The organism is Wenxinia saemankumensis, assembly GCF_900141735.1.
Classification (GTDB): domain Bacteria; phylum Pseudomonadota; class Alphaproteobacteria; order Rhodobacterales; family Rhodobacteraceae; genus Wenxinia; species Wenxinia saemankumensis.
In genome coordinates this window covers 657,669-710,667 of record NZ_FQYO01000003.1, presented here as the reverse complement: position 1 = coordinate 710,667, position 52,999 = coordinate 657,669, and the positions used below count along the sequence as shown (strand labels likewise).

The following is a 52,999-nucleotide window of genomic DNA, read 5'->3' as shown; positions in this document are numbered from 1 at the left end:
CCCCCGAAGCCCCTGACGTGGAACATCTCGCCGTCGCGGCGGGTGCGCTGTCGGCCGCGATCGTCCGCCCAGCGATACTCGATCGACCCATTGTCGAGGCGCCGCGTCTGCACCCGGCGCGGATCGACCGGCATCAGTCCGACGATCCGGCCCCCGTCGCGCTCCACTTCGGCGTAGGCATTGCCCCAGAGCTCCAGCGAAGCCTCGAGGAATTCCAGGAAGTCGACCGCCGTCTGGTCGAAGTTCGGGCTGACGTTGAGCACGCGCCCGAGCGGATGGTCCGTCACCGCGATCCGCTCGCCCGACGCGCCCTTGCGGTGGATGCCGATCGGCAGGGTTCCGACCGTCCCGGCCAGCAGGTTGACGCATCCCCATACGGCCGAGAGCGACAGGGCACTGCGGTCCGAGACCACCTCGCCCGACGCGGTGATGCCGCCGGACATCGCGACCGGCAGGGGCTCGGCCGGCCCCGACCAGAGCGCCAGCGCCGCCGCCTTGAAGCGCGAGGCGAGGCTCACGCTGCGGCGCCCCGCATCGCCGCGAAGTAGTCATCGATCCGGCCCGTCACATGGGCCGCGGGATTGCGCGCCATCAGCTGGAACGCGTTGAACCCGGCGACGAGCGGGTCGATCTTGGCCTTGCCGGCCGCTTCCTTGGTGACCACCACGGCCGACCCCCTCTGCTCGGTTTTCGCGTTGCCGAGGACCCAGTCCATCATCGGCTGTCCGAAGTGCCGGACCTTGCGGGACTTCAGCGCTCGCTCCATTCCCCAGATCGCGGGCGACAGCCGGTAACCCTGCGGGATCGCAACCATCTGCCCCTCTCCGATCCCGACCTCATCCAGCGCGTCGACGATCGCCGCGACGCCCGCGGGGTCGAGACCCGCCGCTGCCTTCTCAGGCAAAAGTCCCGCGTCGAGAAGCCGGCCGACAATCTCGGCGATCTCCTCCACATCTCCGTCAGGCCGGTCCGGCGGAAGAATCGTCAGATCGCCATCCGCCTCGAACGTGTGCAGAAGGGGCGCGATTTCCTTCCGCCGCTCGAGCACTTCGGGTTGCGCCCATGCCCGGAACCAAGCCCACCAGTCTTTTGTCTCGCGATCTCGCCCCATGACGCAGAGCCCGAGAAGATCGTCGAGCCCGCCGCCGTCAATCCCGACCGTCGCGACCTCTGCCCTTGCGATCAGAGCCTCGAGTGCGGCATAGCCCGAGAGACGCTCGGGCGCTGCGGCAGCGGCCCAGAGCGTGGCTCCGATCCAACTATCGGCCCTCATGCCAACGCCGATTTCGACGTTCAGGTGCTGCGAGGCGAAGAGAGCCATCGCATCGGGACCTGCGGTCGACGCGGCCAGGAACTTGTCTCGTAGGTAGTCCAGTGCGACTGAACGCTCGAGGTTCGGATTGACCAGCCCCCAGGTCGCCTCGTCCTTCCATGCCCCTTCCAGCTGCATCTCGGCTGGCAGTTCGTAGAGCACCGCCAGGATGGGCAGCGCGAGCGAGCCGTCCCGCACCGCCCGCGCTCGGTCTAGCCGGCGCTTGAACTCCCCGTGCGGCTGAACCTTCGACTGCGTCGTGATCTCCAGGAGGAAGCCCTCCGGCCGCGCCGCGAGACCGCCCTCAAGTTCGAGGTAGACGTCCGCCGCCTTCGACTGGTGCCCGAGCACGTGGCTTTCGTCGACCAGGATGAACCCCGCCTTCGACCCGGTCGCGATCTTCACGTCAGCCGAAAGGATGCGGATCAGGGTGCCGTTGTTGCGATGCTCGATCTGCTTGAGATGGGCATTCGGCTTGAACAGCGCCGCGAGGTTCGGATCAGCGTCAATGATGCCGACCGCCTGGCGGAATGCGATGCCGGCGATGTTCTGCGTCTCCGAGATCAGGATCAGCTCGCCGTCCGGTCGCTCGTTCATGATCGCGGCGACGACGATGATCGCCGCGCCGATCGCCGATTTGGCATTCTTCTTCGGGATCATCACGAAGAATTCGCGGATCATCCGTCGACGCGACACGGGATCGTAGGACCCGAACACAGCGCGGACCAGGTCGAAGACCCACTCATCGCAGACCTCACCGTAGGTCGGCAGACCGATCATGTCCGGAACCCGAAGCCGCTTGAAGAGCCGCAAGGCTTTGTCGGCCACCGGATCGAATAGCGGCAGGTCGGGGATCATGGACCGCCCGTTCAGCAGTCGGTCCTCCCAGTCGGGGCAGGCTGTCGACCAGGCATCGGTGCGGATCGGTGCGGTCACGTCAATGCGCCCCGTAGACGCCCGGTCTCAGGTCTGGGTCTGCGCTTTCGAGCTCGAGAGCTGCGCGGCGTTGCGCCTCCTTCTTGCCAACCGGCGCGTCGTCGTCCTCGTCCCCAAGTTCGCGCATCCGCTCTTCGGCGAGGAGCCGATCGCGCTTCTCGGCGATCCGGCGGAGCTCCTTGATCGCGCCGACGTTCCCCGCGTTGGCGAGGTCGGCCAGCAGCTGGGCCTGCCAGATCTCGAAGGCGTCGCGGTGCATCGCCGCCTCCTGCAGGGCCGAGGAAAAATATTTCCGGAACGTCGGCATGGACTTGATCCCCACGCTATGGGCGACCGCCAGAGGCTTGTGGCCGAGCGCCAGGCCCAGCCGGACGCGGTTTTCGGCTTCGAGGGACCACCGGAACGCCGGCCGCCCACGCCGCCCTGAGGGCTGCGTGCAGGGGACGCCGAACATGTCGTTCACGATTTTCTCGTCAGCCAAGAAAAAAATCTCCGCGTGAGGGAGGGCGCCGGTCGCGGCCCGGTGACCCCCTGGACTTTTGCACCCCCCCCCTCCCCGGCCGGGTCAGCGGGTCCGCGCCTCCTCCGCCTGCTTGACGCCGTCGTGGCACGGCTTGCAGAGGCACTGCAGGTTCGACCGCGCCCAGAACAGCGCGGGGTCGCCCCGGTGGGGCTCGATATGGTCGGCGGCCGTCTGGCCCTTCGCGCCCTCAATCCGCCCGCACATCGCGCAGGTGAAGGCAGCGGCGAGACGGACGTCCCAGCTCAGGCGCCGCCACCGGGCGGTGCCGTAGAGGTGGCGGAGCGGGTTGCGCCGGGCGGCCCGGTCGTCGTTCGGTAGGTAGGTCAGCGGCGCGTCGAGCCGGGAGAGGGACGAGCCGAGCGATTTCAGTCGGCCCATTCCTCTCCCTCTGCCTGCACGTTCCGCCTCTGACCCATGGTCCAGAAACGACGAAACCCCGCACTTGGCGGGGCTCGGGACGAGATGAAGGCCTTCATGACCTCGGCGTCTGAACCGGGTCGCGCCGCCCACCCGCCCGGCCGAAGTGCATCCCGCACGCGGCACCGGGCATAGGGCTCGATGGGCGCGAACCTAGTGGGCCGATTCGCGGCGTGTCAATCCCTCTTCGCGCGGTCGACCCTGACGAGGTCGCACTCGTCGACCTCGGTCTGCATCTCGCGACCGAAGATCTCGAGCCGCACTGACAGGCCGCCCGCCGCCGGGAGGTGCACTACCTCGCAGTGGAAGCCGGCGAACGGACCGGCGCGGAAGAGCGCTGTGTCCCCGGCCTTCAGCCTGTTGCGTTCGGCGAAGCGGATGGCGGCGCGGCGGCGACGATCCTCGGCCGCCTGGTCCATGCGCCGCATCGAGTGCAGCCGGCGGAGGCCGTCCGGGTTCAGCTTGCCCCAGCCGCCATGCGAGTCCCGGAGGGCATCGATGATGAACGGCCCGGCCGTCACCTCATGCGCGCGGGGCAGCCCGGGGAAGCGGGCGAAGACGAAGCCGGGCACGTAGCGGCTGACCGTCGTGCGCCGCCGGCCCCGAACGACCGTGGTCCGCTCGAGCACCGGGTGGAACGCATAGATCCCGCGCTTCTCCAACCACGCCTCGGCCTTCGCCTCGCATTGCGGCCGGGTGGTCAGGGCATACCAGCGATCCGGCCGGCCGGGGTCGAGGATCAGGCCGGGACCGGCGGGGGCCGCAGGCACCACGTCGCCGATCTTCAGGTCGAGCAGAGTCCGGGGAACGGTCATCGCGCACCGCCTTTCGGAAGTGGTACGACATCAGCCGAACCCTTGATGCTGTGCAGGTAGTCTCCCGCCGGATGCGCTTCTCTTCGCTCTGCCGCCATTAGGTCAGCTGCAGCTTGCAGCATCTCCACAGCCTCGCGGCTAGGCGACCACTCGTGCCCGGCCGGCCATGGTTGAGCGTTCCGGATCGCCCACCCAATCTCCCAGAGCGCCTGCGAATAGGCGTCGATCTCGGCCGCCGAGAGTGCGTTCTCACTCGCCGTTTCGTGCAGGCGCATAGCCTCCCGGCGTACCGCGTTGCTGAATTTTCCGCCCAGACCCAACGGGTCTTTTCTCCAATGGAACTTGGTCACGGGCGGACTTCCTTCCGAGCGCGCTCGGTCTTCACGAGGTCGGCGAGCATGGTGCGGCGGTCGAGATACCAGACCTCCCAGGCGACCTCGCCCGGATCGAGCGAGTGCGACCACTTCCGCCGGTCGGCCAGCACCTCGAGGCGGCGGGCATTCTCGGCCGCCTGGGAGGCGATGAGCCGGCGCGCCTGGTCGGAGACCGGCGGCGCGCGCCGGGCCTCGATGTAGCCGAAGGTCTCAACCAGCGTGCCCTCCCGTTCCGCCCGCGGGCCCTCGACGCTGCCGAACCACGACAGCACGAGCGGATCCTCGGTCAGCGGGCGCGGCTGCACCCGGTGGGCGAAACCGAGGAAGGTCGGGCGGTCGGGCCAGAAGGCCTTGGCCGACCCCTCGCCATGGACCTGCAGCATCCGGCGCAGCACGACCAGCTGGTCGTCGCCCATGTAGGCCAGCTCGTCGCACAGACCGTCGAGGAAGCGCCGGCCCTCGGCCTCGTCGTGGCCCTTCCTGAACCGGAAGCCGAGAGGGTCGAGCAGCAGGCGGCGCACCCGGTCGCGGTTCGTCTCGGGCCGGGGCTCCGGCGGTGCCAGGGGATCGGTCTGAACGGGGAGGGTCGAGGTCATCGGGCGGTCTCCGCTTTCGGGTTTCTCAGCATGCGACGCCAGCCGCCCGGAGCTCGGCCGGGGTCAGGAGGCCCAGGGCGATGATCCGGGCGACCATGTCGCGGGATACGGATTGGATAATGACGGCCGAGCGGCTCTCGATCTGCTCCGCCCACCACAGGGCGCTGGCGTCGGGATCGACGGCCTCGCGTGCGCGCCCGCGCGTATATGGTTCTTTACTATGGTTTGGGGGGCAATTTTGCCCCCTTTTCCCACGCAGATTTGCCCCCTTTTCGGGCCGCTGAAATGGGGGCACGGCTGCCCCCTTTTGGGCTGGAAATGGGTGCACGGTTGCCCCCTTTTTCGCAGCTGCGGCGGCCTTGTATTCGATGACTTGCGCGCGGCTGAGGAAGCTGATCCGGGCGGCGTTGCTGCGGCCGGGTCCGTTCGATTCGCGCACGATCCAGCCCGCGGCGACCAGCTCGGCGATGGCGCGTTTCGCTGTGTCGACTGAGAAGCCGAGCGTGACGCCGATATGCTTCGGGCCGGGATTGCACTCCCCGGTGGCACGGTTCGCATAATCGAGGGCAAGGGCATGCGCGACGAGGCGCGCGGTCGCGCTCAGGCCCGCGTCCCGCCGTACGCTCTCCATCCATTCCCAGCGCCGCGCCTCCCATTCACCGGGGGCGATCCTGCGCGGCGTTATGGCGCTTCTGTCGGCCCCGTGCCCGGACATGCCGTCCCCTCCCCGTCTGCCTCGGTGGTGTCACGCTCTTGCCGGCGGATGGTGATGGGCGGCCCGATGACCGAGCCGACGGCGACAAGGCCAAGCTCGCCCGCGAGGGCGGCAATGCGGTCGCGGTCGGCGCGCCAGGCGCCGCTGTCGAGGACGTGTGGCGGCAGGTGCGCCTTCGCCCACATCCACGCGTCGAGCAGGTCGCAGAGCCGCAGGAGCGCGCGCTCCTCGGCCGTCAGCAGCGCCACGGGGTCGACGCCCCAGAGCGCCCCGCGCGCATCGGCCTCCAGCCGCTCGAGCGCGCCCGCCGCATCCTCGTCGAGCGCGTCCTTCGCGGGCCGGGCCAGATCCCCGGCGACATACTCTCCGTCGTCATGCGCCAGCGCGGCGGCCAGCAGCTCGGCCCGGCACTCGGGATCGAGGGCCCGTACCAGCCGCGCGACGCGGCCCGCATGGCCGTCGGTGAAGTCGGACGTCCAGGAGAGGTCCGCGTTCATATGCCAGCGCCGGACGCGGCCGGCGCGCCAGAGGGCGTCGAGGTTCGGGGTCATGCGGCCTCCTCGGTCGCGTCATCCCGCCGCTCCGCCAGTTCCCGAAGGCGCGCATTCTCCCGCGCGGCCAGCTCGCGCATCCGGGCACCGACAGCCTCTTCCTGCAGCTCCCGGAAGCGCTCCCGCCAACAGCCCACCCGAAGGGGCAGATCGAGAGCCGCGACCCTGACCGACACCGCGGTCAGCCTCACGCCGAAGCGTTCGGCGATCTCGATCTTCGGCACGCCCTCCAGCCAGAGCCGGGTGAAGGCCGCGTCATCCTTGATCGTGCGGTTCGACCGGTTGCGGATCCGGCTCGGCAGTCCGCGGGTCCGGGCCCGCTGCGAAACCGCTTGGTGGGTGATCCCGAAGTGAGCTGCGATCTCAGCGATCGAGATCGTCCCGCAGCTCCAGAGCCGCTCGAACAGGGCTTCGTCCTGCCGGCCCCTATTGGGGGGCGTGTAGGACAGGCTGCCATCCGCTCGGCACTGCCCGGCGAAGGCCGCGATCGACCGTTCGGTACGGCCGAGGCGCCGCGCGATCTCGGGGTGGGTCACGCGATCGCGCAGCAGCGCGAGCCCCCGCGCCCGTTCCTCCTCCGTCCAGATCCGCCCCGACCGACCGGCCTTGCCTTCAGCGCGAAGCTTCGTCAGCCGGTTCTCGACGGCCCGGACGGACCGGCCCACCTTCACCGCGATCTGCGGCGCAGTCGCACCGCGCCGGTGCATTCGCGTGAGCGTCGCCTTCTGCTCTTTGGACCAGCGCGGGACGCTCATCAGCGCATTCCCAGCGCTTGGCAGTACATCTCCATGATGGCCTCTTCCTCGGCGACATCGTCGCGGTCGCGCTTGCGTAGCGCGATCACCTTGCGGAGGACTTTGGTGTCGTAGCCCCGGCCCTTGGCCTCGGCCATCACCTCCTTCTGCGCGTCAGCGATGTCTGCCTTCTCGGCCGCGAGGCGCTCGTATCGCTCGACGAACTGGCGCAGCTCCTCGCCGGCGACGGAGGCGGCGGTGTCCCGCACCTCGCGATCGGCATCGGTCTCGCGCATCGGCGTGCGGCCCTTGAGGCCGGCCGCGGCGCGGTTCAGGTCATCCGCCGTGAAGGGGCCGGACTCCGTCCCGTCCGGCAGTGTCACGGTCATCGTGGTGTCGGTCATCGCGCCTCCGGCAGGGTGAACAGGTGATCGCGGGCCGGGGCCAGCGCCGCCGGGGTCTCGGGGTAGTCCCCGGGCCGGGTCAGACGGGCGCGGCAGGGGGCGATCCATTCGAACAGCGTCGGACCGCGCCAGGCGCAGTCCCATACGATCCAGCAATAGGCGGTGGCCGAACTGACCTTCGCGTCGAGCCGGCCCTTCACCATCGGCACGCGCTCGGCGAACTGGAGGATCAGCGTGGGCGGATGCGGGCGGAACAGCTTCTCGAGCCGCTCGCCGCCCTCGAGGAAGGCCGTCCGCACCAGCAGCGCGACCCCCGCCCGCGCCTGTGCGAGCCCCGTTTCGGCGAACTCGCGCGCGAGGCGGAAGGGCGGGTTCGTGATGATCCAGTCCGGCCGCGCGTCCGGCGTGTCGAGCGCGAGGAGGAAGTCGCGGATCCCGTCCGGCTGCCACGTCCTGGGCCCGCCGTGATCGTGCACGTCGGTTGCGGTCACCCGGTCGAAGTACTCCGACAGCGGCCGGGCCATGTCGCCTTGCCCGCAGGCCGGCTCCCACGCCTGCAGCAGGTGCAGCGGCGCGCCGAGCGAGCCGAGCCGCTCGCAGAGGGCGCGCGTCGCCCAGGGCGGCGTCGGGAAGAAGTCGAGGCTGTCGGCCGGCTCGATCCTGCGGGCCATGACGGCGGGGCTGTTCGGGGCGCGGCCGGTCACCGTTTCCCCCGGAAAAGCGCGGCACCGGCCGAGACCGGCGCCGCCGAGGACAACAGGGAGGATGGGGCGCTCGCGATGCGGCCCGGACCGCGCCCCCGGTGGTCCGTTGCTGGGGGAAGGACTGACCCCCGGCCGCGGCGACAGGAAGAAAAGGGCCGCGCGGACCAGAGGGTTCCGCGCGGCAGTCGAGGCAGACAGAGCCGGGCGGCCCTGTCGTTCTGAAAGGGGGGGCGGCCGCCCGAGGGAGGAGGAAAGGGACGGCCGCCGGGGCCGCGCGCCGGGAGGAGATGGCGCGCGGTCATGCCAGCGCCTGCAGAAGGCGGGACGCGTAGACGAGGACGCAGAGCAGGCAGAACAGGACCGTGGCGCCGGGCGCGGCGCGCTCGTCATCGCGAGGAAGCGCGTAGCCGAAGGCGGCGGCAACGACGAGGGCGACCAGCAGCAGGAGAGCGGAGAGGACATGCAGTGCAATGCTCATGCTGCCCTCCGCTTGCCCGGCGCGTCCCGCTGGGGCAGCATCGCGGCATCGAAGTTCGCGCGGCAGCCGATCCCAACGACTGCCGCGCGTTTCCACAGGTACGGGAATAGGTGAAAACCCATGGAAATTCGCAGTTTTGCGAACGGAAGCGTGACGTTCATGGCAGGCGACCCCGGTCGTCCACGCACCGAGGAACGGCAAGGCAACGTCACGGTGGTAAACGAAGCACGCGCCTCCACACCGGACAGCTTTGAAGTGCGGTTCTTCGTCAGCTTCAGTGAAGAGACCGCGGGGATTGCGCACTCGCAGCACATCAACCTCTCCTCCGTTGTTCCGGTCTCGGATGAAGGGCTCGGTGCGCCATATCGAGAGATAGAGTCGAAAGGCGCCGCATCTCTTCCCGGAATGCTGCGGTCTCTCGCTGATGCTCTTGAAGCGAACATCGCAGAGACCGAACGCGCGCGCGCAGAATGATGATGGCGGTTAACTGAACGGCGGCGCAGAAAAGGCATAGGGCGACCGAGACAATCACGAGGCCGCCCTCCGCTTGCCCGGCGCGGCCCGCTGGGGCAGCATCGCGGCGTCATCGGTGGGGAGGGTGCGATGCTTAAGACCGGAACGGCCATGAAGGCCGTATTTTGTACCTTGGCATGCGCAGCACCCGCGAAAGCCGACGACCTCATCGACTTCGGCGAGGATGGCGTGCGCACCAGTTGCGAAGCGCGGTTCGGGCCGGACGAGGGGTACGTCGACACCTGTATGGACAGCCAACGAGAACACTATCGTGCCGTCAGGCGCGTCTGGCTGCTCGAGGGCGATATGGCACGCGAGGCTGCTCAGCGCTGCGTCGATGATGATTGGCCCCGATGGCACCTCATCCAGCGATGCACGGGCAATCAGGTGACTGCGCTGGTCGGGCTTCGGCGGTGGGCTGACGAGGATTCCACGCGTCGATACCTGATCATCGGACACTGCGCGGCAGAGAGCCCGGCCGACATCGTGGCAATCGAACGGTGCGCGCGCGGCGCCGCTGCAGCTCTGGGCGATCGGCAATAGCCTCACGCCGCATCCTCCTCGGGACGCGGCCGTTCGCCCCCCGCTTGATCGATCACAGCACGGTGACCATCTGACTTAGCAGATTGCGAAGTCTGCGAGGTCTGCACCGTGTCGAGCCGGCGAAATAGATGCTCTGGGACCGTCCGCGACCTCGCTGAGCAGAACTCGCGGACTGCGAAGAACCAGTGTGCAGGCATGATGTTCGACTTCACCGCACGGCTGACGACTTGCGTCGTCACACCGAGCTCGGTCTCGAACTCTTTCCTGCCGACGTCCTGGAGGAAGCTTTGAACGGTGATGTCAGTGTCTGCGCTCATGGCGCTAAACTACGCATTTTGCGTAGCGTGGCAATACGCAAATCGTTCAGTGCGGGCGATCTAGCATCGTGCAACGACTTCCCCATGCTGGAAGAGCTTGGAGACAATCGAGATGCCGTGGCTGCGCGCCTCAAGCGCGTGCGTGAGATACTCGGCCTGTCGAAGAAGGACTTCGCCGAGCGGGCCGGACTTACCGAACAGACATACGGACCGTTCGAGAACGGAAAGCGCGACCTGTCTCTGCAATCCGCGAAGGCCCTGCGAGCGACCTATGGTCTGCCGCTGGAGTTTCTGTACTTCGGAAAGATCGACGACCTCCCGACGAGGATCTCCAGGGCGCTCTGATCCAGCCCCTCGGTCAGCTCTTCCCAGAGGTCTAGCGGAAGCCCCGATCGATGGCGGGCGAGCTTCAGCAGCTGCAATCTCCGCTCGTCGTCCACACGCTCTCCCGAATCGTCCTCGCACAGATGTTCACCTTACACCCCCACATAGACCGGGAAAGCCCACCAGACACAACTACGCATTTTGCGAAGTTTACCGCTTGCAATACGCAAAATGCGTAGTAGCTTCCTCCTCACAAACCGTGAGGACCCGACATGCTTCCTTCCCCCTCGACCCCGCCGCTCCCGATCCTGCCGGGCGCGGCCGAGCCGATCCCGACCTACGGCCCGACCCGGATGGCCCCGCGCTTCGTGGGTGACTGCTGGGGCCGCCTCTGGGACACCACCGACCCCCGCCTGATCCACGCCCGCCCGGCGCCGACGACCCGGGTCCTCGCGCGGGGGGCGGTTCAGTGATTCCCCTGCTCCCCCACATCCGCCGCGCGCAGTTCCGCGTCATCGACGGCGGCCCCGCGCCGGCGCCCGCGCCGGTCCCTTCCGCCCCCTTCAGCCTCGACGCCGCCCGGCTCGCCGCGATCCCGAAGATCCGCCGCGCCGTCGCCCGCCGCGGCTTCCCGCTCCGCCCCGAGGGGCCGGCGGATGGTACGGAGGCGGCGTGATGTGCATCGCCCCTGACACGGACGAGATGCGCGTCATCCTGACGGCGCACAACGCCCTCACCTTCCCGCCGGTCGGCATCGACCCGGCCCGCGACCGCCTCGCCCACGCCCGCGCCATCCTCGCCGACATCGCGCATCACCCACGCGAGATGGCCGTCTGGGCCGCCGCCTGGGCGATGCAGCACGAGACCACCTATGCGGCGCAACTGGAGGCGAAGGCCACGCTGGCGCTGCTGATGCGGGACGCGGCGTGATGCGCCGTCACGAAATAGAACAGGGCTGGGTAGGCGTTCTGGAACAGCGCGCAGCACATCAAGTGCTTCGAGTCTGGCGAGTTGAGGCCCGTCCGTTCTGGTTCGGTCTTTTGCGCGAGAAGCGAACGCTCTTGGCCGTTCTCCCCAACACGTTCGGACAGGACGCGATGAGGTTGGCACACAGCATCGCCGATCACGACAAGACCGGCGAGCGCTTCACCCATTTCCACTACTGCCCCGCCCCGGCCGCCCCCGATGCCTGACCTCGCCACGCTCCTCTGCCTCCTCGCGATCCTCTCTTGCATCCCGGCGACCTGCGACGCGGCCGACCTCATGGGCTGGCGCGACCTGCCCGCGCTGGAGCGCGCCCGCCGCCCCCGCGCCGGGGCTGCCGCCGCCCTCCGCCTCAGCTGCTACCTCGTGCTGATCCCCACCCTCGTCACCCTTGCCGCCGCCCTGTCGGGCGGCGCGGCCTGCTGAACCACGGGAGACCATCGTGATCGCGCCCCTCCGGATCCTGATCGGCTGCGAGACCAGCGGCGTCGTTCGCCGCGCCTTCGCCGCCCGGGGCCACGACGTCTGGTCTTGCGACCTGCTGCCGGCCGAGGACGGCTCGAACCGGCACATCACCGGCGATGTGCGGGACTACCTCGCGGACGGCTGGGACCTGCTCGCCGTCTTCCACCCGCCCTGCACGCGGCTCTGCAACAGCGGCGTTCGCTGGCTGCACACTCCGCCGCCCGGCCGGACCCGCGCTGAAATGTGGGCGGAGCTCGACGAGGGTGCCGCGCTCTTCTCCGCCGTCTGGCAAGCGCCGGTCGAAAGGGTCGCCGTCGAGAACCCGGTGATGCACAAGCATGCCCGGGAGCGCCTGCCGGCCGGGCTGCCCCGGCCGCAGATCGTCCAGCCGTGGTGGTTCGGGGATCCGGCCTTCAAGGCGACCGGGCTTTACCTGCGCGGGCTCGACCCCCTCGCCGCGACCGACCGCCTCGACCCGCCCCGGAAGGCGACGGAGCCCGAGCGCCATGCCGCATGGTCGCAGGTTCACCGCGCCAGCCCCGGCCCGAACCGCTGGCGCGAGCGCTCGCGCACCTATCCCGGGATCGCTGAGGCGATGGCCGACCAATGGGGCGGCATCGTCACCGAACTGGAAAAGGCGCAGCGATGACCGTCTACGTCAAGGAACCGTGCGATCACCCGATGGGGCGAATTACGCCCGGCGGGACAGATAGCGACGGATCACCCTCAACAGGGTCAGGAAGAGCGAGTCACGCGGTGACATCCGACCGTACGAAACCCACACTGCCGGGCGGGTCGGGCTGCCCGGTTGGCTCTTTGCCTGTGTCATCACTTACATTTCCACTGATCTCGCCGACCTTCAAAATTTACCTGTGTGGCGAAAATGTGGTCGTCGCGGCAGAGTTGAACTGGCGCCCGCTGGAGGAGCCCTGCCACGCAAACGTGCTGCTGGAAATCGCGAATCGATGACCGAGGCCCGCCCCCTCTTTGCCAGCGAACGCCTCGCGGCCCGGCTGCTCGACATGAGCGCAGCCGAGTTCCGGCGACTGGTCGGGGTGGGCGCGCTGCCGGGGCCGATCAGGATCGGGCCGCATGAGCGGTGGAACGTGAAGGAGATCGAGGCCATCCTGTCCGGCGCCGCGATGTCACAGGATGAACCCGAATGGTGAAGCAGCCGGGCAAGCCGCACTTGCAGCGCAAGGTCGTAAAGGGGCGGGTCTACTGGTACTTCCGACGCGGGAAGGAATACATCCGCCTGCCCGACGATCCTGACAGCGCAGAGTTCGACGCGGCCTACTGGAAGATCCGCAGCGGCCGCGCGCACCGCGCCACGAAGACGACCTACGAGGCGCTGATCCAGTCCTACTACGCCTCGCCGGCCTACCTATCGAAGAAGCCCGGCACCCGGCGAGAGTACCGCCGCACGCTCGAGCTGATCCGCGAGAAGAACGGGCCGAAGGATTTCACCGCGCTCCGCCGCAAGCATGTCATCGCGGCCCGTGACACCTACGCCGAGACCTGGCGCAAGGCGAACGCGATGGTCGAGATGCTGTCGATCCTGGCGAAGCACGCGATCGACCTCGAATGGATCACGGCGAACCCGGCAAGCGGCGTCGAGAAGCTCAAGGGCGGCGAGTACGAGCCGTGGCCGGACGCCAAGCTGAAGGCCTTCGACGCCTACTGCATCGCCCAGCAGCTCACCGTCGAGCGCACGGCCTACATGCTCTGCACCGGGACCGGGCAGCGGATCGGCGACGTCATGGGAATGGCCTGGGACGACTTCGACGGGGAGTACATGCGCGTCCGCCAGGACAAGACGGACGAGCGGCTCTGGGTCGCGTGCCCCCGGTTCCTAGTCGATTACCTGGACGCCCTGCCCCGCACCGGGCGGCACATCCTCGCGAAGAACCTCACCCAGCCGCTCGACAAGCGCCGCGTCCAGGAGCGCGTCATGGCGGTCCGGCAGAAGATCGGGGCCGAGGCGTATGTGATCCATGGCTGGCGCTACAACGCGGCCGTCGCGCTCGCCGAGGCCGGCTGCAGCGACAGCGAGATCGCGTCGGTCACCGGGCACCGGACGATGGGGATGGTGGCGAAGTACCGGGCCCGCGCGAGCCAGCGCCGGCTTTCCCGCACGGCCCAGAATCGCCGAGAACAGAACGGGGGTGGAACGTGAATTCGGGAAACGATTGGGAAACGCCGTCCTCGGCATCCCTTCCCGCACCCGGTTGCGAAGCCACGATCCCCTTGCAAATAATGGATGGTGCGGGTGAAGGGACTCGAACCCCCACGCCTCGCGGCGCCAGAACCTAAATCTGGTGCGTCTACCAGTTCCGCCACACCCGCACGGCGCCTGCCCTAGCGCGGATCGCCCCCGCGCGCGAGGAGTTTCGTGGCGCCCGTGCCGCCCTCCCGGCGCGGCCGGCCCGGATCGGCACTTTTCCACGCGACAGGAACCTCCGCTTAACCCCATCCTGCGACACAAGCACGGACCGCGACACGAGTTCGCCCGCAAACCGACACGAGGCAGGATCACCCCTTGGGCATGAGCACCGAGACCGAAGAGCTGTTCTCCGCCGCGCTGTCCGCCCGGCTCGCCCGGGGCACGACGGGCGGCCTTCCCTCCGGCACGATCGTCCTGACCATGGACGGAGAGATGCCGGTGGAGCATCTGGCCCCCGGCGATCGCATCGTCACGCGGGAGGGCGGCATGGCCCGGATCCGCGAGATCCGCGTCCTGCGGCAGCGCATCGCGCCCGTCCGGGTCCGGGCCGGCACGTTCGGCCATGCCCGTCCGGGCGAGGATACGCTGCTCTCCCCGGCCACGCGGGTGCATCTGCGGGACTGGCGGGCCCGGGCGCTCTACGGCGCCGCCACCGCCGACATGCCGGCCGGGCGCCTCGTCGACGGCACCTTCGTCCTGAGGGAAGCGGCGCGCGAGATGCGCCTCCACGACGTCGTGCTGGACAGGCCGCAGACGCTCTATGCTGGCGGGCTGGAGCTGCGCTCCGCCTGAGGCGGAGTGCCCTTGCGGGCCGGCGGGCGGGGCGATGCCCCGCGCCAGCGGGGCGAGCGGCGGCCGGCGGCCGCCCCCCCTTCCCGTCCCCCCTCAGGCGCCGAGCGCGCGCAGCACGCCCGGCAGCGCCTCCGGCAGCTCCTCGGCGATCAGGCCCGGCCCGTGGGCCCGGGCGCACTCCACGTGAAGCCAGGCGCCGACCTCCGCCGCCTCGCGCGGGGCAAAGCCGCGCGCCAGCAGCCCCGCGACGAACCCCGCCAGCACGTCCCCCGCCCCGGCGGTGGCGAGCCAGGGCGCCGCGCGATCGTAGGCGGCGAGGTTCACCGCGCAGGTGCCGTCCGGGTCCGCGATCACCGTGTCCGGGCCCTTCAGCAGCAGCGTGCAGCCCGCCCGCCGGGCCGCCGCCCGCACGATGTCGACCTTCGAGGCGGCCGGCCCCCGCGTCGCCGCGCCCTCGATCCGGTCGGCGAGGTCGGGAAAGAGGCGCGCGAACTCGCCCGCATGGGGCGTCAGCACGCAGCCCGCATGCAGCCGCGCGAACAGGTCCGCATCGCGCGCCAGCAGCGTCAGCGCGTCCGCGTCGAGCACGGCCGGCCCTCCGCCGTCCAGCGCCGCGGCCACAAGCCCGACCTCCCGCGCACCGGTCCCCAGCCCCGGCCCGAGGCAGAGCGCCGGGTCCCGCCCCTCCGCCAGAAGGTCCGCCAGCTGCCCGGGATCCTTCACCGGGCGCAGCATGATCGCGTCCAGCTGCGCCGCGTTCTCGATCAGCGCCGCCGGCGGGCAGAGCAGCGTCACCGCCCCCGCCCCGATCCTCAGCGCCGCCCGCGCCGTCATCCGCGCCGCGCCGCCCCTGCCCACTCCGCCGGACAGGACCAGCACGCTGCCGTGGCTGTACTTGTGATCCGCCGCACCGGGGCCGGGCCGGGCCTTCGACAGGCCGGGCCGCCCGGCGGCGGGCCGGGCGGCGGGACGGTCGACCAGCCGCACGGGTCCGGCCCGATCGACGGCCGGCGCCTCCGCCAGCCCGAGATCGACCACGGCCAGCCGGCCGCAGCGCGCCGGCCCCTCGGCCAGCACATGGCCCGGTTTCGGTCGGTGGAAGGTGACGGTGAGATGCGCTCCCACATCTGCCGCGTCCGCGCCGCCCGGGATGCGGGCGAGGTCCTCGGGAAGCGGCGCCAGCACCCGCCCCGAATCGGCATCCAGCCCGGAGGGGATGTCGACGGCGACGACATAGGGACGCTGCTGGCTGCCGGTGGCCCAGAACGTCTCGGCCATCAGCCTGCGGAAGATCCCGGCCAGACCCGGATCGAGGACCACGCCACGGGTGAGACCGGTCCCGAAGAGGGCATCCACGACGAGGTCGAGCTTCTCCGGATCCCCCGCGGGATCTGCCGGCCCCGTCCGCTCCCACGCAGCGCGCGCGGCGGCGGCGTCCGGTCCCTGTCCGCCGGGCGTGCCGTGGAAATCCAGCTCGACCGCCCAGCCCCGCTCGCGCAGCAGCCGCGCGACGACGAACCCGTCGCCCCCGTTATTGCCGGGCCCGCAGAGCACGCGGGCCCGCCGCGAGCCCACGGCAAGGTCCGGCCACTCGGCGAGGACGGCATCCACGACGCCTTGCCCCGCCCGTTCCATCAGCGCGCTGCCCGTTGCCGCGCCGCGTTCCATCGCAGCCTGCTCGGCCGCTCGCATCTGTTCGGCGGTGAGGATCTCGATCACCGGCGCCTCCTTCTCAAACTGCCCTCGAAACAGGCATGCCGCCCATTTCCACGGCGGCGCATCTGGATTCCCGGTCCGCCCCGTGCCATCCCGGGCGGGTCCGATTGTGACCCGGGACGGGGAATGATCTTAGGCCATTTGACCCAGACGGGAGGAGTCGCGCGCATGAAGAAGATCGAGGCGATCATCAAGCCGTTCAAGCTCGACGAGGTGAAGGAAGCGCTCCAGGAGATCGGCGTGCAGGGCCTGTCCGTGGTCGAGGCCAAGGGCTTCGGCCGGCAGAAGGGCCATACCGAGCTCTATCGCGGCGCCGAATACGTCGTCGACTTCCTGCCCAAGGTGAAGATCGAGGTGATCCTCGCGGACGACCAGGTCGACACGGCCGTCGACGCGATCATCGGCGCCGCCCGGACCGACAAGATCGGCGACGGCAAGATCTTCGTCTCGCCGGTCGAGCAGGCGATCCGCATCCGCACGGGCGAAAGGGGCGACGACGCCCTCTGACCGCCCCCCCCCGTCGCTCTCAACCCCCCGGTTTCCAGACCATAGGAGAAAAGGTTCCATGGCCATCAAAGACGTCCTCAAGACGATCAAGGACGAGGAAGTCGTCTATGTCGACATCCGCTTCACCGATCCGCGCGGCAAGCTGCAGCACGTCACCGTCATGTCCGACCAGGTCGACGAGGACTTCCTCGAGGAAGGCTTCATGTTCGACGGCTCGTCCATTGCCGGCTGGAAGTCGATCGACCAGTCCGACATGAAGCTGATGCCCGATACCGAGAGCGCCTATGTCGACCCGTTCTACGCGGAGAAGACGCTCTGCCTGCACTGCACCGTGCTCGAGCCCGACACGATGGAGCCCTATGACCGCGATCCCCGCGGCACGGCCGAGCGCGCCGAGGCCTATCTCAAGGCCTCCGGCATCGGCGACCAGGCCTTCTTCGGGCCCGAGGCCGAGTTCTTCATCTTCGACGACGTGCGCTACTCGGTCACCATGAACAAGGTGTCCTACCAGGTCGACGCGATGGACGGCGCCTGGAACACGGATACCGAGTACGAGGTCGGCAATACCGGCCACCGTCCGGGCGTGAAGGGCGGCTACTTCCCCGTCAACCCGGTCGACGACGCGCAGGACATGCGCTCCGAGATGCTCTCGACGATGAAGCGGATCGGCATGAAGGTGGACAAGCACCACCACGAGGTCGCGTCCTGCCAGCACGAGCTTGGCCTGATCTTCGGCACGCTGACCAAGCAGGCCGACGAGATCCAGAAGTACAAGTACGTCATCCACAACGTGGCGCAGGCCTACGGCAAGTCGGCGACCTTCATGCCCAAGCCCATCGCGGGCGACAACGGCACCGGCATGCACGTCAACATGTCGATCTGGAAGGACGGCAAGCCGCTCTTCGCGGGCGACAAGTATGCCGACCTCTCTCAGGAGGCGCTGTGGTTCATCGGCGGCATCCTCAAGCATGCCAAGGCGCTGAACGCGATCACCAACCCGACGACCAACAGCTACAAGCGCCTGATCCCGGGCTTCGAGGCGCCGGTGCTGCGCGCCTATTCGGCCCGCAACCGCTCGGGCTGCGTCCGGATCCCGTGGGCCGAGAGCCCGAAGGCCAAGCGCGTCGAGGCCCGCTTCCCCGACCCGGCGGCAAACCCCTACCTCGCCTTCTCGGCCCTGCTGATGGCCGGCCTCGACGGGATCCGGAACAAGATCGACCCGGGCCCGTCCTCGGACAAGGATCTCTACGACCTGCCCCCCGAGGAGCTGGCGCAGATCCCGACGGTCTGCGGCTCGCTCCGCGAGGCGCTGGAAGAGCTGGAGAAGGACCACGAGTTCCTGCTGGCCGGTGACGTGTTCACCCGCGACCAGATCGAGGGCTACATGGCGCTGAAGTGGCAGGAGGTCTACTCCTACGAGCACACGCCGCACCCGATCGAGTACAAGCTCTACTATTCCTGCTGAGGCAGGCCCCGCACGATCCTGCGGAGGGCGCCCCAAGGGGGCGCCCTTCCTGTATGCGGGGGCAGGAAGTTGGGCCCCTCCCGCCATCCTGCCATCGTCCCCATGGAGGAAATCCGGCCAGTTTGTCCGCATTGTTCCCGAAATCACCCCAATCATCTCCCGGGTCGGTCTCAATCCCCTCTTAAGCCTGTCTTCGTAGACGGACCCGCAGGGTCCGCGCGAGAGGGGCTGAGACATGACGCAGACAAACGACATCGTCGTCATCGAGATGCTGTTCCGCCGCGACCCGGAGCTCCGCTTCGACGCGATCCTGCGGGAGCTGCGCGCCGCGCTGGCGCCGCTGGGCGCGACCGCCCCGGTGATGGAGGCGCCCAACCTCGCGCAGATCGCGCTGCGCGGCATCGACCTCTCCCTCGCCTGGGACGTGACGGAGGGGGCGGAACCCGCCTGGCACGTCTACGTCTCCGCTGCGCCCCGCCGGGCCGGGCAGGCCGACCGGGCCCTCGACATCGCCCGCACGATCGCCCGCCGCATCGGCGTGCGGCACGGCGCGGATCACCAGGTCTGGCACGAGATCGACGCACCGCTGGACCTGCCGGCCCTGCTCTCCCTGTCGGGCCGCATCGCGCCCCGGGCCGATCCCGCTCCGCCGGCCGGCGCCGGGGGGGCCGAGACGCCGCTCGACCGGTTGCTCGCGCTGACCAGCGCCGCGCAGTCCGCCCCCGCTCTCGCCCCCGCTCTCGCCCTCGTGCGCCCGTCCCACCCCGTCGCGATCCGGGCCGGTCGCAGCCGCCGTTCTGCCGTGCACTGCCGGGCCGAGGAGACGGCCCTGCGCGCCGCCATCCGGGGCCGGGGGGCGATCCGCGCCCTCGCCGATGCGACCGGCGCACGACTGGCCCGCACGCGGCTTGGCACGCCCGCCAATGCCGAGGGGCTCGGCACGCTCGTGGCCTTCGGCGCCTCTGCCGTGTGGCTGCTGCAGGTGCCGGGCGCGGCGTAGGCCTGCCCCGCCCTGCCAACGAAAAAGGGCGCCCGATGGGCGCCCCTCGTTCGTGTCCGCAAGGGGATCGACGTCAGCGGCGGTCCAGCATCTTCCAGGCGGCGGGCAGCGCCACGGCGGCCAGGGCGAGCTTCAGCGCGTCGCCGATCAGGAAGTTTCCGATGCCCCAGGTCCAGACGAAGCCCCAGCCCCGCTCGGCGGCAAAGAGCCAGGCCATCCAGGGCAGGCCGAAGGCGTAGATGATCGCGTTGCCGACCAGCAGCGCGCCGACCATGCCGCCGACGCTGCGCGACCAGCCGCGCCGCGCCAGCGCGCCCACGGCGAAGGCGGCGACGGCGAAGCCGACGAGGTAGCCCCCCGTCGGCCCGACGAGATAGGCCAGCCCCGCCTCGCTCCCGGTGAAGAGCGGCACGCCCGCCGCGCCGAGGGCGAGGTAGGCGATCAGCGTCGCCAGGCCCATCCGCGCGCCGTAGGCGGCGCCCAGCGACAGCACGGCGAAGGTCTGCATGGTGATCGGCACCGGCCACATCGGCACCCGGATCTTCGCCGCCGCCGCCATGAAGGCCACGCCCAGCGCCACGAGGACCACCTTGCGCAGCAGCGCCGCGCCCTCTCCCGTTCCGCCGATCCGGTCGATCAGCACGTCCCGGTTCATCGTCGCCGCCATGTCTGGCTCTCCCTTGGAATGTCTTTCCCCGGTGATGCCGCAACGCCCCCCGCCGCGCAAGACGGCAGCCCCTCACGCGCGGCGGTAGGTGGACGTCATCCGGTAATCCTTGCGCGGCCCCGTGACCCGCCAATCCAGCCGCCAGAGGGCCGGCAGCTCGAACCGGTAGGCGCCGAGATAAAGGTCCGGCGCGCAATCGTGCCGCACCGCGATCTCGCCCGTCCCCGGCACGACGTGGTGGAAGGGCCGCCCGTCCGCGAAGGAGACCGCGATCCCCGCGTCCAGCGGGGCCCAGTGGGTGCGCCGCTCGCCCCGCAACCCCGCCATCGACCCCGAGGTCCAGGTTCCGCTCTCGACGAACCAGCCATCCGCGCCCAGCCGGGCGCTCCCCTCGAACCGCGCCTCGTCGCCGCCGTCGCGGACGCGGCGCACGAGCTGCCAGTCCCCCAGGAACGGCCGCAGCGCGCCTAGCTCATCCACAGGACCTGCACCAACGTCGCCCCGACATAGACGCCCAGCATCGCCACGCTCTCGGTCCCGATCCTGAACGGCCCCTCCCGTTCGCGCAGGATCAGCCCCATCAGCAGCAGCGCCGTCATCGTCATGCCGACGGCCAGCCACATGAAATCGGCATCCGTGATCGCGTGGTAGAGCGAGCCCTCGCGGTAGCTGGCGTCGAAGGCCGACAGGAAGATCACGTCGTAGGTGTTGCCGCCGATGATCCCGCCCACGGCCAGCTGCATCGCCCCGCGCCGCACGGCAGTGATCGTCGTGACCAGTTCGGGCAGAGAGGTGACGACGGCGGTGCAGAGCGCGCCGATCACCGTCTCGGACACACCGAACCGGTCGACGATCTCGACCGCCGACTCGCTGACCAGGTAGCCGGCCCCGGCCAGCAGCGCCATCAGGCCGAAGAACTGCGCCACGGTCGAGGCGACGTCGCCGCGACTCACCGGCTCGTCCGGCTCGTCGAGACGCGTGGCGTCGGTCTCCTTCGGGGTCCACATCGGGCGCTCGCGGACCTGACGCGCGAGGTAGAGCCCCCCGACATAGACGACGAGGATCACGATCGAGGCGGGATGCACCTCCCAGAAGGTCCATTCCGGGATCGCCCAGGCGACCAGCGGCACCGAAAGCAGCAGCATCAGCAGCGCCGCCTGGAACAGGTTCGTCGCCTCGGCGCTGGCATGTTCCAGATTGGCCCGGCGATGGATCACGTCGGCGATCGCGAGATAGGCCGTCTGGGCGGCGATTCCCCCGATCCCGTTCGAGAAGGCGAGCGAGGCCCGCCCGTCCAGCGCGGCGTTGATCGAGACCACCGTCCCCGCCAGCGAGGTCGCGATGCCGAGCAGCATCATCCCGATGATCGCCTCGCCCATCCCCGTGATGTCGGCGATCCGGTCCGCGATCCGAACCATCCGCGTGCCGAGGACGAGGATCGCCAGCGCGCAGGCGGCGAGGACGGCGAAGAGCAGCGGCGTGGACAATCCGGCGAGCATGGCCCGCCACCTAAGGCCTCACGCCACCGTGACCAGTCCTTGCCGGGCCCGCCCGCGCTTGCCCCCGCCCCGGCCCCGGCCTAGACCGCGCCCGACCCCGCCCCCGACGCCGCGTTAACGGAGCCCGCCGATGATCCCCCGCTATGCCCGCCCCGAGATGACCGCCATCTGGGATCCCGCGACCAAGTTCCGCATCTGGTACGAGATCGAGGCCCATGCCTGCGACGCGATGGCCGATCTGGGCGTGATCCCGCGCGAGAATGCCGAGGCGGTCTGGAAGGCGAAGGATGTCGAGTTCGACGTGGCCCGCATCGACGAGATCGAGGCGGTGACGAAGCACGACGTGATCGCCTTCCTCACCCATCTGGCCGAGCATATCGGCTCGGACCAGGCGCGCTTCGTCCACCAGGGGATGACCTCGTCCGACGTTCTGGACACGACCTTCAACGTCCAGCTCGTCCGCGCCGCCGACATCCTGATCGCCGATCTCGACCGGCTTCTCGAGGCGCTGAAGCGCCGCGCCTACGAGCACAAGGACACGGTCCGGATAGGCCGCTCGCACGGCATCCATGCCGAGCCGACCACGATGGGCCTGACCTTCGCCCGGTTCTACGCCGAGATGGACCGCAACCGGAACCGGCTGGAAAAGGCCCGGTGGGAGGTGGCGACGGGCGCGATCTCGGGCGCCGTCGGCACCTTTGCCAACATCGACCCGGCGGTGGAGGCGCATGTCTGCGGGAAGCTCGGCCTGCGGCCCGAGCCCATCTCCACCCAGGTGATCCCGCGCGACCGGCACGCGATGTTCTTCGCCACGCTCGGCGTCGTCGCCTCCTCGATCGAGAACATCGCGACCGAGATCCGGCACATGCAGCGGACCGAGGTGCTCGAGGCCGAGGAGTTCTTCTCCAAGGGGCAGAAGGGCTCGTCCGCGATGCCGCACAAGCGCAACCCCGTCCTGACCGAGAACCTGACCGGACTCGCCCGGCTCGTCCGCTCCGCCGTGACGCCCGCGCTCGAGAACGTGGCCCTCTGGCACGAGCGCGACATCAGCCATTCCAGCGTCGAGCGCGGGATCGGGCCGGACGCCACGATCCATCTCGACTTCGCGCTGAACCGCCTCGCCGGCGTGATCGACAAGCTGGTCGTCTATCCGCAGGCGATGCTGGACAACATGAACAGGTTCCGCGGCCTGGTGATGAGCCAGCGCGTCCTGCTCGCGCTCACCCAGGCCGGCGTCAGCCGCGAGGACGCCTATGCCCTCGTCCAGCGCAACGCGATGAAGGTCTGGGAACAGGGCGCCGATTTCAGAACCGAGCTGCTGGCCGATCCCGACGTGACCGCCGCGCTGACCCCCGAGCAGATCGAGGAGAAGTTCGACCTCGGCTACCACACCAAGCATGTCGACACGATCTTCGCCCGCGTCTTCGAGGCGCAGCCGAACCGCGAGATCTGACGCCGGAGCAGGGGCCGCGCCGCCCGGGCATGTGACGAAAGCGTGAGGTGAAGGGCGCTTGACGCGGGGACAGGAGATCCCCGACGCTTCGTCATGTCCTTTCATGACGGGAGCCTCCCCATGACGAAGACCCTGCTCGCGGCCCTGGCCGCCGCCCTCCTTCTCCCCGCCGCCGCCTTCGCCCAGTGCGAGCGGGAGGAGGCGTCGATGTCCTGCGCCGACGGCACCGTCTGGGATGCCGAGCAGGAGGTCTGCGTCCCCGTCTCCAGCTAGGGGCGACGGTCGGCCCGGTCAGGCGGCGCGGCGGCTCTCGGCCCCCGCGACCGGCGACCTCATCGCGGGCTGCAGCGTCCGGTTGCGCGCCGATGCCGGCATGTCGATCACCGCGTAGCGCCGCCCGTCCTCGGGACAGGTATAGGCCGCCCCACGGCGCTCGGCCGCGTAGCCAAGTTGTCGCAGCGTGCGGACCATCGGCAGCGGCGAGAGCGACATCACCCGCTCGCCGCCATGGTCGCGGACGATCCCGCAGATGCGGTCCAGCAGGCCGGTGATCGCGTCGGCCCGCGCGGCACGGGTGGCGAGGCGGCGCGACAGGACGAAGCGCGTGCATTCCCAGCAACGGGCGAAGTCCGTCTCACCGGGAACGATCGCGGGGTCGATCCCGGGCAGCAACCCGTCCCTCGCATCGCGCAGCATGTTGGAATGCCGGCCCCACGCGGCGGTCATGCTCATGCCGCGCGCGCCGCCGAGGACCGCCCCGCCCTCGGTCGCCAGGACGTAATGCGCGGCGGGGTTGTCGTACTGATCCATCTCCACCTCGTCGTCATGGGGCAGGTCCCAGTGAAGGCCGTCGACGAAGTATCTCTTCCTCAGGCCGAGGTAGTCGTAGAAGGCGGCGCCATGCCGATGCGCGGTGGCGAGCGTGAAATCTATGACGATCATGGATAACCTCCGGTTGCGGTGGCCGGAGGATGACGTCAGTCGGGGGTTCTGTCAGTCGACGCGCCTGACCCAGGGGCAATCCGTGATCAATCCGGCCCCGCCCGCCGGATCTTGCGTCAGATCAGGTTGAACGACGCCGCGATGGAGGTGGCCTGCGCGGCATTGGCCGCGCCCAGCTTGTGCCGGGCATTGCGCAGGCGCTGCTTGATCGCGCCCTCGCTGACGCCCAGCCGCCAGGCGATCTCCTTCTGTCGCAGCCCGGCGCGCACGAGGGCGAGGACCTCGATCTCGGCAGGGGTGATGTTGGTTGGCGGGGCGAGCGCATCGTGCCGACGGCGCAGCTCGGCCTCGAGCACGAGGATCTCGTCGTCCGAGAACTCGCGGTCGGGGCGGCAGAGCTGGGCGATGGACCGCTCGGGACGGCCCGCCCGGTCGGCGATGGCGATCGTCAGGCCGAAGCGCAGGCCGTGGCGCCGCGCCTGCTCCAGCACCCCGGACGGATCCTCCAGCTCGATGTCGCTCCAGCGGATCGCGCCGATCTCGGTGTTCGCCCAGCGGTTCGCCGGGTCGACGAACAGCATCCCGGTCCCGGTATAGAGATCGATCCATTCCGCCGGCAGTGTGTTCACGACAGCGACGCAGGCATGGAAGCGCAGCCGAAGGGCGATGTAATAGCCGGACGGCGCGATCCGATCGAAGATCTCCGCGTCGACCGGCGCGGACTCTGACACTTTTGGATACTCCATCGGAATCTGACTAGACTTCCTCTGCAACCTATCGTCCATCGAGCTGCCAGACCAGAATATCGCCACAGAGGACTTCACGAAGCCTTGTCGACCAACGACGACGTCTCCGACCCGCGATCCGAAGCGCTGCTCGGGCCACTTCGCGACCTCGTCCGGATCGCCCCGGCCGGCTTCGCCATCGGGCTGCATGTCCGGTTCGCCTCGGTCAGGTTCATGCTGCAGAGCTATCCCCGCGCCTGGATCGACGAATATTCCGCGCGCGGTTACGGGATCCACGATCCGACCGTCGCCTGGGGCATGGCGAATACCGGACGCATCGCCTGGGCCGACATGGCGGTCACCGGCGACGACGCCGCCCGCGTGATGGACCTCGCGGCCAGGGCGGGGCTGGTCCACGGGCTGACCGTCGCGCATGTCGCCTCCGCGAGCCGCAGCGTCGCCAGCTTCGCCCGGTCCGACCGCCCCTTCACCGGGGACGAGGGCGCCCGGATCGAGGACCTGACCGGCGCCCTGCATGACGCGACGCTCGATCTCGAGCGGCTGCCGGCCGGCTTCAGACCCCGGCTGGTGGCGATGGGGATCTCGGCGACCACCGCCTGACCGCCCGGCCCTAACCGAATCTTCACCGCGCTGCGGCAGGACGAGGACGATGTTCCGACAGTTGCCGGGGTCCGATGTCCGTCCTGTCCTCGCCCGTCCGCACCGACCGCTCCGCCGGTCCCCCCGCTGCGCCGATGACGCAGCGGCGCAAGGCCGCGCTCGTGGTCCAGCTCGCCCTGGCCGAGGGGCAGGCCCTGCCCCTCGCCTCGCTGCCCGAGGAGGTGCAGCTCGACCTCACCCGCGAGATGGGGGACCTGCGGCTCGTCGACCGCGCCACGCTCGAACAGGTGGCGGAGGAGTTCCTTGCCTCTCTCGAGGGGCTGGGCCTCTCCGCGCCCGGCGGGCTCGACAACGTGCTGAAGGCGCTGACCGACCATCTCAGCCCCGCCGCCGCCGCGCGGGTCAGGAACGAGGTCGCCCGCGCGCGCGGCATCGATCCATGGCCGGCCATCCTCGCCCTTCCGGTCGAGGAACTGGTGACGCTGATGAACAGCGAGAGCACCGAGGTCGCGGCGATCGCCCTCTCCAAGCTCGACGTGGCCAAGGCGGCCGACCTCCTGGGACGGCTGCCCGGCCCCGCGGCGCGGCGGATCACCTACGCCGTCTCGCGCACCTCCGCCGTCGGTCCGCACGCGGTGCGCCGGATCGGCGCCGCGCTCTGCGCGCAATATGCCGTCAAACCCGAGAAGGCGTTCTCGGCCACCCCGGTGGAACGCGTCGGCGCGATCCTCAACTCGTCGAAATCCGACACGCGCGAGGCCGTGCTCGCCGCGCTGGAAGAGGACGATCCCGCCTTCGCCGAGGACGTGCGCCGCGCGATCTTCACCTTCAAGGACATTCCCTCGCGCGTCGCCCCGATCGACGTGCCGACGATCCTGCGCGCCATCGACAACGACACGCTCGTCACCGCCCTCGCCGCGGCCCGCGCCGCCGGCGGCCCGGAAGGAGAGGCCGCCGACCATCTGCTGCAGAACATCTCGCAGCGCCTCGCCGACGGCCTGCGCGACGAGATGGAGGGCCGCAAGGACATCAAGCGCAAGGTCGCCGAGGCCGCCTTCTCGGAGGTGGTCGCAGCCATCCGGAAGCGGGCCGAGGCGGGAGAGATCACGCTCGTCGATCCAGCCGAATCGGACGAGGAGGAGTAGCGACCCGCCCCCCGGGCTTCCTTCCCGGCGCGGCGGGCCCTATGTCCGGCCCCGAACCAGGCCCGGGATCCCGAGATGAGCGATATCGCCGACCGGACGGCCAATGCGGCCTTCCTCGCGCTCATCCGCGCGGTCGCCCCCCTGCCCTATCGCCGTCGCATCCCGCTGGTCGGCCGCATCGTCGCGCAGGCCGCCGGGCCGCTCGCCGGGTTCCGGGCCCGGGCCGAGGCGCATCTTGCCGCCGCGATGCCCGGCCTGCCGCCGTCCGAACGCCGCCGCATCGCCGTCGCCTGCCTCGACAATTTCGGCCGCGCCGTGGCCGAGCTCTATTCGGGGCCCGAGTTCCGGGCCCGCGTCGCGGCCTCCGACGCGCTGACCGGGCCGGGGCTGCCGCAGCTTCTCGCCGAGCGGGCGGGTCGGCGCCCGGTCCTGATCGCGGTGGGACATTTCGGCAATTACGACGCGCTGCGCGCGGCGCTGATCGCCCGGGGCGAGACGGTCGGCGCGCTCTACCGGCCGATGGACAACCCGTATTTCGAGGGTCACTACCGCCGCGCGATGGAGGAGATGGCCCGCCCCCTCTTTCCGCGCGACCGCTCCGGCGTGGCGGGCATGGTGCGCCACCTGCGCGGCGGCGGGCTTCTGGCCATCGCGATGGACCAGCATGTCTCGGACGGGGCGGTGCTGTCCTTCTTCGGCCGCCCCGCCCGCACCACGCTCTCGCCCGCCGAACTGGCCGCGCGCTACGGCGCCCGCCTCTACACGGCGCACGCGATCCGGCGCGAAGGCGGGCTCGACTTCGACGTGGTGATCGACCCGCCGGTCCCGGAGGGTCCGGCCGAGGCGATGATGCAGCAGGTGAACGACCGGATCGAGGCCGTCGTGCGCGCGCATCCCGGTCAGTACTTCTGGGTCCACCGCCGGTGGAAGGTGCGCGAGCTCCCCGCCGCCGGGGCGCCGGCCTAGTCCAGCGCCGCCGCCGCGACGATCTCGCCCGGGCCGGGGCGCTGGATCAGGATCGCGACCGGATCGTCCCCTTCGAGGTCGAGGCCGAGATCGAGCGGCGCCGCCCCGTCCCATTCCTCGACCACGTGCCATTCGGTGACGATGTTGCGGTAGGTCACGCTGTGGCCGGCATTCTCGCCGGCGGTGATGTCCACCCGCTCGCTCGGGCGGTAGCGGACCATCTGCACCACATAGGGCCCCGGCGCATGCGCCTCGGCCTTGACCGTCAGCCGGTCGCCCTGCCGGCTCATCTCGATCTCGGCCCCGGCCGGGCGGTCCCCATGGGCATGAATCAGGTCCATCACCTCCATCGGGCGGTTGCCGATCGTGTGGACGCGCCCGTCAACGATGATCTGAGGGGTGTAGACCATCCGCTCGTGGAAGGCGCGGGCGTAGCTCTGCTGGCGGAGCGTGAACAGCGCCTGCCCGAAACTGTCGCGCCAGCCGATGTAATCCCAGTAATCCACGTGCAGGGCGAGCGGCAGCACGTCGTCCCTCTCGGCCAGCTCGGCCAGCAGCGCATCCGCGGGCGGGCATGAGGCGCAGCCCTGCGAGGTGTAGAGTTCGACCACGACCACGTCGTCCTGCGCCGCAAGCGGCCCGGCGAATGCCAGGGCGAGGGCTGCGGCGAAGGCGGGGCGCGGCAGGGCCATGGGAATCTCCGGTCGTTGTCGTCTTGCCCGGCCTGCCTATCGCAGCGCCGCGCGCGGGGCCAATCAAGCAAACGCGACACCCGCGCGACAGACATCCCGGACCCGAAAGGTTGGACAGACGGTCCAAGCGCGACAAATTGGAGACGTATGCCCCGCAGAGGGGCATGGACTTTTCGGTGTACATTTGTATACCGCAAGTCGACGCGGACCTCCGCCCGGGCGGTCCGCCCACCGGTTTCGGTTCGGAGAGGAAACTGCCCATGCCCATCAAGGTCGGCCACGACAGCGCCAAGACGCGCAAGACGCTCAAGGCTGGCGACCAGTCGGTCGCCTATTACTCGATCCCCGCCGCGCAGGAGGCCGGGCTCGGCGACTTCTCCCGCCTGCCCGCCGCGCTGAAGGTGGTGCTCGAGAACATGCTGCGGTTCGAGGACGGCAAGACCGTCACGACCGACGACATCAGGGCCTTTGCCGAATGGGCCGAGAAGGGCGGGAAGAACCCGCGCGAGATCAGCTACCGCCCCGCCCGCGTGCTGATGCAGGACTTCACCGGCGTCCCGGCCGTCGTCGACCTCGCCGCGATGCGCGACGGGATCGTGGCGCTGGGGGGCGATGCGCAGCAGATCAACCCGCTGAACCCCGTCGACCTCGTGATCGACCACTCGGTGATGATCGACGAGTTCGGCAATCCGCGCGCCTTCCAGATGAACGTCGACCGCGAATACGAGCGCAACATCGAGCGCTACCAGTTCCTCAAGTGGGGACAGAAGGCGTTCCGCAACTTCCGCGTCGTGCCGCCCGGCACCGGCATCTGCCACCAGGTGAACCTCGAATACCTCGCCCAGGTGGTGTGGAGCGACGAGGATCAGAACGGCGAGATGGTCGCCTATCCCGACACGCTCGTCGGCACCGACAGCCACACCACGATGGTGAACGGCGCCGCGGTGCTCGGCTGGGGCGTCGGCGGGATCGAGGCCGAGGCCGCGATGCTCGGCCAGCCGATCTCGATGCTCATCCCCGAGGTGATCGGCTTCAAGCTGACCGGCGCGATGACCGAGGGCACGACCGCCACCGACCTCGTCCTCAAGGTCGTGCAGATGCTGCGCGAGAAGGGCGTCGTCGGCAAGTTCGTCGAGTTCTACGGCGACGGTCTCGACAACGTGCCGCTGGCCGACCGCGCCACGATCGGCAACATGGCCCCCGAATACGGCGCCACCTGCGGCTTCTTCCCAATCGACCAGGTCACGCTGCGCTATCTCGAGCAGACCGGCCGCGACAAGGACCGGATCGCCCTGGTCGAGGCCTATGCCAGGGAGAACGGCTTCTGGCGCGACAAGGGCTACGAGCCGGTCTATACCGACACGCTCGAGCTCGACATCGGCACCGTCGTGCCCGCCATCTCCGGCCCGAAGAGGCCGCAGGATCACATCGACCTCGACAAGGCCGGCGCCGCCTTCCACGCCTACGTGAAGAAGCAGCGCGAGGGGAAGAACGTCACCGAGCGCGCGCAGGCCCGGTGGGAGGCCGAGGGCGGCCAGCCCGAGCCGCGGGACATCCCGGGCGACGAGGGCCACCACCAGCGCGGCTACGTCAGGACCGAGGACGGGCACTACCAGCTGCACGACGGCTCGATCGTGATCGCCTCGATCACCTCCTGCACGAACACGTCGAACCCCTACGTGATGATCGGGGCGGGGCTGGTGGCGCGGAAGGCGCGCGAACTCGGCCTGGACCGCAAGCCGTGGGTCAAGACCTCGCTGGCGCCGGGATCCCAGGTCGTGTCGCATTACCTGGAGGCCGCCGGCCTGCAGGACGATCTCGACGCGATCGGCTTCAACCTCGTCGGCTACGGCTGCACGACCTGCATCGGCAATTCCGGCCCGCTGGAGCCCGAGATCAGCAAGTGCATCAACGACAGCGACCTGATCGCGGTCTCGGTCCTGTCGGGCAACCGCAACTTCGAGGGCAGGATCTCGCCCGACGTGCGCGCCAACTACCTCGCCTCGCCGCCGCTCGTCGTGGCCTACGCGCTGGTCGGCGACATGAACGTCGACATCACGACCGAGCCGCTGGGGCAGGACAAGGACGGAAAGGACGTCTACCTCAAGGACATCTGGCCGTCGGCACACGAGATCGCGGAGCTGGTCGAGAAGACCGTGACCCGCGAGGCCTTCCAGGAGAAATACGCCGACGTCTTCAAGGGCGACGAGAAGTGGCGCTCGGTCGAGACGACCGAGAGCGAGACCTACGACTGGCCCGCCTCCTCGACCTACGTCCAGAACCCGCCCTACTTCCAGGGTATGGACAAGAACCCCGGCACGATCGACGACATCGAGGGCGCGCGGGTGCTGGCGATCCTGGGCGACATGGTCACGACCGACCACATCTCCCCCGCCGGCTCGTTCAAGGAGACGACCCCGGCCGGCAAGTATCTCACGGATCGCCAGGTGCAGCCGCGGGAGTTCAACTCCTACGGCTCGCGCCGCGGCAACCACGAGGTAATGATGCGCGGCACCTTCGCCAACATCCGCATCCGCAACGAGATGCTGGACGGGGTCGAGGGCGGCTACACGCTGGGGCCGGACGGGCAGCAGACCTCGATCTACGACGCCGCCATGGCCTACCAGGAGAACGGCACCCCGCTGGTGATCTTCGCCGGCGAGCAGTACGGCGCCGGCTCGTCCCGCGACTGGGCGGCCAAGGGCACCGCGCTGCTCGGCGTCAAGGCGGTCATCGCCGAGAGCTTCGAGCGGATCCACCGCTCGAACCTGGTCGGCATGGGCGTGATCCCCTTCGAGTTCACCGGCGGCGACACCCGCAGGTCGCTCGGCCTGAAGGGTGACGAGACGGTGTCGATCAAGGGCCTCGGCCAGGTGCGCCCGCTGCAGGAGACGACTGCGACGATCACCTACGGCGACGGCTCGACGAAGGACATCACCATCAAATGCCGGATCGATACGGCGATCGAGGTGGAATACATCGAGCATGGCGGCGTGCTGCACTACGTGCTGCGCGACCTCGCCGCGAAACCCCAGATCGCGGCGGAATAGGCGGCGCTCCGTCAGGGAACCTGCCGGAAAGATCGAGGCGCGGGGGAACACTCTCCCGCGCCTCTTGTTGGGACCGGGACGGCCCGTCTCGCCGGGCCGCGCCGATTGCAAGCCGCGCCGATGAGACGCCCCGACAGAAAGGCCCCGCCATGACCCGCACCGCTCTCCTCCTCGCCCTGCTCGGCGGCCTCGCCGCCTGCGACCAGACCGCCATGCAGACGAACACCGCCCCGGATGCCGAGATGGTCGTCGGCGACGGGATCAACCCGGCCTGCGACGACATCGAGGACGAGGCGGGCGCGATCCCCGCCGACTTCGCCGTCCAGGACGGCGAGGCGGACCCGATCTTCTGCGAGGACGAGGACGACGACAACAACGGGCTCGGCTAGGGCCGCGCCCTCCGCTCCGCCCGCGTCACTCGGCGCGGGCGGCCTTGATGGCGGGGATCAGACGGCTCTCCATCGTGGAGGGCAGGACCGGCCCCGCCATCCGCAGAAGCACGGTTCCGTCGCCGTCGACGAGGAACGTCTCCGGCACGCCGTAGACCCCCCATTCCACCGCGACCCGGCCGGATGCGTCGGTCCCCACCGCCGCATAGGGATCGCCCAGCTCGGCGAGGAAATCCTGCGCCGCCTGCGGCTGATCCTTGTAGTTGATGCCGTAGATCGGCACCCCCTCCTCCGCCAGCAGGCTGAGATTGGGATGCTCCACCCGGCAGGGCGCGCACCAGCTGGCCCAGAAGTTCACGAGCTTCAGCTCGCCATCCGCCATCACGGCGGGATCGAAACTGCGCCCCCCCAGCTCCCCCACCGCGACCTGCGGCGCGGGCTGGCCGATCAGCGCGGAGGGCAGCTCGTCCCCGTCGCCGCCCCACATCGCGCCGAGGAACAGCCCGGCCAGCCCGGCGAAGATCACCGGCGGCAGGATCATCAGCGGCCTAACGGCCATCGCGCTCGACCTCGCGAAGCTCGCGCGCGACGCGGGCCGAGCGGGCATAGCTGGCCCAGACGAGGCCGACCAGCAGCACGAGGCTGACCCCGTACGAGGCGAGGACCTCGGCCGCGTAGCGTCCCAGGTCGGGCATCACGCCTCTCCCGCCCGGGCGCGCGCCCGCAGCGCGCGGATGCGCCGCACCCGGATCTCGGTCCGCGTCCGCAGCAGGACGAGCCCGACGAAGAGCAGCACGAATCCCGCCATGCAGACCAGCAGGGGCACCCAGAACACGTCGGCCACGTTCTCCTCGGCGTCGAGCGACAGCGAGGCACCCTGGTGCAGGCCCTGGTTCCAGAACAGCACCGCGTAGCGCGACAGGAAGGCGAAGACCGACCCGACGAGGCACAGGATCGAGGTCAGGTCCGCCGCCCCGTCCGGATCCTCCACCGCCGCCCAGAGCGCGATGTAGCCCAGATAGAACAGGAACAGGATCAGGAACGAGGTCAGCCTCGGGTCCCAGACCCACCACGTGCCCCACATCGGCTGGCCCCAGATCGCCCCGGTCGCCAGCGCGATCACCGTCATCACCGCCCCGACCGGCGCCGCCGCCCGTGCCGCGAGGGCGCTGACATGGTGCCGCCGGATCAGCCAGATCAGCGAGGCGACCAGCATCATCGCCCAGGCGTTGATCGCCATCAGCGCCGAGGGGACGTGCAGGTAGATGATCTTGACGCTGGACTGGAAACCCACCGCGTCGGGCGTCAGGAAATAGCCCCAGCCCAGCCCGACCGCGATCGTCGCCCCGGCCAGGCCCATGACCCAGGGGATCACCGGCGTGACCGTCTGCGTGAACTTCACCGGGTTGGCGTAGGACCAGATCGACATGGGTGCAGCCTTAGCCTCCCGCCCCCCGCGCCTCAATGCCGGGCGGGCGCACTCACCGCAGATTGACCCGCAGCGCGGCGGCGGCGGCGAAGGGCAGCGCGGCGAGGCAGCCGAGCGACAGGCCCGCGACCAGCAACAGCGGCGTGGCGGGGTCCAGCCCCTCGGCGGCGCGGCGCACCCCGTCCGCGCCGAAGATCAGCACCGGCACGTAGAGCGGCAGGACCAGCAGCGACAGCAGCAGACCGCCCCGCCGATTCCCGACCGTCACGGCGGCCCCGAACGTGCCGATCAGCGACAGGGCCGGCGTGCCCGCCAGCAGCGACAGCGTCAGCGGCCCGTAGGCCGGCCCCGGCAGGTCGAGCAGGATGCCCAGCGCCGGCGCGGCCAGCGTCAGCGGCAGGCCCGTCGTGATCCAGTGCGCCAGCGCCTTGGCCAGCGCCGCGGCCTCCAGCGGCAGGGGCGCGGTCGCCAGCAGCGCCAGCGACCCGTCCTCGTGGTCGAGCGCGAAGATCCGGTCGAGCGACAGCAGGGCGGCCAGCAGCGCCGCGACCCACAGGATCCCCGGGGCGATCCGCGCCAGCACCGTCCGTTCGGGCCCGACGCCGAAGGGCACCAGCACCACGACGATCAGGAAGAAGGCGAGCCCCAGCCCGAACCCGCCCCCGGCCCGCATCGCGATGCGCAGGTCGCGCAGGACCAGCGCCCTCACAGGAAGGCCTCGTCGGACCCGCCCCGCGCGCCCGCAAGGGCGCGGAACGGCGCGAGGTCCAGCTCCGGCGCCTCCAGCCCCAGCGCGACATGGGTGGCGACGATCGCCGCCCCGCCCCCGGCGAGATGGGCCCGCAGCCAGTCCGCGAAGCGCGCGACGGAGGCGGCGTCGAGAGAGACGGTCGGCTCGTCCAGCAGCAGCAGCCGCCGCCCCGTCACCGCCAGCCGGGCCAGGCCGAGCCGCCGGGTCTGCCCGGCGGAAAGGGCGCCGCCCGGCCGGCCGCGCAACCGGCCGAGGTCGAAGGCCTCCCACAGGGCGTCCGGAACCGACCCGCCGTAGGTCTCGGCCCAGAAGAACAGGTTCTCCGCCACGGTCAAGGTCGGTTTCACGCCGTCGCGGTGGCCCGCATAGGCGGCCGGGGCGGCCTCGAGCTGACCCTCCATCGGCGGCTGCAGCCCCGCCAGCACACGCAGCAGGCTCGTCTTGCCGATCCCGTTCGGCCCCCGCAGGATCAGCGCGGCCCCGGCCTCCAGCGTCAGGTCCAGCCCCTGCAGCAGCGGCACGCCGCCCCGCTCGATCCCGAGGCGGGCCGCGCGCAGCATCAGACCGGCAGAACCGCCAGGCCGACCCGCCGCCCCTCCGAGAGGAGCACGTTGTAGGTGCGGCACGCGGCGGGAGAGGCCATCGGCTCCACCCCGATTCCCGCCGCCTCGATCACGGCGCGGAAGCCGGCGGGCACATGGGCGACCTCGGCCCCCGTCCCGACGAAGAGCACGTCGATCGCCGCCCCCTCGGCGAAGCCGGTATCCTCCCAGCCCCCCCAGCCCGAGACCCCGTCCGGCAGGACCAGCACCGCGCCGTCGATCCGCTCGCCGCCGATGCGGAAGAAGCCAGGCCCGTAGCCGTCGACCGGCAGGGCATCGGTGTAGACGATCTCGTTCAGGCGCATCGTCTCTCCCCTTATCTTGCTTCAAATACTCCGGCGACCGGCCCGCCGGGGGGCGGCCGTCCGGGCAGGAGATCAGGCGTCGATATCCGCGTACTTGCCCTTCACCTTGCTGCCGGCCTCCTTCGACCAGTCGCGCTTCACGCCCAGCATGAGGACGATGTTCTTGGCGACGTAGATCGAGGAATAGGTGCCGATCACGATGCCGAAGGTGATCGCGAAGACGAAGCCCCGGATCACGTCGCCGCCGAGGACCAGCAGCGCGATCAGCGCGATCAGCGTCGTGCCGGAGGTCATGACGGTGCGGCTCAGCGTCTCGTTGGCGCTGAGGTTCAGCACGTCGATCAATGGCATCGTCTTGAACTTGCGCAGGTTCTCGCGCGCGCGGTCGAAGACGACGACGGTGTCGTTGATCGAGTAGCCGACGATGGTCAGCAGGGCCGCGATGATCGCGAGGTCGAAGCGGATCTGCAGCAATGAGAAGACCCCGATCGTGATCACCACGTCATGCAGCAGCGCCGCCAGCGCGCCCATGGCGAACTGCCACTCGAATCGCAGCCAGATGTAGAAGCAGATCGCCGCCAGCGCCCCGCCCACGGCGAGGACGGCGGTGAGGACGAGCTCGCCCGACACCTTGGGCCCGACGCTCTCGACGCTGGTGAAGGTGATCTCGGGATCGACCGCCTGCAGCGCCGCCTGGACCCGCGAGATGGTGGACTGGGTGATCGCCTCCTGCCCCTCCTGCGTCTGGATCCGCACGCTGGCGACGTGCTGGTCGGCGTCGAAGGACGGATCGAAGACCTGCGTCACCGCCACGTCCCCCAGCTCCAGCGGGGTCAGCGCGGCCCGGTACTCGCCCACGTCGACGGCCGTCGGGCTGTCGGTGCGGATCGTCGTGCCGCCGGTGAAGTCGATGCCGTAGTTCAGCCCCATCGCGAAGAACACGATCACCGAGGCGATCATCGCGACGACCGACGCGCCGAAGGTGATCCGCGCCGCGCGGAAGAAGTTGATGTTTGTCTGGTCGGGAACGAGCCTCAGTCGCATCTCATCACACCTCGATGGTCCGGGGACGGCGCCGGTTGTACCAGATCACGATCATCAGGCGCGTGACGAAGATCGCGGTGAAGACGGAGGTGAGGATCCCGAGCCCCAGCGTGATGGCGAAGCCGCGGACCGGCCCCGCGCCGAGGGCGAACAGGATCACCGCCGTCATGAAGGTGGTGAAGTTCGAATCGACGATCGCCGACAGCGCCTTCTCGTAGCCCAGTTCGATCGCGCGGGCCGGGCCGCGCGCCGTCTTCAGCTCCTCGCGGATGCGCTCGAAGACGAGGACGTTGGCATCGACCGCCATGCCCATGGTCAGCACGATCCCCGCGATGCCCGGCAGGGTCAGCGTGCCGCCGATGACGCTGAGCACCGCGATCAGCAGCGCCACGTTGATCAGCAGCGCGATCGAGCCGAAGACGCCGAACAGCCCGTAGGTCGCCACCATGAAGAAGATCACGGCCACGAGGCCGACGATCCCCGCGACGCTGCCCGCATCGATGCTGTCCTGGCCGAGCTCCGGCCCGATCGTCCGTTCCTCGAGGAAGGTCAGCTCCGCCGGCAGGGCGCCGGCGCGCAGCAGGACGGCGAGGTTGGTCGATTCCTCGACCGTGAACTGCCCGGTGATGATGCCCGACCCGCCCGGGATGTGGGACTGGATCACGGGGGCCGAGATCACCTCGTTGTCGAGGACGATGGCGAAGGGCTCGCCGATGTTCTGCGCCGTGTAATCGCCGAAGGCGCGCGCGCCGGTCGGGTCGAAGCGGAAGGACACGGCCGGGTTGCTGTTCTGGTCGAAGGAGGGCTGCGCATCCGTCAGCTCGTCCCCGGTCACGACCGGCGCCCGCTCCAGCACGTAATAGAGGCCCGTCCCCCCCACGTCGGGCACCAGCATGTTTCCGATGCCGGGATCGGCCTCGGGGTCCTGCGTGGTGCGGATGACGGGATTGAAGGTCAGCTGCGCGGTGGTGCCGATGATGTCCTTCACCTCCTGCGCCGAGCCGACGCCCGGCACCTGCACGAGGATCCGGTCCTCGCCCTGGCGGGCGATGGTCGGCTCCCGCGTGCCGACCTCGTCGATCCGGCGGCGCACGATCTCCAGCGCCTGCTGGACGGTGCGGTTGTCGGTGGCGGCGCGCTCTGCCTCCGAGAGCTGCACGCTCACCACGCCGCCGGACACCGAGACCACGAGGTCCGAGGCCCCCGCCGCCGACAGCGACGAGACCGGCCGGGCGAGGCCGCGCACGATCTCGGCCGCGCGCTGGGCCTGCTCGGCGTTCGAGACCTGCACCCGCAGCACGTCCGCCGGGCCGTCCTCGACCCGGGTGACGAAGCCCAGCGTATCCCGCTCCGCCGCCAGCGCGTCGCGCACGTCCGGCCAGAGCGCGTCCATCCGGCTGGCGTAGACGTCCTCGACCTGCACCTCGGCGACGAGATGCGCCCCGCCCCGCAGGTCGAGTCCGAGATTGACGAGGTCGTTCGGCAGCCAGTCCGGCCAGCCGGCATCCGCCTCGCCCGCCGCGGCGGCGTCGTTGTGCCGCTCCACCCGGTCGTAGAAGGCGTTGGGCAGGGCGAAGACGATCCCCGCCAGGCAGACGAGGACGATCAGGATCCGGCGCCAGAGCGGGATGTGCAGCATGGGATCAGGACGCCTTCGCCGGCTCGGTCTTGGTCATGACGGTCGCGATGGTCGACCGCACGACGCGCACGTTGGTGCCGGGCGCGATCTCGATCTCGATCTCGTTGTCGTCCTTGACCTTGGTCACCTTGCCGAGGATGCCGCCCTGGGTGACGACCTGGTCGCCCCGCCGCAGCGCCGCGACCATCGCCTGGTGCTGCTTCAGCTTCTTCTGCTGGGGACGGATCAGCAGGAAATACATGATCGCGAAGATCAGGATCAGCGGGATGAGGGATTCGAAACCTTGCATGTCGGTCCTTGTCGTACGGGCCGGGCTGTCCGGCCGTGTCGTCTGGCGCGCCGCCGGCCGCCGCGGGCCGGCCGGGGCCCCTGCCCCGAAGTCGCGGCACCCTAGGCACCGGGCCCGGTGGTGACAACCGCGGGCGGCGCGCCGCGGGATCGGGCGGCATATAAGGGCCCCGGCCCGGCGGGGCCAGAGGGGGCGGCGCCCCGCCCCCGCGACGCTGGGTCGCGCGGCCCCCGAACCCGCCCTTGCCATGTCCTGCCCCGGCCGATCCCTGCCCCGACCGCCGCTCGGGTGGCCCGGGTTCCCCTCGCCCCGGTTCCGGTGCATATCGCGCCGCGGGGGCCCGGCCGCCCGGCCGTCGCCCCGACCCTCCGGCCACCGATGGGAGAGAGCCCATGCACGACATCAAGGACATCCGCGAAGCCCCCGACGCCTTCGACCGCGCCCTCTCCGCGCGCGGCCTGGCGCCGATGTCGTCCTCCCTCCTCGCGCTCGATGCCGAGCGGCGCGCGCTGATCCACGAGGCCGAGACGCTGCAGGCCGAGCAGAACCGCGCCGCGAAGGAGATCGGCCGGGCCAAGGCCAGCGGCGACGAGGCCGAGTTCGAGCGGCTGCGCGCCGAGGTGTCGCAGAAGAAGGCCGAGGGCCAGCGCCTGACCGAGGCGGCGAAGGCCAGGGACGAGGACCTGCGGGACGCGCTGCTCGGCCTGCCGAACCTGCCGATGGACGACGTGCCCGAGGGCGCGGACGAGGCGGACAATGTCGAGCAGGCCCGCTGGGGGGCGCCGCGCAACTTCTCCTTCGCGCCGCGCGAGCATTACCAGATCCCGGCGGTGAAGGACGGTCTCGACTTCGAGGCCGCCGCCCGCCTGTCGGGATCGCGATTCGTCGTGCTGCGGGGCGCCGCCGCGCGGCTGCACCGCGCCCTCGGCCAGTTCATGATCGACCATCATGTCGAGACGAACGGCCTAAGTGAGACTTGGACGCCGATACTCGTCAGAGACGAAATGATGGTTGGAACAGGGCAACTCCCCAAGTTCGCCGACGACTCATTTTTCGGCGCATCCATGACCGGTCGTGGAAAAATCGCCCGTAGCGTACTCGAAAATTATGTAACTTTTGAGGACGTCAGGTCTGTGAAGGACGTTGCAAGTTTCGCCGCGACTGTTGAGAAGGCATTCTCTGCAGCGCCGACGCATGAGGAATTCTGGCTGATCCCGACGGCCGAGGTCACGCTCACCAACATGGTCCACGGCCAGACGGTCGAGGCCGCCGCCCTGCCGATGCGCATGGTCGCGCTCACCCAGTGCTTCCGGTCCGAGGCCGGCAGCGCGGGCCGCGATACCGCCGGGATGCTGCGGCAGCACCAGTTCGAGAAATGCGAGATGGTGACGATCTGCACGCCCGAGACCTCGGAGGCCGAGCATCTTCGCATGACCGAGGCGGCGGAGAGCGTGTTGCAGGCGCTGAACCTGCCCTACCGCCGGATGCTGCTCTGCGCCGGCGACATGGGGGCCGGGGCGCGCCGGACCTACGATCTGGAGGTCTGGCTGCCGGGCCAGGACACCTACCGCGAGATCAGCTCGATCTCGACCTGCGGCGCCTTCCAGGCCCGGCGGATGAATGCCCGCTACCGCCCCGAGGGCGGCGGGCGGCCGGATTTCGTCCACACGCTGAACGGCTCCGGCCTCGCCGTCGGGCGCACGCTGATCGCGGTCCTCGAGAACGGGCAGGAGGAGGACGGCTCCGTCACCCTGCCCGAGGTGCTGGCCCCCTATCTGCGCGGCCGGACCCGCATCCTCGCCGACGGGACCTTCGCCTGACCGGCCGGGCCCGGGCGCCCCGGGGCGCGGCGGGCCCGCCACCTCCGTCGGAAGGCGGTGGGCCGGCGCGGCCAGGGCCCCGCCGCCGGAACACCGGCCCGGCCCCGGGCGCCGCCCCTTTCCTGACGACCCCGCCCGGACCCGCGTACCGCCCGACCCGATCCGGACGAGGGCGCGCGCATGACCGGGCGGCGCCGTCCTTCGTCGCCCGAACCCGGGGTCGCGCGCCCGGCGAGGTACGGCGATCCCGCCCCTGCGGGCGGCGCCGTCCTTCGCCGCCCGGCCAACTCGGTCGGGGGCGCCCGGCCATGTACGACCTGTCCTCCGGGCGGGCCCCGGCATCCTCCGCCCCCGGTCGGCAGGGCTCCGGTGCCGTCCCGCTCGCGGTGCCGGATGCGCGGGCATCGGGGCACGGGCCGGCTGCGGCCCCGCCGCTTCGGGAACCGCCCAGCGGGTGCCGGCGTCATGCCCCCATGATCCGCGCCGTGCTCACCCTTCTCGCCGCGCTCGGCTTCGCCGCCGCGCCGTTCTTCTGGTCCTTCGACGGGTTCGAGACCAACCAGCTGCCCATCCCGCAGACCGATCCGCCCGCGCAGCCCGCCGGCTGGGCCTTCTCGATCTGGGGTCCGATCTACGCCTGGCTCGTGGTCTCGGCGCTCTGGGGTCTCTGGGCACACCGGCAGGACGCGTGGTGGGACGCGGTGCGCGCCCCGCTGATCGCCTCTCTCGCCATCGGGGTGCCGTGGCTCTGGATCGCGACGCAGAGCGCGGTCTGGGCCACCCTCGCCATCGTGGCGATGGCCGGCTTCGCCATCGCGGCGCTGCTGCGCGCCCCGCGCGACGACCGGTCCCGCTGGACGCTGCGGGCGCCGGTGGCGCTCTATGCCGGGTGGCTGACGGCGGCGAGCTGGGTCTCGATCGCCGCGACCCTCGCCGGCTACGGGATCGGGCCGGACTCCTATGGCTGGGCCTTCGTCGCCATCGCCGCCGCGGCGCTGATCGCCTGGGCGGTCCAGTCCCGGACGCCCGAATGGACCTACGGCCTCGCCGTCGGCTGGGCCCTGCTCGGCATCGCCGTCAAGAACGGCCCCGCCTTGCCCCTCGTCACCGCCGCCGCCCTCGCCGCGCTCCTCCTCATCGCGCTGCGCGCCGCGCAGAGCGCGAGGCGCGCCGCCTGAGCAGGCTCCCCCCTCCCGCCCGGACTGCTTTCGTGGGCACCCGCGGTCGGGAAGACGCTCCGCTCGGCGTGCCGGAGCGCCCCCTTACCCGCCGCCGGGCCCGGGCGTGACGTCGTCCACCGGCGCCAGCGCCGCGGCCTCGGGGACCATGACGTCGTCGTCCACCCCGACCAGGCCCCAGCGCTGCAGCATCCGCTGCTGAAGGCGCTTCGCCCGGCCGTTGTAGTACGAGGCGCCCTCCGGCAGGTCGTCCTGCGAATCGGCCACCTCTTCCCGCCGTTCCGCGTTGGCGCAGAGGATCGCGAAGGCGAGGCGATCGCCCTCCAGCGTCTCGATGTAGCCGGCGAGGGCCGAGACGAAGTTCAGCGTGCCCGTCTTGGCGGCCACCTCTCCGCGCGGGAAGGTCAGCGGCGCCCCCGCCCCGTCGGTCAGCGGGATCGGCTTGAGCAGCGGCAGCAGCGAGCCCTCCGCCTCCACCGCGACCAGCATCCCGGCCATCTCGGCGGCGCTGATTGCCGTCGCGTCGCTCAGCCCCGAATGGTCGGCGAAGACCGGGCCGGCCCCGAACCTCTCCGCGAACCAGGCCGTCATCCGCGCCGCGCTCTCGGCATGGCTCTCCAGCGGGCCCTCGGTCGCGGCCGCGCTCATTCCCAAGACCTCTGCCGTGAGGTTGGTCGAGTAGTAGAGCATGTCGCGCGCGATCTCGGTCAGGGGGGCGCTCTCGCGCGCGGCGAGCTCGACCGTCCCGGCGGGCAGCGCGGCGATCTCCTCGGCCGCCGGCAGGGTGAGGCCGCGCGCGGCGGCGAAGGTGCGCATCACGTCCCCGGCATAGAGCGCGGGGTGCCGCACGGGCAGCCAGCGCGAGCCGGCCTCGCCCAGCCGCGCCTTCGCCACCGTCCAGCGGTCGGACGTGGCGTCCCCCTCGTAGGTGTAGACCGGCATCGAGCGGTCGACGACGCGCATCCGCGCCATCGTGACCTCGGGTTGGTACAGGTCGGACCGGGCATCCATCGCCAGCGTGTAGTCGGCGCCGGCCCGCTGCCAGGTGAAGTTCACGCGGTTGAAATTGAGGTTCAGCCCCGACACGGCCGGATTGTAGCCCAGGTGATCGAGCTGGCCCGGCTCGATCTCCTCCAGATAGGGAAGCGCCCCGCCCCAGACGAGGAAGCGTCCGCTCACCGCGGCGAGCCCCGCATCCGACAGGGCGGCGGCAAGCTCGGCCAGGGCGTTGGTGTCCAGCACGGGATCGCCCCCGCCGGCCAGGATCAGGTCGCCGTCCAGCGTGCCGTCCACGACCGGCGCCGTCCCCAGCACCCGCGTCGTCCAGCGATGATCCGGACCCAGCCGGTCCAGCGCATAGAGGGTCGTCACCGATTTCAGCGTGCTCGCCGGGGGCAGCCGCGTGTCCGCCGCGCCGGACTCCAGAAGCACGCCGCTCGCCGGGTCGGCGAGGGCGAAGCCGACGGTGCCGCCCAGACCCGCCTCGGCGATCAGGTCCTCCATCGTCGGGCGCGCCTCGGGCGACAGGGTCGGCAGGACGGGCGGCGCACCGGCCGAGGGCCGTGCGAGGGGGCGGATCGCCCGCTCCGGCGGGGCGGCGAGGGCGAGCGTGCCGGCCGAGGACAGGGCGGCGGCGAGGAACTGGCGGCGAGTCGGAGCTTTCATGCGGCGGACCCTACTGTCCCGGGGCGCCGAACCGAAGGGCCGGGGCATCACGACGGCGTCGGCCCGCCGTCCCTCGGGGCCGCCGCCGGATGCGCCGGTCGACCGGGGCGGGTGACAAAACCGTTTCCCGCGTCCGCAGCGCGCCCCCTAGCGGGAGCGCCGGTCCGTCCGCGGCGTAACGCCCCGATCGGCGGGGGCGCGCCGCGACCGGGCTAGGCGCTGGCGACCGGCGCCGCGGTCCCGGCCGCTTCACTCGGCCGGCGCCCGGCGCGGGGCGCCCGGCCGGACAGCCCGCCTGGCGCCCCGCCCCAGCCGCCCCCGGCCCGGATCGCGGTCGAGGAGGCGCCGCTCATCGGCAGGTTGACGAAGCACCAGGCCGGCGGCCCCTCCATCGGCAGGCGGCGGGCCGCCCGGCCCGGCAGCCGCGCGGTGCGGTAGGTCCGCGCCGCCGGCGAGAGCAGCGCCCGCGCCCGCATCCCCGGCCGGGCGAGCACCCCGACCGGCACCGTGTCGAAGATCGCCCGCCAATCGTCCCACAGGTGGATCTGCGAGAGGTTGTCCGCCCCCATCAGCCAGACGAAGCGGCATCCCGGCCGCGCCCGGGCCAGCGCGCGGATCGTGTCCGCAGTGTAGCGCGTGCCGAGCCCGGCCTCGAGCCCCGTCACCGTCACTCGCGGGTCCAGGGGCAGCGCCCGCGCCGCGGCGATCCGGCGCGCCATGGGCGCGGGCCCGCGCGCCTTCAGCGGGTTGCCGGGCGACACCAGCCACCAGACATCCGTCAGGCCGAACCGCGTCAGCGCTGCCTCGGTGATCGCGACATGCCCGGCATGGGGCGGATCGAAGCTGCCGCCCAGCAGGCCGATCCGCCGTCCCCGCCCGGCGGGCGGGACGACGAGGTCGCCCGGCGCGCTCACGCCCCGTAGCGCATGAAGGCGAAGGCCCGCCCGTCCGGCTCCCAGCAGGGGACGTTGATCGTGCCCTGCCCGCCATGCAGCTCGACCACCGTCTCGCCCGCGCCGCCCGATTGCGGCATCAGCCGCAGCGCCACGTCGAGCCCGCCGGGATGGCCCTCGGTGCCGGCCGGATAGGCGAGCCAGAGGACATGCATCCCGTCCGGGGAGGGATGGGGGAACCAGTCCACCTCCGGCCCCTCGGTCATCCGCTCGAGCTCGGTCCCGTCCGGCCGGACGCGCCAGAGATCGACCTGCCCGTCCCGTTCGCCGTTGAACCAGATCCACGCGCCGTCCGGCGTGTAGTCGGGGCCGTCGCAATGATCGAAGCCGGGGGTGAGGCAGCGTTCGTCCGACCCGTCCGCCGCGCAGGTATGGATCAGGACCGTCCGCCCCTCGCGCGCGGCGGCATAGGCGTGGCGGGCCCCGTCGGGCGACCAGGCATGCCACCAGGACGGCGTGCGGCTGGTGACCCGCGTGAGGTCCCCGCCGCCCACCGGCATGGTCCAGATGCAGGACCCCCGCCCCCCGGAATGGTCCGACAGGGCGATGGTGCGCCCGTCCGGCGAGAAGCCGTGATCGTTGTTCAGCCGTGTGGCGGCGCCGGTATCCACCGGCTGCAGCTCGGGGGCGTCCAGCGGCACGCGGTAGAGCCGCCCGCCGCCGTTGACGAGCAGCCAGCCGTCCGGGTGCCAGTTCGGCGCCTCGATATGCTCCCCGGTACTGAGGACCACCTCGGTCTCGCCGGTGGGGACGTGGTGGATGCACAGCTCGGACGTCATGGGGGGCCTCCTCGGGATCGCGCGCAACCTCCGCCGAAGCGGGGAGGCGATGCAAGCCGATCCTGCCCCCCGTCCAGCCCCCGGCCCTCGCCCGGGTCCGGCCCGGACCCGGCCGGGACCCCGGCTCGGGGCACTAGCTCGGGGCACTGGCTCAGGCCCCCGCGGCCTCCTTCGCCCAGGCGGCGAAGCTGTCCTCGTCCGCCAGCTCGTCGATGCGCTTCAGCTCGTCCTCGGTGAAGTCGGGGGTCCGGATCGCGCCGACGCAATCCACCACCTGCTCGGGCCGCGAGGCGCCGATCAGGGCCGAGGTGATGCCGCCGTTCCGCAGCACCCAGGCCAGCGCCATCTGGGCGAGGGTCTGGCCCCGCTCCTCGGCGAGGGCATCAAGGCCGCGCAGCGCCTCGATGCTGCGGTCGTTGATCCGGTGCGCGTCCAGCGACTTGCCCTGCGCGGCGCGGCTGTCCTCGGGCACGCCGCCGAGATACTTCTTCGTCAGCATCCCCTGCGCCAGCGGGATGAAGACGATGGACCCGATGCCCAGCCCCGGCAGCGCGTCCTTCAGCCCGTCCCGCTCGATCCAGCGGTCGAGCATGTTGTAGCTCGGCTGGTGGATCACGATGGGCGTGCCCAGCTCCTTCGCGATCCGCTGGGCCTCCTTCGTCTGCGCGGCGGTGTAGCTGCTGATCCCGGCATAGAGGGCGCGGCCCGAGCGCACGATGTAGTCGAGCGCGCCGATCGTCTCCTCCAGCGGCGTGTCGGGGTCCGGGCGGTGCGAATAGAAGATGTCGACGTAGTCGAGCCCCATCCGCTTCAGCGACTGGTCGCAGGAGGCGACGAGGTACTTGCGGCTGCCCCATTCGCCGTAGGGGCCGGGCCACATGTAGTAGCCGGCCTTCGAGCTGATGATCAGCTCGTCGCGCCAGGGCTTCAGATCCTCGGCCAGGATCGAGCCGAAGGCATGCTCGGCCGACCCGGCGGGCGGGCCGTAATTGTTCGCCAGGTCGAAATGCGTGATCCCGTGGTCGAAGGCGGTCAAGCAGATGTCCCGCTTCGTCTGGTGCGGGAAGTCGTGGCCGAAATTGTGCCAGCAGCCGAGGCTGATCGCCGGCAGCTTCAGCCCCGACGCGCCGCAGCGATTGTAGGTCATCCGCTCGTAGCGGTCCTCGGCCGGTCGGTAGGTCATCTTTCTGGTCCCCTCGGTCGCGCCTGCCTTAACCGGAGCGCAGGCTTTCCGCGTCATCTAGACCCGGTCGACGAGAGGGAAAGCGCACCGGATGCTCGGCGCCATCGCACAGGACTGGGCGCTCGCCACCGCGGGCGGGACGACGCTGCTCGCCCTCGCCGCCCTCGCCCTGGCCACATTGCGGACGCGTCGCTGGAAGCGCGAGGGGGAGTACGCCACCCTCGTCAGCTGCCATGCCAATGACGGTCTGGTGATCCAGGACCTGAACGGCCGGATTCTCTGGGTGAACGAGGCCTATTGCCGCCTGATGGGGCGCCCCCGGTCCGAGATGGTGGGACGCAACCCGATGGAATTCGCCCTGCCGCCCGAGCTGACCCCCCCGAGGGAGGAGATCGCCGCCTTCCGCTACACCCGCGGCGGCCCCTATGACGGGCGGGTGCTGCGGTTCCGCAACCGGCGCGGCGACGGGACCGAGTTCTGGAACGAGATCGGCGTCTCGCTCCACCGGATGCGCGACGGGACCGAGCGGGCGGTGCTGGTCTGCCGCGACGCGACCGAGCAGGTGGGCCGCGAGACGGCACTGCGCCGCGCCCATTCGGAGGTGGAGTTCATGGCACGCCACGATCCCATGACCGGCCTCGCCAACCGGTCGGAATTCCTGCGCGTCGCCCGCACCGCGCTCGATTCCGGCGGGCCGGCGCTGGGCGTGCTGCATATCGACATCGACCGCTTCAAGGAGATCAACGACACCGTGGGCCATGCCGCGGGCGACGCGGTGATCTGCCACGTGGCCGACATGATCGCCGCCTCGGCCCGCGGAACCGACCTGTCGGCGCGGCTCGGCGGGGACGAGTTCGTGCTCGTCTGTCCCGGCATCGGCGACCTTTCGGTCCTCGACGAGCGGGCGGCAGAGATCGCGGTCCGCGTCTCGCGCCCGGTGGACTGGCAAGGGCGCAAGATCGGCTGCTCGGTCTCGATCGGTGGCGCGCTCGCCTGGCCCGGCGACATCACGCCCGAGGAGGTGCTCGTCCGCTCGGACGTCGCCCTCTACGAGGCGAAGCGGCAGGGCCGCGGACGCACCCGCCTCTACGACGAGGACCTGCATGCGCGGCACGTCCTGCAGCAGACGAAGACCGACCAGCTGCGCCGCGCCATCGGCGAGCGGCGGCTCGCCTTCTCGTTCCAGCCGACGGTCGACCTCGCCACCGGCGAGGTCCGCGGCTTCGAGACCCTGGTCAGGTGGCCCTCGGGCGAGGGGCGCGAGCTGGCGCCCGGCGCCTTCCTCCATCTCGCACGCGACCTCGGACTGATGGCCGAGATCGACTTCGCCGCGATGGAGGCGGCGATCCGCATGCATGTCCGCCTGTTCGAGGCCACGGGGCGGCGCATGGTCCTGGCCTTCAACGCCTCGCCGGAGCTGCTGGTCCACCGGCATTTCTTCACCCGCCTGTCGCGCCGCCTGGCGCAGGACGGGATCGACCCGCGCTACATCGCGATCGAGGTGATCGAGACGGTGCTCTTCGGCCCCGGCGACGATCCCGGCCCCTATCCCGGCATCGTGCTCGACCTCTGCCAGATGGGCTTCTCGGTGCTGCTGGACGATTTCGGCACCGGCTATGCCGGGCTCGGCCATCTCGCCACGCTGCCGGTCACGGGGGTGAAGCTGGACCGCAGCCTGATCGCGGGGTTCGAGCGCGACGCGACCCGGCGCGAGATCATCCGGGCGCTGCATTCCCTGTCGGAGAGGATCGGCGTCACGATGGTCGCCGAGGGGATCGAGACCGGGACGACCGCCGTCGAACTGGGCCGGATCGGGCCCTTCGTCGCGCAGGGCTACTGGATCGCCCCGCCGATCCCGGAGGCGGAGGTGCTCGCCTGGCTCGAGGGGCGGACCATCGCGGGGGACGCGCCGCCGCCCGGACGGGACCGGCGGCTGCGCCACCTCGCCGCCGAGGCCGGGGAAAGCGCGGACCGGCGCGCCGGCACGGGGTGAGGCCCCCGGGGGACGGGACGGCGTGACACCGCCCCCGGCTGTGCCGCCGCCCGGCCCAGTTGCCGCCCGGCCTAGTTGCTGCCCGGCCTAGTTGCTGCCCGGCCTAGTTGCTGCCCGGCCTAGTTGCTGCCCGGCCTAGTTGCTGCCCGACAGGAACCGCCCGATCGGCTGAAGCCGCTCGATATTGTCGCAGATCACCTTGATCACCACCAGGATCGGCACAGCCAGCACCGCCCCCGGCACCCCCCAGAGCCACACCCAGACGATGACCGCGACGAGGACCGACACCGTGTTGATCTCCAGCCGCCGTCCGACCAGGGCCGGCGTCACGACGTTGCCCTCCAGCGTCGTGAGGCCGAGGTAGGCCAGCGGACAAAGGAGGGCGTAGGAGGCGCTGTCGAACTGCACCAGCGCCGTGATCGCGACGAGGACCACGCCCACCGCCGCCCCCAGGAAGGGAATGAAGTTCAGCAGGAAGGCCGCGACTCCCCAGACCGGCGCCGAAGTCAGGCCCAGCGCCCAGAGCGCGGTGCCCACGCAGACCCCCAGCCCGGCATTGATCGCCGTTACCGCCAGCAGGTAGCGCGACATCTGCCGCTCCATGTCCCGCATTATGGTGAAGGCGCGCTTCTTGTCGGTCAGCCGCTTGCTGGTCTCGACGATCCGCCGCTGGAACATGTCCTCCGACGCCAGCAGGAACAACGCCAGCACCAGCGCCGCGATCGTCGTCGAGACGAAGCTCGCCACCCCGCCGGCGGCCGTCATGACGAAGTTCGGCCGGTCGGCGACGACGCTGACCGTCTCGTCCTGCCCCGGCGTGTCGTCGGCGGGGCCGTCCTCGCCGTCGGTGATGTCGGAGACCTGCGCGCCGACCTCCTGCACGCGCTCGAACGTGTCGAGGATTCCGCTCAGCTTCTCGCGCGCCTCGGCCATCGTCTGCGGCGCGTTCGCGACCATCGACGTGGCGGTGCCCGACAGGGCGTAGCCCCCCGCGATCGCGCCGACCGTCAATCCGCCGATCAGCAGGACGGCGCTGATCCAGGCCGGAATCCCGATGCGCTTCAGCGCCCGCACCAGGGGCGAGAAGACGAGCGTCAGCAGGAGCCCCAGGACCAGCGGCAGCAGCAGGTCGCGCGAGAAATAGGCGGCCGTCAGGCCGAGGATGATGAAGATCATCGTCACCGTGCGGCGGATCGTCCGCAGCAGGTAGAGCGATTCGTCGCGTGGCCCGAGGATTGCGGTCTCGGCGCGGGCGGGCGGCGTCTGGGCAGCCGTGCTGTCGTCTGACACGATGTCGGTGCCCTTTCTGGCGGTCCCTTGTCCCGGCAACGCCGCCCCGCACCGCCGGTTCCCGGGGCACCCTTCGGCCCGGGGCACCCTTCGGCCCGTGCACCCTTCGGCCCGTGCACCCTTCGGCCCGTGCACCCTTCGGCCCGTGCACCCTTCGGATTGCCGCGCGCCCCCGGCGCCTGTATCAGGCGCGCGATCCCGCTCTGCCATGAAGGAGGTGCCCCATGGCCGCCTACCAGTTCGTCTACCACATGGACGGCGTGTCCAAGACCTATGCCGGCGGCAAGAAGGTCTTCGAGAACATCCGCCTCAACTTCCTGCCCGGCGTGAAGATCGGCGTCGTCGGCGTCAACGGCGCCGGCAAGTCCTCGCTCCTGCGGATCATGGCCGGCCTCGACAAGGACTTCACCGGAGAGGCCTGGTCGGCCGAGGGCGCCAATGTCGGCTACCTCCCCCAGGAGCCGCAGCTGGACGAGAGCCTCGACGTGCGCGGCAACGTCATGGAGGGGGTGAAGGCCAAGCAGCAGATCCTCGAGCGCTACAACGAGCTCGCCATGAACTACTCGGACGAGACGGCCGAGGAGATGGCGCAGCTGCAGGACGAGATCGACAGCCAGAACCTGTGGGATCTCGACGCGCAGATCGACGTCGCGATGGAGGCGCTGCGCTGCCCGCCCGACGACGCCGACGTGAGCACGCTCTCGGGCGGCGAGCGGCGGCGGGTCGCGCTGTGCAAGCTGCTGCTCGAACAGCCCGACATGCTCCTGCTCGACGAGCCGACGAACCACCTCGACGCCGAGACGATCGCCTGGCTTCAGAACCACCTGATCGAGTACAAGGGCACGATCCTGGTCGTGACGCACGACCGCTACTTCCTCGACGACATCACCGGCTGGATCCTCGAGCTCGACCGGGGCCGGGGCATCCCCTACGAGGGCAACTACTCCGCCTGGCTCGAGCAGAAGGCCAAGCGGCTGGAGCAGGAGGCGCGCGAGGACAAGTCCAAGCAGCAGACCCTCGCCCGCGAACTCGAATGGATGCGGCAGGGCGCCAAGGCGCGGCAGGCGAAGTCCAAGGCGCGGATCCAGGCCTACGAGGAACTGGCCGGCCAGTCCGAGCGCGAGAAGGTCGGCAAGGCGCAGATCGTCATCCCGAACGGGCCGCGCCTGGGCGGCAAGGTGATCGAGGTCGCCGGCCTGAAGAAGGCGATGGGCGACAAGCTCCTGATCGAGGACCTGTCCTTCGACCTGCCCCCCGGCGGCATCGTCGGCGTGATCGGCCCGAACGGCGCCGGCAAGTCGACGCTGTTCCGGATGCTGACCGGGCAGGAGACGCCCGACGAGGGAACGATCGAGTACGGCGACACGGTGAAGCTGTCCTTCGTCGACCAGTCGCGTGACGCGCTCGACGCGAACAAGACCGTCTGGGAGGAGATCTCGGGCGGGGCCGAGGTGATCGAGCTCGGCGACGCCTCGATGAACTCCCGCGCCTATTGCGGGGCGTTCAACTTCAAGGGCGGCGACCAGCAGAAGAAGGTGGGCCTGCTCTCGGGCGGCGAGCGCAACCGCGTCCACATGGCCAAGCTGCTGAAGGATGGCGGCAACGTGCTGCTGCTCGACGAGCCGACCAACGACCTCGACGTCGAGACGCTGCGCGCGCTCGAGGATGCGCTGACCCAGTTCGCGGGCTGCGCCGTGGTGATCAGCCACGACCGCTTCTTCCTCGACCGGATCTGCACCCACATCCTCGCCTTCGAGGGCGAGGCGCATGTCGAGTGGTTCCAGGGCAATTTCGAGGATTACGAGGAGGACAAGAAGCGCCGCCTCGGCGTCGACGCGCTGGAGCCGAAGCGGGTCAAGTTCAAGAAGTTCACCCGCTGAGCCCCTTGCCGGGGCCCCTGCCCCGGCCGACGCAAGGATCCCGCCCCGGCACCGGCACGGGGCGGGGCCGGGGCGGTCTTGGCGAGAGCCGCCGCGCCTCCGGATAATTTCCCCCTGGGTCCTTCCCTGCGGAACGGCCCGCCCCGTCCGGGCATTGACCGCCACAGCAGGACGGGGAGCGGCGATGGCCGATCGACAGGACAAGGCGGGCCAACCCCGGTGGGGCGCTGTGCGCCAGGACGACGGGCGCTGGCAGGTCAATATCTGGGCCCCCACCGCCGAGCGGCTGGATCTGGTCGTCGGCGACCGGACCCTGCCGATGGACGGCCCCACGGAGGGCTGGCACGGCGCCGAACTGACGGCGCCGCCCGGCACGCCCTACCGCTTCGTCCGGGACGGCACCGCCTATCCCGATCCGGCGAGCCGCCGGCAGGGCGGGGACGTGAACGCGGCCTCCCTCCTCACCGATCTGCCCGCCGCTTCGGACTGGCCGGGGCGCCCCTGGCCCGAGGCGGTTCTCTACGAACTGCATGTCGGGACCTTCACCGAGGAAGGAACGCTGAGGGCCGCGGCGGACCGGCTGAAGGACCTCACCGATCTCGGCATCACCTGCGTCAGCCTGATGCCGCTTGCCCAGTTCGCGGGACATCGCGGCTGGGGCTATGACGGCGTGCTGCCTTACGCGCTGCACCCCGCCTACGGCACGCCGGAGGATCTGGCCGCCTTCATCGACGAGGCGCATCGTCTTGGGGCGATGGTGCTGATCGACGCCGTCTACAACCATTTCGGTCCCGAGGGGAACGTGCTCTCGCAGCTCTGCCCCGGCTTCTTCGATGCCGGGCGTCACACGCCCTGGGGCGCGGCCATCGCGATGGAGGAGCCTGCCGTGCGCGCGTTCTTCCTTCAGAACGCCGAGATGTGGGTGCGCGATTACGGCGCGGACGGCCTGCGCCTCGACGCGGTGCACCAGATCGGCACGCCGGGGAGCACCGATTTCCTGACCGAGCTGTCGGCGAGGATGGAGGCGCTGGACCTCTCCCGCCCCGTCCACCTCGTCGCCGAGGACGAGCGCAACCTCGTCTCCTATACCGGCACCGGGACGCTCCGCGCCCAGTGGAACGACGACTGGCACCACGCGGTGCACTGCCTGACGACGGGCGAGAGCCAGTCCTACTACGCGCCCTTCGCGGTCGACCCGTTCGACGACCTCGTCACCGCGCTGCGCGACGGTCAGGTCGATCAGGGCCAGGAGCGGCCGGGCGGCGAAGCGCGGGGCGAGACGTCGCACGGCGTGCATCCCGTCCGGTTTGTCAACGCCAACCAGACCCACGACCAGGTGGGAAACCGCGCGATGGGCGACCGGTTGATCTCGCTGGTCGGGGCCGAGACGGCAATGGTCCTGCACGCCGCGCTGCTGCTGTCGCCCTTCGTGCCGATGCTCTTCATGGGAGAGGAGGCAGGCAGCCGCGCCCCGTTCCGCTTCTTCACGGATTTCGACGGGGATCTCGCCCAGATCGTCCGCGACGGGCGGCGGTCGGAATTCCCGGAATTCGCCGACCACAAGGACGACATCCCCGACCCGAACGATCCCGCCACCTTCGCCGCGTCCCGCCCGGACGGCGGGCTGGAGGGCGATGCCGGGGCGTGGCGCGATCTCACGCGGGAGCTTCTGACGCTCCGCCGGACCCGGATCGTGCCGTTGCTGGCCGGCGGCTACGGCGGGGCCGAGGTGACGCGCGCGGGCGAGACGGCCGTCGCCGTCTGGCGCTTCGACGGGGGGCGACTCGCGATGTGCCTCGCAGCGGCGGGCGACGCCCCCGCCCTGCCCGGCGGTTTCGAAGAGATCCATGCCCGCGCCGTGCCCGGCGGGCTTTCCATGCGGGCCGGGATCGGGGGACAGGCATGACGCGGATCGCGAGCTACAGGGTCCAGCTGCGGGACGGCCTGGACTTCGACGGACTGGTCCGGCGGCTGGATCACATCGCCGGGCTCGGCGTGTCGCATCTCTATCTCTCCCCGATCCTGACAGCGCCGCCCGGATCGACCCATGGCTACGACGTGACCGATCCGACCGCGATCGATCCCGAACTTGGCGGGCGCGAGGGGTTCGAGCGGCTGGCCCGGGCCGCCGGCGAGCGCGGCCTGAAGATCATCCTCGACATCGTTCCCAACCACATGGCCTTCGGCCTCGACACGCCGTGGCTGGTCGATGTGCTGCGCCACGGCCCCGCCAGCCGCCGCGCAGCGGTCTTCGACATCGACTGGGGGGCGGGGCCCCTCGCCCTGCCCTGGCTCGAGCGGCCCCTGCCCGAGATGGCCGAGGCGGGCGAGGTCGAGGTCCTGGCCGACGGCATGCTGCGCGTCGGCGCGCTGCACCTGCCCCTCGCCCCCGGCAGCGCCGACGGGCTGACCGGCACCCCCGACCCCGCCACGGCCGAGAGCCTGCACGAGGCGCAGCACTGGCGGTTGCTGCCCTGGCAGATGGAACGCGACAGCATCACCCATCGCCGCTTCTTCTCGGTGACCTCGCTGATCGGCGTTCGGGTCGAGGATCCCGAGGTGTTCGAGACGACCCATGCCCTGCTCTTCGAGCTGGTGGAGGCCGGGCATGTCCACGGGCTGCGCGTCGATCATGTCGACG

General features: G+C 70.5%; 63 protein-coding genes and 1 tRNA gene (2 of these 64 only partly in view). 28 read left to right on the top strand and 36 right to left on the bottom strand.

Features of this window, described 5'->3' with window-relative positions; genetic code table 11:
• The 13 genes from BUE30_RS11055 to BUE30_RS11000 form a co-directional block, all read right to left on the bottom strand.
• Positions 1-518, bottom strand: partial view of a phage portal protein gene (locus BUE30_RS11055; RefSeq protein ID WP_244526339.1) — the 5' portion only. 712 nt of this gene lie to the left of the window's left edge; 518 of the gene's 1,230 nt are visible here — the first part of the coding sequence; the start codon lies at positions 516-518; its stop codon lies off the left edge, out of view.
• On the bottom strand, positions 515-2,248 hold the full coding sequence (locus BUE30_RS11050; RefSeq protein ID WP_244526338.1) for a terminase large subunit: 1,734 nt from the start codon (positions 2,246-2,248) through the stop codon (positions 515-517). Before BUE30_RS11050 ends, BUE30_RS11055 begins: the two co-directional genes overlap by 4 nt.
• Position 2,249: 1 nt before the next feature.
• A complete protein-coding gene (locus BUE30_RS11045) occupies positions 2,250-2,729 on the bottom strand; it encodes a hypothetical protein (RefSeq protein WP_244526337.1) in 480 nt (159 codons plus the stop codon).
• A gap of 84 nt (positions 2,730-2,813) precedes the next feature.
• Complete coding sequence (locus tag BUE30_RS11040) at positions 2,814-3,149, bottom strand: HNH endonuclease signature motif containing protein (RefSeq protein WP_073330037.1); 336 nt, start codon at positions 3,147-3,149, stop codon at positions 2,814-2,816.
• 215 nt (positions 3,150-3,364) lie between these two features.
• Positions 3,365-4,003, bottom strand: coding sequence for a transcription termination/antitermination protein NusG (gene nusG, locus BUE30_RS11035; RefSeq protein WP_073330034.1), 639 nt, complete (start codon positions 4,001-4,003; stop codon positions 3,365-3,367).
• Positions 4,000-4,353: a hypothetical protein gene (locus tag BUE30_RS17545; RefSeq protein WP_139300535.1), complete on the bottom strand. Its 354-nt coding sequence runs from the start codon at positions 4,351-4,353 to the stop codon at positions 4,000-4,002. The genes nusG and BUE30_RS17545 overlap by 4 nt, the downstream gene beginning before the upstream one ends.
• Positions 4,350-4,973, bottom strand: a complete 624-nt coding sequence (locus BUE30_RS11030; protein ID WP_083601336.1) for a hypothetical protein — start codon at positions 4,971-4,973, stop codon at positions 4,350-4,352. Before BUE30_RS11030 ends, BUE30_RS17545 begins: the two co-directional genes overlap by 4 nt.
• Positions 4,974-4,998: 25 nt before the next feature.
• Positions 4,999-5,688 (bottom strand): helix-turn-helix domain-containing protein, encoded by a 690-nt coding sequence (locus BUE30_RS17540; RefSeq protein ID WP_073330031.1) that lies wholly within the window; start codon positions 5,686-5,688, stop codon positions 4,999-5,001.
• Positions 5,655-6,239, bottom strand: coding sequence for a hypothetical protein (locus BUE30_RS11020; RefSeq protein ID WP_073330028.1), 585 nt, complete (start codon positions 6,237-6,239; stop codon positions 5,655-5,657). The genes BUE30_RS17540 and BUE30_RS11020 overlap by 34 nt, the downstream gene beginning before the upstream one ends.
• Complete coding sequence (locus tag BUE30_RS11015; RefSeq protein ID WP_139300534.1) at positions 6,236-6,994, bottom strand: hypothetical protein; 759 nt, start codon at positions 6,992-6,994, stop codon at positions 6,236-6,238. The genes BUE30_RS11020 and BUE30_RS11015 overlap by 4 nt, the downstream gene beginning before the upstream one ends.
• A complete protein-coding gene (locus tag BUE30_RS11010; protein ID WP_073330363.1) occupies positions 6,994-7,269 on the bottom strand; it encodes a DUF2312 domain-containing protein in 276 nt (91 codons plus the stop codon). Before BUE30_RS11010 ends, BUE30_RS11015 begins: the two co-directional genes overlap by 1 nt.
• A 104-nt stretch (positions 7,270-7,373) precedes the next feature.
• Complete coding sequence (locus tag BUE30_RS11005) at positions 7,374-8,081, bottom strand: class I SAM-dependent methyltransferase (RefSeq protein WP_212590716.1); 708 nt, start codon at positions 8,079-8,081, stop codon at positions 7,374-7,376.
• A gap of 298 nt (positions 8,082-8,379) precedes the next feature.
• Positions 8,380-8,559 (bottom strand): hypothetical protein, encoded by a 180-nt coding sequence (locus BUE30_RS11000; RefSeq protein WP_073330022.1) that lies wholly within the window; start codon positions 8,557-8,559, stop codon positions 8,380-8,382.
• A 120-nt stretch (positions 8,560-8,679) separates the two neighbouring features.
• Between BUE30_RS11000 and BUE30_RS17535 the strand changes: the two genes are divergently transcribed.
• A complete protein-coding gene (locus tag BUE30_RS17535) occupies positions 8,680-9,033 on the top strand; it encodes a hypothetical protein (protein WP_139300533.1) in 354 nt (117 codons plus the stop codon).
• Between the two features lie 129 nt (positions 9,034-9,162).
• Positions 9,163-9,615 carry a hypothetical protein gene (locus tag BUE30_RS10995; RefSeq protein WP_139300532.1) on the top strand — a complete coding sequence of 151 codons (453 nt, stop codon included), beginning with the start codon at positions 9,163-9,165 and terminating at the stop codon, positions 9,613-9,615.
• 2 nt (positions 9,616-9,617) lie between these two features.
• Here the strand turns inward: BUE30_RS10995 and BUE30_RS17350 are convergent, their stop codons facing one another.
• Complete coding sequence (locus BUE30_RS17350; protein ID WP_083601335.1) at positions 9,618-9,932, bottom strand: hypothetical protein; 315 nt, start codon at positions 9,930-9,932, stop codon at positions 9,618-9,620.
• An 84-nt stretch (positions 9,933-10,016) separates the two neighbouring features.
• On the opposite strand from BUE30_RS17350, the gene BUE30_RS10990 reads away from it, so the two are divergent.
• The 9 genes from BUE30_RS10990 to BUE30_RS10955 all read left to right on the top strand — a co-directional run bounded on the left by BUE30_RS10990 (position 10,017) and on the right by BUE30_RS10955 (position 13,881).
• Positions 10,017-10,277, top strand: a complete 261-nt coding sequence (locus tag BUE30_RS10990; protein ID WP_083601334.1) for a helix-turn-helix transcriptional regulator — start codon at positions 10,017-10,019, stop codon at positions 10,275-10,277.
• 251 nt (positions 10,278-10,528) lie between these two features.
• Positions 10,529-10,729: a hypothetical protein gene (locus BUE30_RS10985; RefSeq protein WP_073330016.1), complete on the top strand. Its 201-nt coding sequence runs from the start codon at positions 10,529-10,531 to the stop codon at positions 10,727-10,729.
• Positions 10,726-10,932, top strand: coding sequence for a hypothetical protein (locus BUE30_RS10980; protein WP_073330013.1), 207 nt, complete (start codon positions 10,726-10,728; stop codon positions 10,930-10,932). The genes BUE30_RS10985 and BUE30_RS10980 overlap by 4 nt, the downstream gene beginning before the upstream one ends.
• Positions 10,932-11,186, top strand: a complete 255-nt coding sequence (locus tag BUE30_RS10975) for a hypothetical protein (RefSeq protein WP_073330010.1) — start codon at positions 10,932-10,934, stop codon at positions 11,184-11,186. Before BUE30_RS10980 ends, BUE30_RS10975 begins: the two co-directional genes overlap by 1 nt.
• Positions 11,187-11,441: 255 nt before the next feature.
• Complete coding sequence (locus BUE30_RS10970; protein ID WP_073330007.1) at positions 11,442-11,666, top strand: hypothetical protein; 225 nt, start codon at positions 11,442-11,444, stop codon at positions 11,664-11,666.
• A 16-nt stretch (positions 11,667-11,682) separates the two neighbouring features.
• Positions 11,683-12,354 (top strand): hypothetical protein, encoded by a 672-nt coding sequence (locus tag BUE30_RS10965; RefSeq protein ID WP_073330005.1) that lies wholly within the window; start codon positions 11,683-11,685, stop codon positions 12,352-12,354.
• Positions 12,351-12,674, top strand: coding sequence for a hypothetical protein (locus BUE30_RS17530; protein ID WP_139300531.1), 324 nt, complete (start codon positions 12,351-12,353; stop codon positions 12,672-12,674). Before BUE30_RS10965 ends, BUE30_RS17530 begins: the two co-directional genes overlap by 4 nt.
• A complete protein-coding gene (locus tag BUE30_RS10960) occupies positions 12,671-12,874 on the top strand; it encodes a hypothetical protein (protein WP_073330002.1) in 204 nt (67 codons plus the stop codon). The genes BUE30_RS17530 and BUE30_RS10960 overlap by 4 nt, the downstream gene beginning before the upstream one ends.
• Positions 12,868-13,881: a tyrosine-type recombinase/integrase gene (locus tag BUE30_RS10955; RefSeq protein WP_073329999.1), complete on the top strand. Its 1,014-nt coding sequence runs from the start codon at positions 12,868-12,870 to the stop codon at positions 13,879-13,881. Before BUE30_RS10960 ends, BUE30_RS10955 begins: the two co-directional genes overlap by 7 nt.
• Before the next feature lie 85 nt (positions 13,882-13,966).
• Here the strand turns inward: BUE30_RS10955 and BUE30_RS10950 are convergent.
• Positions 13,967-14,051, bottom strand: a tRNA-Leu gene (locus BUE30_RS10950).
• A gap of 199 nt (positions 14,052-14,250) precedes the next feature.
• Here BUE30_RS10950 and BUE30_RS10945 point away from each other — a divergent pair.
• Positions 14,251-14,721 (top strand): Hint domain-containing protein, encoded by a 471-nt coding sequence (locus tag BUE30_RS10945; RefSeq protein ID WP_073329996.1) that lies wholly within the window; start codon positions 14,251-14,253, stop codon positions 14,719-14,721.
• Between the two features lie 93 nt (positions 14,722-14,814).
• Here the strand turns inward: BUE30_RS10945 and BUE30_RS10940 are convergent, their stop codons facing one another.
• Positions 14,815-16,440, bottom strand: a complete 1,626-nt coding sequence (locus BUE30_RS10940) for a bifunctional ADP-dependent NAD(P)H-hydrate dehydratase/NAD(P)H-hydrate epimerase (protein ID WP_073329993.1) — start codon at positions 16,438-16,440, stop codon at positions 14,815-14,817.
• 165 nt (positions 16,441-16,605) lie between these two features.
• Between BUE30_RS10940 and BUE30_RS10935 the strand changes: the two genes are divergently transcribed.
• The 3 genes from BUE30_RS10935 (at position 16,606) to BUE30_RS10925 (ending at position 19,409) form a co-directional block, all read left to right on the top strand.
• Positions 16,606-16,944, top strand: a complete 339-nt coding sequence (locus BUE30_RS10935; RefSeq protein WP_073329990.1) for a P-II family nitrogen regulator — start codon at positions 16,606-16,608, stop codon at positions 16,942-16,944.
• Between the two features lie 58 nt (positions 16,945-17,002).
• On the top strand, positions 17,003-18,409 hold the full coding sequence (gene glnA / locus BUE30_RS10930) for a type I glutamate--ammonia ligase (protein ID WP_073329986.1): 1,407 nt from the start codon (positions 17,003-17,005) through the stop codon (positions 18,407-18,409).
• 235 nt (positions 18,410-18,644) lie between these two features.
• On the top strand, positions 18,645-19,409 hold the full coding sequence (locus BUE30_RS10925; RefSeq protein WP_073329984.1) for a hypothetical protein: 765 nt from the start codon (positions 18,645-18,647) through the stop codon (positions 19,407-19,409).
• 73 nt (positions 19,410-19,482) lie between these two features.
• On the opposite strand, the gene BUE30_RS10920 is transcribed toward BUE30_RS10925, so the two are convergent.
• The 3 genes from BUE30_RS10920 to BUE30_RS10910 all read right to left on the bottom strand — a co-directional run bounded on the left by BUE30_RS10920 (position 19,483) and on the right by BUE30_RS10910 (position 21,575).
• On the bottom strand, positions 19,483-20,076 hold the full coding sequence (locus BUE30_RS10920) for a biotin transporter BioY (protein WP_073329982.1): 594 nt from the start codon (positions 20,074-20,076) through the stop codon (positions 19,483-19,485).
• 72 nt (positions 20,077-20,148) lie between these two features.
• On the bottom strand, positions 20,149-20,556 hold the full coding sequence (locus BUE30_RS10915; protein ID WP_073329980.1) for a DUF6314 family protein: 408 nt from the start codon (positions 20,554-20,556) through the stop codon (positions 20,149-20,151).
• Positions 20,544-21,575: a sodium:calcium antiporter gene (locus BUE30_RS10910; protein ID WP_073329977.1), complete on the bottom strand. Its 1,032-nt coding sequence runs from the start codon at positions 21,573-21,575 to the stop codon at positions 20,544-20,546. The genes BUE30_RS10915 and BUE30_RS10910 overlap by 13 nt, the downstream gene beginning before the upstream one ends.
• 130 nt (positions 21,576-21,705) lie before the next feature.
• Between BUE30_RS10910 and purB the strand changes: the two genes are divergently transcribed.
• Together purB and BUE30_RS10900 are read left to right on the top strand one after the other, a co-directional pair.
• Positions 21,706-23,028: an adenylosuccinate lyase gene (gene purB, locus BUE30_RS10905; RefSeq protein WP_073329974.1), complete on the top strand. Its 1,323-nt coding sequence runs from the start codon at positions 21,706-21,708 to the stop codon at positions 23,026-23,028.
• 120 nt (positions 23,029-23,148) lie between these two features.
• Positions 23,149-23,301 (top strand): adenylosuccinate lyase, encoded by a 153-nt coding sequence (locus BUE30_RS10900; protein WP_139300530.1) that lies wholly within the window; start codon positions 23,149-23,151, stop codon positions 23,299-23,301.
• 18 nt (positions 23,302-23,319) lie between these two features.
• On the opposite strand, the gene BUE30_RS10895 is transcribed toward BUE30_RS10900, so the two are convergent.
• Together BUE30_RS10895 and BUE30_RS10890 are read right to left on the bottom strand one after the other, a co-directional pair.
• Positions 23,320-23,970, bottom strand: a complete 651-nt coding sequence (locus BUE30_RS10895) for an acyl-homoserine-lactone synthase (protein ID WP_073329969.1) — start codon at positions 23,968-23,970, stop codon at positions 23,320-23,322.
• 116 nt (positions 23,971-24,086) lie between these two features.
• Positions 24,087-24,701, bottom strand: a complete 615-nt coding sequence (locus tag BUE30_RS10890) for a helix-turn-helix transcriptional regulator (protein WP_244526336.1) — start codon at positions 24,699-24,701, stop codon at positions 24,087-24,089.
• Between the two features lie 99 nt (positions 24,702-24,800).
• Here BUE30_RS10890 and BUE30_RS10885 point away from each other — a divergent pair, with 99 nt between their 5' ends.
• From BUE30_RS10885 to BUE30_RS10875, 3 genes are all read left to right on the top strand, one after another.
• Complete coding sequence (locus BUE30_RS10885) at positions 24,801-25,316, top strand: autoinducer binding domain-containing protein (RefSeq protein WP_073329963.1); 516 nt, start codon at positions 24,801-24,803, stop codon at positions 25,314-25,316.
• A 74-nt stretch (positions 25,317-25,390) separates the two neighbouring features.
• Positions 25,391-26,461, top strand: coding sequence for a FliG C-terminal domain-containing protein (locus BUE30_RS10880; RefSeq protein ID WP_073329960.1), 1,071 nt, complete (start codon positions 25,391-25,393; stop codon positions 26,459-26,461).
• A 75-nt stretch (positions 26,462-26,536) separates the two neighbouring features.
• Positions 26,537-27,427 carry a lysophospholipid acyltransferase family protein gene (locus BUE30_RS10875; RefSeq protein WP_073329957.1) on the top strand — a complete coding sequence of 297 codons (891 nt, stop codon included), beginning with the start codon at positions 26,537-26,539 and terminating at the stop codon, positions 27,425-27,427.
• Here BUE30_RS10875 and BUE30_RS10870 read toward each other — a convergent pair.
• A complete protein-coding gene (locus BUE30_RS10870) occupies positions 27,424-28,119 on the bottom strand; it encodes a DUF1223 domain-containing protein (protein WP_073329955.1) in 696 nt (231 codons plus the stop codon). The genes BUE30_RS10875 and BUE30_RS10870 overlap by 4 nt on opposite strands.
• A gap of 260 nt (positions 28,120-28,379) precedes the next feature.
• Between BUE30_RS10870 and acnA the strand changes: the two genes are divergently transcribed.
• Positions 28,380-31,169: an aconitate hydratase AcnA gene (gene acnA, locus BUE30_RS10865; protein WP_073329952.1), complete on the top strand. Its 2,790-nt coding sequence runs from the start codon at positions 28,380-28,382 to the stop codon at positions 31,167-31,169.
• 149 nt (positions 31,170-31,318) lie between these two features.
• Entirely contained in the window at positions 31,319-31,558 is a 240-nt protein-coding gene (locus BUE30_RS10860) for a hypothetical protein (protein ID WP_073329950.1), read from the top strand.
• A gap of 25 nt (positions 31,559-31,583) precedes the next feature.
• On the opposite strand, the gene BUE30_RS10855 is transcribed toward BUE30_RS10860, so the two are convergent.
• The 9 genes from BUE30_RS10855 to yajC all read right to left on the bottom strand — a co-directional run bounded on the left by BUE30_RS10855 (position 31,584) and on the right by yajC (position 37,617).
• Entirely contained in the window at positions 31,584-32,117 is a 534-nt protein-coding gene (locus BUE30_RS10855) for a DsbE family thiol:disulfide interchange protein (RefSeq protein WP_073329947.1), read from the bottom strand.
• Positions 32,107-32,253 (bottom strand): heme exporter protein CcmD, encoded by a 147-nt coding sequence (ccmD, locus tag BUE30_RS10850; protein WP_425303924.1) that lies wholly within the window; start codon positions 32,251-32,253, stop codon positions 32,107-32,109. The genes BUE30_RS10855 and ccmD overlap by 11 nt, the downstream gene beginning before the upstream one ends.
• On the bottom strand, positions 32,253-32,987 hold the full coding sequence (gene ccmC / locus BUE30_RS10845) for a heme ABC transporter permease CcmC (RefSeq protein ID WP_073329943.1): 735 nt from the start codon (positions 32,985-32,987) through the stop codon (positions 32,253-32,255). Before ccmC ends, ccmD begins: the two co-directional genes overlap by 1 nt.
• A gap of 52 nt (positions 32,988-33,039) precedes the next feature.
• Positions 33,040-33,696 carry a heme exporter protein CcmB gene (gene ccmB, locus BUE30_RS10840; RefSeq protein WP_073329940.1) on the bottom strand — a complete coding sequence of 219 codons (657 nt, stop codon included), beginning with the start codon at positions 33,694-33,696 and terminating at the stop codon, positions 33,040-33,042.
• Entirely contained in the window at positions 33,693-34,298 is a 606-nt protein-coding gene (ccmA, locus tag BUE30_RS10835) for a heme ABC exporter ATP-binding protein CcmA (RefSeq protein WP_073329938.1), read from the bottom strand. The genes ccmB and ccmA overlap by 4 nt, the downstream gene beginning before the upstream one ends.
• Positions 34,298-34,645 carry an Mth938-like domain-containing protein gene (locus tag BUE30_RS10830; RefSeq protein ID WP_073329934.1) on the bottom strand — a complete coding sequence of 116 codons (348 nt, stop codon included), beginning with the start codon at positions 34,643-34,645 and terminating at the stop codon, positions 34,298-34,300. Before BUE30_RS10830 ends, ccmA begins: the two co-directional genes overlap by 1 nt.
• Before the next feature lie 72 nt (positions 34,646-34,717).
• On the bottom strand, positions 34,718-35,689 hold the full coding sequence (gene secF / locus BUE30_RS10825; RefSeq protein WP_073329931.1) for a protein translocase subunit SecF: 972 nt from the start codon (positions 35,687-35,689) through the stop codon (positions 34,718-34,720).
• Positions 35,690-35,693: 4 nt separating this feature from the next.
• Positions 35,694-37,328: a protein translocase subunit SecD gene (gene secD, locus BUE30_RS10820; protein ID WP_073329929.1), complete on the bottom strand. Its 1,635-nt coding sequence runs from the start codon at positions 37,326-37,328 to the stop codon at positions 35,694-35,696.
• A gap of 4 nt (positions 37,329-37,332) precedes the next feature.
• Positions 37,333-37,617, bottom strand: a complete 285-nt coding sequence (yajC, locus tag BUE30_RS10815; protein ID WP_073329926.1) for a preprotein translocase subunit YajC — start codon at positions 37,615-37,617, stop codon at positions 37,333-37,335.
• A 392-nt stretch (positions 37,618-38,009) separates the two neighbouring features.
• Here yajC and serS point away from each other — a divergent pair, with 392 nt between their 5' ends.
• Both serS and BUE30_RS10805 read left to right on the top strand, forming a co-directional pair.
• Positions 38,010-39,437 carry a serine--tRNA ligase gene (gene serS / locus BUE30_RS18025; RefSeq protein WP_073329924.1) on the top strand — a complete coding sequence of 476 codons (1,428 nt, stop codon included), beginning with the start codon at positions 38,010-38,012 and terminating at the stop codon, positions 39,435-39,437.
• Between the two features lie 473 nt (positions 39,438-39,910).
• Positions 39,911-40,615 carry a hypothetical protein gene (locus BUE30_RS10805; protein ID WP_073329921.1) on the top strand — a complete coding sequence of 235 codons (705 nt, stop codon included), beginning with the start codon at positions 39,911-39,913 and terminating at the stop codon, positions 40,613-40,615.
• Positions 40,616-40,699: 84 nt separating this feature from the next.
• Here the strand turns inward: BUE30_RS10805 and dacB are convergent, their stop codons facing one another.
• From dacB to BUE30_RS10785, 4 genes are all read right to left on the bottom strand, one after another.
• Positions 40,700-42,280, bottom strand: a complete 1,581-nt coding sequence (gene dacB, locus BUE30_RS10800; protein WP_073329918.1) for a D-alanyl-D-alanine carboxypeptidase/D-alanyl-D-alanine endopeptidase — start codon at positions 42,278-42,280, stop codon at positions 40,700-40,702.
• 212 nt (positions 42,281-42,492) lie between these two features.
• On the bottom strand, positions 42,493-43,194 hold the full coding sequence (locus tag BUE30_RS10795) for a nicotinate-nucleotide adenylyltransferase (RefSeq protein ID WP_083601333.1): 702 nt from the start codon (positions 43,192-43,194) through the stop codon (positions 42,493-42,495).
• Positions 43,191-44,012, bottom strand: coding sequence for a TolB family protein (locus BUE30_RS10790; protein WP_073329916.1), 822 nt, complete (start codon positions 44,010-44,012; stop codon positions 43,191-43,193). The genes BUE30_RS10795 and BUE30_RS10790 overlap by 4 nt, the downstream gene beginning before the upstream one ends.
• A gap of 151 nt (positions 44,013-44,163) precedes the next feature.
• Entirely contained in the window at positions 44,164-45,195 is a 1,032-nt protein-coding gene (locus BUE30_RS10785; RefSeq protein WP_073329914.1) for an aldo/keto reductase, read from the bottom strand.
• A 91-nt stretch (positions 45,196-45,286) separates the two neighbouring features.
• Here BUE30_RS10785 and BUE30_RS10780 point away from each other — a divergent pair, with 91 nt between their 5' ends.
• The gene (locus BUE30_RS10780) at positions 45,287-47,188 is read left to right on the top strand and encodes a putative bifunctional diguanylate cyclase/phosphodiesterase (RefSeq protein WP_073329911.1); all 1,902 of its coding nucleotides are present in this window, start codon (positions 45,287-45,289) and stop codon (positions 47,186-47,188) included.
• Between the two features lie 135 nt (positions 47,189-47,323).
• Here BUE30_RS10780 and BUE30_RS10775 read toward each other — a convergent pair whose 3' ends face one another.
• On the bottom strand, positions 47,324-48,478 hold the full coding sequence (locus tag BUE30_RS10775) for an AI-2E family transporter (protein ID WP_244526335.1): 1,155 nt from the start codon (positions 48,476-48,478) through the stop codon (positions 47,324-47,326).
• Positions 48,479-48,702: 224 nt separating this feature from the next.
• On the opposite strand from BUE30_RS10775, the gene ettA reads away from it, so the two are divergent.
• The 3 genes from ettA to treY form a co-directional block, all read left to right on the top strand.
• Positions 48,703-50,358: an energy-dependent translational throttle protein EttA gene (gene ettA / locus BUE30_RS10770; RefSeq protein ID WP_073329908.1), complete on the top strand. Its 1,656-nt coding sequence runs from the start codon at positions 48,703-48,705 to the stop codon at positions 50,356-50,358.
• A gap of 184 nt (positions 50,359-50,542) precedes the next feature.
• Entirely contained in the window at positions 50,543-52,264 is a 1,722-nt protein-coding gene (gene treZ, locus BUE30_RS10765; protein WP_073329904.1) for a malto-oligosyltrehalose trehalohydrolase, read from the top strand.
• On the top strand, positions 52,261-52,999 hold the 5' end (the start) of the coding sequence (gene treY / locus BUE30_RS10760; RefSeq protein ID WP_073329901.1) for a malto-oligosyltrehalose synthase. 1,517 nt of this gene lie beyond the right edge of the window; 739 of the gene's 2,256 nt are visible here — the first part of the coding sequence; the start codon lies at positions 52,261-52,263; its stop codon lies off the right edge, out of view. Before treZ ends, treY begins: the two co-directional genes overlap by 4 nt.

What these genes read in the sequence shown, in the direction of transcription:
- BUE30_RS11040 (WP_073330037.1), bottom strand. Translation starts at nt 3,149, where the DNA reads ATGGGCCGACTGAAATCGCTCGGCTCGTCCCTCTCCCGGCTCGACGCG.
- nusG (WP_073330034.1), bottom strand. Translation starts at nt 4,003, where the DNA reads ATGACCGTTCCCCGGACTCTGCTCGACCTGAAGATCGGCGACGTGGTG.
- BUE30_RS11030 (WP_083601336.1), bottom strand. Translation starts at nt 4,973, where the DNA reads ATGACCTCGACCCTCCCCGTTCAGACCGATCCCCTGGCACCGCCGGAG.
- BUE30_RS17540 (WP_073330031.1), bottom strand. Translation starts at nt 5,688, where the DNA reads ATGTCCGGGCACGGGGCCGACAGAAGCGCCATAACGCCGCGCAGGATC.
- BUE30_RS11020 (WP_073330028.1), bottom strand. Translation starts at nt 6,239, where the DNA reads ATGACCCCGAACCTCGACGCCCTCTGGCGCGCCGGCCGCGTCCGGCGC.
- BUE30_RS11015 (WP_139300534.1), bottom strand. Translation starts at nt 6,994, where the DNA reads ATGAGCGTCCCGCGCTGGTCCAAAGAGCAGAAGGCGACGCTCACGCGA.
- BUE30_RS11010 (WP_073330363.1), bottom strand. Translation starts at nt 7,269, where the DNA reads ATGCGCGAGACCGATGCCGATCGCGAGGTGCGGGACACCGCCGCCTCC.
- BUE30_RS11000 (WP_073330022.1), bottom strand. Translation starts at nt 8,559, where the DNA reads ATGAGCATTGCACTGCATGTCCTCTCCGCTCTCCTGCTGCTGGTCGCC.
- BUE30_RS17535 (WP_139300533.1), top strand. Translation starts at nt 8,680, where the DNA reads ATGGAAATTCGCAGTTTTGCGAACGGAAGCGTGACGTTCATGGCAGGC.
- BUE30_RS10995 (WP_139300532.1), top strand. Translation starts at nt 9,163, where the DNA reads ATGCTTAAGACCGGAACGGCCATGAAGGCCGTATTTTGTACCTTGGCA.
- BUE30_RS17350 (WP_083601335.1), bottom strand. Translation starts at nt 9,932, where the DNA reads ATGAGCGCAGACACTGACATCACCGTTCAAAGCTTCCTCCAGGACGTC.
- BUE30_RS10990 (WP_083601334.1), top strand. Translation starts at nt 10,017, where the DNA reads ATGCTGGAAGAGCTTGGAGACAATCGAGATGCCGTGGCTGCGCGCCTC.
- BUE30_RS10985 (WP_073330016.1), top strand. Translation starts at nt 10,529, where the DNA reads ATGCTTCCTTCCCCCTCGACCCCGCCGCTCCCGATCCTGCCGGGCGCG.
- BUE30_RS10975 (WP_073330010.1), top strand. Translation starts at nt 10,932, where the DNA reads ATGTGCATCGCCCCTGACACGGACGAGATGCGCGTCATCCTGACGGCG.
- BUE30_RS10970 (WP_073330007.1), top strand. Translation starts at nt 11,442, where the DNA reads ATGCCTGACCTCGCCACGCTCCTCTGCCTCCTCGCGATCCTCTCTTGC.
- BUE30_RS17530 (WP_139300531.1), top strand. Translation starts at nt 12,351, where the DNA reads ATGACCGTCTACGTCAAGGAACCGTGCGATCACCCGATGGGGCGAATT.
- BUE30_RS10960 (WP_073330002.1), top strand. Translation starts at nt 12,671, where the DNA reads ATGACCGAGGCCCGCCCCCTCTTTGCCAGCGAACGCCTCGCGGCCCGG.
- BUE30_RS10955 (WP_073329999.1), top strand. Translation starts at nt 12,868, where the DNA reads ATGGTGAAGCAGCCGGGCAAGCCGCACTTGCAGCGCAAGGTCGTAAAG.
- BUE30_RS10945 (WP_073329996.1), top strand. Translation starts at nt 14,251, where the DNA reads ATGAGCACCGAGACCGAAGAGCTGTTCTCCGCCGCGCTGTCCGCCCGG.
- BUE30_RS10935 (WP_073329990.1), top strand. Translation starts at nt 16,606, where the DNA reads ATGAAGAAGATCGAGGCGATCATCAAGCCGTTCAAGCTCGACGAGGTG.
- glnA (WP_073329986.1), top strand. Translation starts at nt 17,003, where the DNA reads ATGGCCATCAAAGACGTCCTCAAGACGATCAAGGACGAGGAAGTCGTC.
- BUE30_RS10925 (WP_073329984.1), top strand. Translation starts at nt 18,645, where the DNA reads ATGACGCAGACAAACGACATCGTCGTCATCGAGATGCTGTTCCGCCGC.
- BUE30_RS10920 (WP_073329982.1), bottom strand. Translation starts at nt 20,076, where the DNA reads ATGGCGGCGACGATGAACCGGGACGTGCTGATCGACCGGATCGGCGGA.
- BUE30_RS10910 (WP_073329977.1), bottom strand. Translation starts at nt 21,575, where the DNA reads ATGCTCGCCGGATTGTCCACGCCGCTGCTCTTCGCCGTCCTCGCCGCC.
- purB (WP_073329974.1), top strand. Translation starts at nt 21,706, where the DNA reads ATGATCCCCCGCTATGCCCGCCCCGAGATGACCGCCATCTGGGATCCC.
- BUE30_RS10900 (WP_139300530.1), top strand. Translation starts at nt 23,149, where the DNA reads ATGACGAAGACCCTGCTCGCGGCCCTGGCCGCCGCCCTCCTTCTCCCC.
- BUE30_RS10895 (WP_073329969.1), bottom strand. Translation starts at nt 23,970, where the DNA reads ATGATCGTCATAGATTTCACGCTCGCCACCGCGCATCGGCATGGCGCC.
- BUE30_RS10880 (WP_073329960.1), top strand. Translation starts at nt 25,391, where the DNA reads ATGTCCGTCCTGTCCTCGCCCGTCCGCACCGACCGCTCCGCCGGTCCC.
- BUE30_RS10875 (WP_073329957.1), top strand. Translation starts at nt 26,537, where the DNA reads ATGAGCGATATCGCCGACCGGACGGCCAATGCGGCCTTCCTCGCGCTC.
- BUE30_RS10870 (WP_073329955.1), bottom strand. Translation starts at nt 28,119, where the DNA reads ATGGCCCTGCCGCGCCCCGCCTTCGCCGCAGCCCTCGCCCTGGCATTC.
- acnA (WP_073329952.1), top strand. Translation starts at nt 28,380, where the DNA reads ATGCCCATCAAGGTCGGCCACGACAGCGCCAAGACGCGCAAGACGCTC.
- BUE30_RS10860 (WP_073329950.1), top strand. Translation starts at nt 31,319, where the DNA reads ATGACCCGCACCGCTCTCCTCCTCGCCCTGCTCGGCGGCCTCGCCGCC.
- BUE30_RS10855 (WP_073329947.1), bottom strand. Translation starts at nt 32,117, where the DNA reads ATGGCCGTTAGGCCGCTGATGATCCTGCCGCCGGTGATCTTCGCCGGG.
- ccmD (WP_425303924.1), bottom strand. Translation starts at nt 32,253, where the DNA reads ATGCCCGACCTGGGACGCTACGCGGCCGAGGTCCTCGCCTCGTACGGG.
- ccmC (WP_073329943.1), bottom strand. Translation starts at nt 32,987, where the DNA reads ATGTCGATCTGGTCCTACGCCAACCCGGTGAAGTTCACGCAGACGGTC.
- ccmA (WP_073329938.1), bottom strand. Translation starts at nt 34,298, where the DNA reads ATGCTGCGCGCGGCCCGCCTCGGGATCGAGCGGGGCGGCGTGCCGCTG.
- BUE30_RS10830 (WP_073329934.1), bottom strand. Translation starts at nt 34,645, where the DNA reads ATGCGCCTGAACGAGATCGTCTACACCGATGCCCTGCCGGTCGACGGC.
- secF (WP_073329931.1), bottom strand. Translation starts at nt 35,689, where the DNA reads ATGCGACTGAGGCTCGTTCCCGACCAGACAAACATCAACTTCTTCCGC.
- secD (WP_073329929.1), bottom strand. Translation starts at nt 37,328, where the DNA reads ATGCTGCACATCCCGCTCTGGCGCCGGATCCTGATCGTCCTCGTCTGC.
- yajC (WP_073329926.1), bottom strand. Translation starts at nt 37,617, where the DNA reads ATGCAAGGTTTCGAATCCCTCATCCCGCTGATCCTGATCTTCGCGATC.
- serS (WP_073329924.1), top strand. Translation starts at nt 38,010, where the DNA reads ATGCACGACATCAAGGACATCCGCGAAGCCCCCGACGCCTTCGACCGC.
- BUE30_RS10805 (WP_073329921.1), top strand. Translation starts at nt 39,911, where the DNA reads ATGATCCGCGCCGTGCTCACCCTTCTCGCCGCGCTCGGCTTCGCCGCC.
- dacB (WP_073329918.1), bottom strand. Translation starts at nt 42,280, where the DNA reads ATGAAAGCTCCGACTCGCCGCCAGTTCCTCGCCGCCGCCCTGTCCTCG.
- BUE30_RS10790 (WP_073329916.1), bottom strand. Translation starts at nt 44,012, where the DNA reads ATGACGTCCGAGCTGTGCATCCACCACGTCCCCACCGGCGAGACCGAG.
- BUE30_RS10785 (WP_073329914.1), bottom strand. Translation starts at nt 45,195, where the DNA reads ATGACCTACCGACCGGCCGAGGACCGCTACGAGCGGATGACCTACAAT.
- BUE30_RS10780 (WP_073329911.1), top strand. Translation starts at nt 45,287, where the DNA reads ATGCTCGGCGCCATCGCACAGGACTGGGCGCTCGCCACCGCGGGCGGG.
- ettA (WP_073329908.1), top strand. Translation starts at nt 48,703, where the DNA reads ATGGCCGCCTACCAGTTCGTCTACCACATGGACGGCGTGTCCAAGACC.
- treZ (WP_073329904.1), top strand. Translation starts at nt 50,543, where the DNA reads ATGGCCGATCGACAGGACAAGGCGGGCCAACCCCGGTGGGGCGCTGTG.